This window comes from Pseudomonas sp. CNPSo 3701 (assembly GCF_028674975.1).
Taxonomy (GTDB): domain Bacteria; phylum Pseudomonadota; class Gammaproteobacteria; order Pseudomonadales; family Pseudomonadaceae; genus Aquipseudomonas; species Aquipseudomonas straminea.
Genome location: NZ_JAQZSI010000003.1, coordinates 113,685 through 167,865, shown reverse-complemented (window position 1 = coordinate 167,865; position 54,181 = coordinate 113,685). Strand labels below are relative to the sequence as shown.

The window sequence follows — 54,181 nt, the reverse complement described above, 5'->3', positions numbered from 1 at the left end:
GGACGCCGCCGACATCCAGTCCGCGCCCGTGGCCATGCCGTTGAGCACCGGGTGCACGCCCTTACTGGCCACGTAGTATTCGCTGGTCGAGGCGGCGCGCGTCCACAGGGCGATGCCGATGTACAGCGCGAAGGTCGCGCCGACGAACAGGTAGATCAAAAACTGTGTACTCATGGTCGCGGCCTCAGTCTTCGTGAACGTCGTACTTGCGATCGAGGCGGTTCATCATCCACACGTAGTAGAAGATCTCGATCACGAACACGTAGATGGAGCCTTGCTGGGCGAACCAGAATCCCAGGGGGAAGCCGAAGGCGTTGATGGTGTTCAGCTGATCGACGAAGAGCACGCCGCAGCCGAACGAAACGACGAACCAGATCACCAGCAGCCAGAGCATCAGCCGCAGGTTTTCCTTCCAGTAGGCCGTGGCGGCCTCTTGTTTGGACATGGCCATGATTTTTCCTCGGGGTTGTTATTGTTCTAATGGCGTTTTGAACCTAGCAGCCCCGAACCACCGCGTTGTTCGACTTTAGTCGCATGGCCCGGCGCACATACAAATGAGCCAGGGCACAGCCCTTCTAGTTCGCGGCCTGACCGCCGAACACGCGCGTTTTTCAGTGCCGACCAAGACGTGACAGGATGTGACGACAGCGGCCGCATGCATCGCTTCCCACCGCCGCCGGGGCAAATCCGATAAACTCGGCAGATTGCCGTCCGGAGTGCCCCATGCGCGAAGAATTGAATCAAGGCCTGCTCGACTTTCTCAACGCCTCCCCTACACCGTTTCATGCCACCAGCAGCCTGGCTATGCGCCTGGAAGCCGCCGGTTACCGCCAGCTCGACGAGCGCGCGCCTTGGTACACCGAAGCAGGTGGCCGCTATTACGTGACCCGCAACGACTCCTCGATCATCGCCTTCAAGCTCGGCACCCGCTCGCCGGTCGAAGGCGGCGTGCGCCTGGTCGGCGCCCATACCGACAGCCCCTGCCTGCGCGTCAAGCCCAACCCGGAGCTGGAGCGTCAGGGTTATTTCCAACTCGGCGTCGAGGTTTACGGCGGCGCGCTGCTGGCCCCCTGGTTCGACCGCGACCTGTCCCTGGCCGGCCGCGTCACCTACCGCCGCGACGGCAAGGTGGAAAGCGCACTGATCGACTTCTACCAGCCGATCGCCGTGATCCCCAGCCTGGCCATCCATCTCAACCGTGAAGCCAACCAAGGCTGGGCAATCAACGCCCAGAACGAGCTGCCACCGATCCTCGCCCAGCTGGCTGGCGCCGAGGGTGCCGACTTCCGCGCCCTGCTCAGCGAGCAGCTGGCGATGGAGCACGATTTCAACGCCGATGCGGTGCTCGACTACGAGCTGAGCTTTTACGACACCCAGAGCGCCGCCGTGGTGGGCTTGAACCAGGATTTCATCGCCAGTGCGCGTCTGGACAATCTGCTGTCCTGCTACGCCGGCCTGCAGGCGTTGCTCGACGCCGGTGACGAGGAAACCTGCGTGCTGGTCTGCACCGACCACGAAGAGGTCGGCTCCAGCTCGGCGTGCGGCGCCGATGGCCCGATGCTCGAGCAGGTGCTGCGCCGCGTGCTGCCCCAGGGTGACGACTTCGTGCGTACCATCCAGCGTTCGCTGCTGGTGTCGGCCGACAACGCCCATGGCGTGCACCCCAACTACGAAACCAAGCACGACGGCAATCACGGGCCCAAGCTCAATGCTGGCCCGGTGATCAAGATCAACAGCAACCAGCGCTACGCCACCAATAGCGAAACCGCCGGCTTCTTCCGCCACCTGTGCCTGGAAAACGAAGTGCCGGTACAGAGTTTCGTGACCCGCAGCGACATGGGTTGCGGCTCGACCATCGGCCCGATCACCGCCAGCCAGCTCGGTGTGCGTACCGTGGATATCGGTCTGCCGACCTTCGCCATGCACTCGATTCGCGAACTGGCCGGCAGCCAGGATCTGGCGCACCTGGTGAAAGTGCTGGGCGCCTTCTACAACAGCCATGACCTGCCCTGAGGCGACCATGATCGAACATATCCGCAATAGCCTGATCGAAGCCCAGCGCGCCCTCGACGCCTTCATCGGCAACGAGCAGACGCTGGCCAATATCGAGCGCGCCGGCGACCTGCTGGTGAGCAGTTTCGAGGCCAAGGGCAAGGTGTTTTCCTGCGGCAACGGTGGCTCGATGTGCGATGCCATGCACTTCGCCGAGGAACTCACCGGACGCTATCGCAAGAACCGCCCGGGCATCGCCGCGGTGTCGATCAGCGACGCCAGCCATATCAGTTGCGTGGCCAACGACTTCGGTTACGACCATATCTTCTCGCGCTACGTGGAATCCCACGGCCGCGAGGGCGATGTGCTGCTGGCCATCAGCACCAGTGGCAAGAGTCCCAACGTGGTCAAGGCCGCCGAAGCGGCCAAGTCACTGGGCATCAAGGTCATAGCCCTGACCGGCAAGCCCGGTTCGCTGCTGGAAAGCCTGGCTGACGTGTGCATCTGCGCGCCGGGCGGCGATTTCGCCGACCGCACCCAGGAGCTGCACATCAAGGTCATCCATATCCTCATCGAACTGGTCGAGCGCCGTCTCAGCCCGGAAAACTACGCCTGAGCCCGAGGCGGCGTCGCTCGGCGCCGCCGCGGCACTCACCCGCGTGACGGAGAATTCGCGCGTGATCCGCTTCCACGCCCTGCTGCGTCCCTTGCTTTTGCTGTTCCTGATGATGCTGGCCTGCTCCTCTGCCCAGGCGGCGGGCATCCCCACGCTGTTCGGCAACACCGGCAACGCCAACAATACGCAGCCTCAGGCGGATCAGCCGCTGGATCGCTCACTGGATGAAGTGATCCAGTCCCTGGAAAACGACAAGCAGCGTGCGCAGCTGCTCAATGACCTGAAAACCCTGCGCGACACCACCCAGAAGGCCCAACCCGAAAGCCGCGACGGCGTACTGGGGCTGATCGGCAACGCACTGACGGACATCGAAAGCCAGTTCTCGGGCGAACAAAGCCCGCTGGCGCGCTGGCAGCTGGAGCTGTCGCGCAGCCGCAGCGAACTGGCGGCGCTACTGCCCGAAGCCGGCGAGCGCCTGGCGCTGATCAGCAATTTCGCCTTGATCATCGGCGTGTGGAGCCTGCTGGCCTTCGGGCTGCGGGCGCTGAGCCACCAGGTGCGCCTGCGCTTCGGCCTGGCCGAGGAGTTGCCCCAGAACCCACGCCCCACAAATCTCTTACGCTTCGCCCTGCGCAAGCTAGGCCCCTGGTTCGCTGCGCTATTGATTACCGGCTACCTGAGCTACGTGCTGCCCGCCTCGCTCGGACGCGACCTGGCCATGGTGCTGGCCTATGCGCTGGTGGTCGGCACCTGCTTCTCGGCGATCTGCGTGATCGCCTTCTCGCTGCTCGACGGCCCGCATCGGCGCACCGCCCTGAACATCCTGCGCCGCCGCGCCTTTCGCCCGTTGTGGCTGATCGGCAGCTTCGCCGCCTTTGGCGAGGCGCTCAACGATCCGCGCCTGGTCGCCAGCCTCGGCGGCAACCTGGCACACACCACGGCGACGCTGACCAACGTGCTGGCGGCCTTGTGCACCGGCCTGTTCATCATCCGCTTCCGCCGCCCCATCGCCCACCTGATGCGCAACCAGCCCCTGGCGCGACGCCTGCGCCAGCGTGGCATCAGCGAGACCGTGGAACTGCTCGGCAGCTTCTGGTACCTGCCGGCCCTGGCCCTGGTAGCGATTTCCCTGGCAGCAACCTTCGTATCGGCCGGCGACACCAGCACGGCGTTTCGCCAGTCGCTGATGTGCACCGTGCTGCTGGTCACCTGCATGGTCATCAACGGTCTGATCCGCCGGCGGCTGTTCAAGCCCCGCTCGCGCCACCGCCGGCATGCAGCCTACTTCGAGCGCTTTCGCAACTTCTTCCACACCATGCTCAGCCTGGCTGTGTGGCTGGTGTTTTTCGAACTGGGCCTGCGTGTGTGGGGGCTATCGCTGATCGGTTTCGCCGAGGGCGGCGGGCACGAAATCAGTCTCAAGCTGGTCGGCCTGGGCGCTACCCTGGCCTGTGGCTGGCTGGTGTGGATTCTTGCAGACACCGCGGTGCATCACGCCCTGACCCGCTCGCGCAAGGGGCAGACCAACGCCCGCGCGCAGACCATGATGCCGCTGATCCGCAACGTACTGTTCGTCAGCATCTTCATCATCGCGGCCATCGTCGCCCTGGCCAACATGGGCGTGAACGTCACCCCGCTGCTGGCCGGTGCCGGGGTGATCGGCCTGGCCATCGGCTTCGGTGCGCAGTCGCTGGTGGCCGACCTGATCACCGGCCTGTTCATCATCATCGAAGACTCCCTGGCCATCGACGACTATGTCGACGTCGGCGGCCATCTGGGCACCGTCGAGGGTCTGACCATCCGCACCGTGCGCCTGCGCGACATCGACGGCATCGTGCACACCATCCCGTTCAGCGAGATCAAGAGCATCAAGAACTACTCGCGCGAGTTCGGCTACGCCATCTTCCGCGTCGCGGTGCCCCACGACATGAACATCGACGACGCCATCAAGCTGTTGCGCGAAGTGGCCACCGAACTGCGCAACGACACGTTGATGCGTCGCAACATCTGGTCGCCCCTGGAAATCCAGGGCGTGGAGAGCTTCGAGTCCGGCAACGCGGTGCTGCGCGCGCGCTTCAAGACCGCGCCGATACGCCAGTGGGAGGTGTCGCGGGCCTTCAACCTGGCGCTCAAGCGCCATCTGGACGAGTCCGGCCTGAGCCTGGCCACGCCGCGCCTGACCGTGCAGATGCTGGCGCTCGCCCCGAACAAGAGCGACGGGCAGTAACCGGAACCACCGCACATCCGCACGGACTGCCCGCCCCAGGCATGCCCGACGAAGCGCACTTTCCGTTACCATGCGCCAACGTTTACCAACCGATAGGGACATCTCATGGATATCTCCACCCTTATCATCATCGCCGTACTGGTCGTGGTGGTTTTCTACGTGATCAGCGTCTACAACCGCCTCGTCGCCCTGCGCAACCGCTACCAGAACGGCTTCGCGCAGATCGAAGTGCAGCTCAAGCGCCGCTACGACCTGATCCCCAACCTGGTGGAAACCGCCAAGGCCTATCTGTCCCATGAGCGCGAAACCCTGGAAGCGGTGATCGCGGCGCGCAACGGCGCGGTCGACGGCCTCAAGCAGGCCTCGCAGAACCCGGGCGATGCCCGGAGCATGAATCTGCTGGCCAATGCCGAAGGCGCGCTGAAGAACGCCATGGGCCGCCTCAATGTGACGGTCGAGGCCTACCCGGACCTCAAAGCCTCGCAGAACATGCAGCAGCTCAGCGAAGAGCTGTCCAGCACCGAGAACAAGGTGGCCTTTGCCCGCCAGGCCTACAACGATGCGGTCACCGCTTATAACGCCTACCGCCAGAGCTTCCCGCCAGTGGTGCTGGCCGGCGCATTCGGCCATGGCAGCGATGCTGCCCTGCTGGAGTTCGCCGACAGCGCGGCGATTCAGGACGCACCAAAAGTCTCCTTCTGAGTACAGGGGCCTAGCGGATGGATTTCTTCGAGCATCAGGATCGGGCCCGGCGTAATACCTCACGCCTGGTGATCCTGCTGATTCTGGCGGTGGTGACTCTGGTGGTCAGTACCACCCTGGTGATCGCCATCGCCTGGCAGGTCTACCAATACGGCAACTACGGCCTACAGGCGATGAGCAGGGAACTTCTGCTCAGCGTGGCCGCGGTAGTGGTCGGAGTGGTGCTGCTGGGCTGGGCATTCAAGGCGTCACAGCTCAGTGCCGGCGGCAAGGTGGTGGCCGAGCGCCTCGGCGGGCGCCTGCTCAACCTCAAGCCCGAAGGTATGCGCGAGCAACGGGTGCTCAACGTGGTGGAGGAAATGGCCCTGGCCGCCGGTGTTCCGGTGCCGCCCGTCTACCTGCTTGAAGAGCCTGCCATCAACGCCTTCGCCGCCGGCTTGCGACCTGAGAACGCAGTGATCGGCATCACCCGTGGTGCCATCGAACGGCTCAACCGCGATGAGCTACAGGGCGTGATCGCCCACGAATTCAGCCACATCCTGCACGGCGACATGCGCCTCAATACTCGCCTGGTGGCGGTGCTGCATGGCATTCTGCTACTAGGCTTGATCGGCGAGCTGCTGATGCGCGGCGTCGGCAACAGTGGCGCCACTCGCACCTCCAGCCGCTCCGATGACAAGGGCCGCGGCAACGTCGTGGCGCTGGTCATGGTGGTAGGCCTAGCATTGCTGGTGATCGGCTACGCCGGCACCTTTTTCGGCAACCTGATCAAGGCCGCGGTCAGCCGCCAGCGCGAGTTTCTCGCCGACGCCTCGGCCGTGCAGTACACCCGCAACCCCAGCGGCATCGCCGGTGCTCTCAAGAAGCTCGGCCGCGGTTCGCGCCTGGAAGCCAGCCATGCCGCCGAGTACAGCCATATGTACTTCGGCCAGGGCTTGGCATTGAGCAAGATGATGGCCACCCACCCACCGCTGGAAGAGCGCATTCGCCGTATCGACCCTCACTGGAACGGCGTGGTGCTGGGCGATGAAGTGTTCGAAGCACCTAGCCAGCCCGCCGTGCCTCAACAACCGGCTACCGCAAACTTCAGCGCCGCCGCGGCGAGCGCGGCCATCGCCAGCATCGGCGACCCCCAACCCCTGCACCTGGAAGAAGCGCGTGAAAGCCTTGCGCAGATCGATGATCGCCTGCGCGACGCCGCCCACGATCCCCACGGTGCACTGACGATTCTCTACGGCCTGCTGCTCGGCCCGGACCAGGCCACACGCCAGCAACGCTTCGGCTGGATGCAGGCCAACCTTGCGCCGCTCTTGTCCGACCGCCTGCAGGAACTGGCCGAGCCATTGCACCAGCTGCCCGCCGGGCGTCGCCTGCCGCTGCTGGAGCTGGCCATCCCCGCGCTCAAGCAACTCGAGCCACAGGATTTCGTCAGTCTCAAGCGCGATATCGGCACCCTGCTGATCAGCACAGGGCAGCTGGGCTTCATGGAGTGGGCGCTGCTACGCATCGTCGAGCGCAACCTGGGCATGCAACGCCCCGTGCAGGGTCGTCTGCCGCTGGCCGCGCTGGGCAATGAAAGCTGCGTACTGCTGGCAGCCCTGGCGCGAGCCGGCAATACCAGCGAGCAGGCCGCCGACGAAGCCTTCCAGGCCGCCTGGAGCACCCTGCCATTCACCGACCGGCCCTTTGCCGAACAGCGCCAAGCGGGGATCAACGAACTGAACGATGCGCTCAACCGCCTTAACCAGATGCGGCCACTGCAGAAGCCGCAGCTGCTCAAGGCCATGGCCCGCTGCATCGAGCACGACGGGCGCATCAGTGCCGGTGAAGCGGAGCTGATGCGCGCAGTGGCCGACACCCTGGATTGCCCGATGCCGCCACTGTTGAGTGACCGTCAGGTTTGAAGGCCAACTAATGTGGGAGCGGGCCATGCCCGCGAAATCGCGGGAGTGGACTCGACGCTTCTGCCCGCTCCCACAATAGACCTTCGAACAACTGACAGATTAGGGTGAGCGCCAGCCCACCACCGCTAAACCATCAAACCCACCTAAAGCCCCGAACGTCCCACCGCCCCAAACACCTGAGTCCAGTAGATGGTTGCCTGGCTCTGCGGGTTGCTGGCGTAGGCTGCGCCCATTTCGCGGAAGTCCGGGTTCATCAGGTTGTAGCAGTGCGAGGGGCTGGCTAGCCAACCTTCGACCACTTGCTGGGCGCGGCCTTGGCCAGCGGCGATGTTCTCGCCAATTACCGTCCAGTCGTAGCCTGCGGCGGTGGCGCGGGCGCCGACCAGACTGCGGTCGCTGCCCTGGTGGCTGAACAGGCTGTTCATCGCCATGTCGCGACTGTGGGCCAGGGCGGCCTGACCCAGAGCATCGTTCCAGGTCAGTGGCTCGGCGGCATCGAAGGGCTGGTCGCCACATTGCCGTGCCGCACCACGGGCCTTGTTGACAGCCGCCAGAATGGCCTTGCCCTCCTCCTGCCAGTCGCCAAGGCGCGCCGGCAACAGCGCGCGGCCGAGCACCACCTGCCAACTGTTGCCCTCGTGGCGCACGCCGATATCGGCGAACTGCGCATCCTGCAGTTGCTTGCAGTAAGACTGCTGCAGCATGGCCATAGCCGCTTGCGGCGTATTCGGGCCGGTGACGCGGATCAGTTGCACGGCTTCAGCCTGGTAACCGGCCTGTTGCAGCGCCTGCTGCAACTGCTCGGAAGAATTGACCTGCTGCCCGGCCAGGCGCCGATCCGGCGCCAGCGGGCCAGCAGCTGGGCTGGCTTGCCCGCCACAGCCCTGCCCCGCCTCACGATAGGTGTTGATCAATTTGGCCAGTTGGTCGGCTTCATCGCCCATCGCAGTCCCCGCGGCACTTGCGCAAAGCAGCAGCGCTGCCGTAACGATTTGCCGAACCCGCTTGGGTGAATCACTCATCCGTGCATCCTCTCGATCCGCTCTGCCAATCTGATGATGGACAACCGCCTGAGCCAAATGCTTCAGGCAATCGCCCCATCGGGTAAAACCGCGTTAGACTCGGGCGCCATGATTGTGACCGAAACCGCTTACTCGCTCGACCCTTCTACGCTGCTCGACAGCCTCATCAGCACCGAAAACCTGCTGATCATCCAGGATCTGGATGGTGTGTGCATGGACCTGGTGCGCGATCCCCTCACCCGCACGCTGAACCCCGCCTACCTGCAGGCCGCCCGCGACCTGGATGGCCATTTCCAGGTGCTGACCAATGGCGAACATATCGGTAGCCGCGGTGTGAACAGCCTGGTCGAGCGTGGCCTCGGCTCGGCGCAGCGTTGCCAGGAACAGGGTCTCTACCTGCCCGGGCTGGCAGCAGGAGGCGTACAGCTGCAGGATCGCCATGGGCGCCTCTCCCACCCGGGCGTCAGCGACCAGGAGTTGGCGTTTCTAGCCGCCGTCCCCGTCTGGCTCAGCGAAGCGCTGCAAAGCCTGCTGCGACAGGCACCCTACAGGCTGGCGGATCGCGATATCGAGCCTCTATTGGCCAGCAGCGTGCTAGACAACCCGGTATCGCCGACGCTCAACCTCAACGCCTTCCATCATCACTGGCAAGACCGGCCGGATCTCTATGCGCGCCTGCAAACCGATGGCGCCGCGCTCCTGCAGCAATTGCTCGACAAGGCCGCCGCCCAGGGTTTGGCTCAGTCATTCTTCGTGCACTACGCACCCAACCTTGGCCGTAATGCCGAGGGTCGCGAACGCCTGCGCCCAGCGCAAGGCACAGCAGCCGGCACCACCGATCTGCAACTGATGCTGCGCGGCTCCATCAAGGAAGCCGGCGTGCTGGTGATCCTCAATCGCTATTACGGCCAGCGCACCGGCGTCTATCCGCTGGGCGAAGCGTTCAACGTGCGCCAGGCGCCGACCAGCCTAGAGGCGCTGCTGCAGCTGGCGGTCGAACGCTTCGAACCGCAGCACATGCCGCGCCTGGTCGGCGTCGGCGACACCCTGACCAGCTCACCGGTCACGGCTGACGACGGCAGCATCCAATGGCTGCGTGGCGGCAGCGACCGCGGCTTTCTCACCCTGGTGCAGCAGTTGGGCAAGGCATTCGGCCAGGACAACCGCGTGCTGTACATCGACAGCAGCCAGGGCGAAGTGCAGCGCCCCGGCGTGGATGCCGCCTACCTGCGTGCTCACCCGAGCGAGCCCTGGCCGGCGCTGGCAGGCATTACCGACGCCGAGGATCCGCTGCGCCTGAACGCCCTCTTCGCCGGCGGGCCGCGCCAGTACGTCGAATTCTTCTGCGCGCTGGCCAGTGCGCGCCAGCACGGCTGATTGGCGGCACCTGGCGAACCTTTCCACCGGCCCCACGTCCGAACCTCTGCGCTTTCGCATTCCTTGCCCGCGGAGAACTCCACGTGACGAATTCCTTCAACCGGGGTTATCGCTACCTGCTCAAGACCTTCGGCTACGTCGGCTGGTCGCTGTTCTGGCTGCTGATCTGGGACATCATCGTCACAGTCGACTACATGCTGTTTCTCGACCGCAAGATCAGCCTGCCAACCATGCCGCTGACCCTGCTCGGTTCGGCGCTGGTGGTGCTGATCAGCTTTCGTAACACCAGCGCCTACAACCGCTGGTGGGAGGCGCGCACCATCTGGGGTGCACTGATCAACAGCTCGCGCAGCTTCGCCCGCCAGGTGCTGACCCTGATCGACGACAAGGATGACGGCAATCCGGTCAAGGCTGCTCTTTTGCGCCGCCACGTAGCCTACGTGCGTTGCCTGTCCGCCAGCCTGCGCAACCAACCCTGCGATGACGAAGTGCGCGCCTTCGTGTCCGCCGAGGAATTCGATCGGCGCGGCACCACCAACAATTTCCCCAACGACATCCTCAACGGCTCGGCGGCCATCATCGCCAGCGAGTACAAGGCCGGTCGCCTGGACAGCATCCGCCTGGCCCGCCTGGAAACCACCCTGGTCGATGTGTCCAACTGTCAGGGCGGCCTGGAGCGTATCGCCAATACGCCGCTGCCCTACCCCTATGTGTACTTCCCACGGCTGTTCATCACCCTGTTCTGCGTGATCGTGCCCATTGGTCTGGTCGAGACCCTGGAGTGGTACACGCCGCTGGCCTCCACCGTGGTCGGTTTCATGCTGCTAGCCATCGAACGGGTTGGCAGCGACCTGCAGAGCCCGTTCCAGGTCAGCGAGCACCAGATTCAGATGGATACGCTGTGCGAGACCATCGAGAAGAACCTCGAATCGATGCAACGCGATGCCCAACGCGAGCGCGACGGGCGCCTCTTCGCCGAATGACCGGAAGGTCATTTTTCGGCGTACCAGACGCTTCGCAGAGGCTTTAAAGATTTCCTGTAGTGGTAAAAATAAATCACTACAAAAGTATTGACGGCCCCTTTGCGCTTTTGCATGATGAGCTCGCCTCCCCTGATGGGAGCCCTGACAAGGGCACTTGGGCGAGCTCGGTAATACCAGCCGAGCGTTCCACGATATGTACTGCCCACAAGGCAGATTGATGAAGTCGAGCGTCCTGCAAGGACGAGAGCGTTAGCGAGACGTTGTCATGATGCCTGTGGCTGATCAGTCGATCTCCCGCATCCGATCCCGTCTTCGCCACACTCTCCCCCGCATCCTCGACCTCGGTTAGCCGCCACGGCGTAGCGATATTCACACATCACTACACGCTGGTCGGCAGCACTCAAACGCCACGGGCATTGACGGCCGCGCTCAAGCGGTCGCCCTAGACAGATCAGAGAATGAAGGGGTAAGCGCCATGAACCTGAATCAGCAACCGACTATCGACGAACTCGCTCAACTGTTCTCCCAGCACAAGGACAGTCTGCACAACCACATTCTGTGGGTCTGCGAAACCGGCGAAGTCCGTATCGACCGTGTACCGGCGGACCAGCCGGAGGACGAATTCGTCAACCAGCGCCCCAACATGCGCACCCGCCTGCGCACTTACCGCCGCGGCCAGGGCTACGTCGGCCGCCGCGCCGCGGCTGACCGGGACTTCATCGGCAACGTGCTGCGCACCCTGCAACACGACTGGGCCCGCCCGCGCGCCCAGAAGCAGGAACTGCTCGACACCTACTGCTGAGCACCTTACCCGGTGGGCCGCCATGGCCCACCTTCCAAGGCTCGTGTCACGCCACATTCTGGAAATACCCGGTAAAATCTCTCGCGCTCCTGGAGGAGCCGTTCGCCTGGCGAACGCCTAGCCATAGCACTCAGAAAGTGCCTGCGAGACACCAGAATGGACAATATCTATCAGACCCCAAGCGCCGATCTCCTGCCCCAGGAGCGCGCCAGCGACACCTTTTTCGTCACTTCTACCCGCAAACTGTACCTGCTGTACTTCTTCACCCTCGGTTTCTACTCGATCTACTGGGCGTACAAGCACTGGGATCGCCAGCGGGCCACCATGTTGCCGAAGAAGATCAGCCCCGCCGCGCGCTCGATCTTTCATATCTTCTTCATCCATTCGCTATGCCGACTGATCCAGAGCCAGCTGCAGGCCAAGGGTCTTGGCGAGTGGAAATACGCCGCCGTCGCCTGGACGTACATCATCATGGTCTTCGTCGGTAACGGCCTCTCCCGCGTTGAGAGTTTCGGCCATCCGATACTGGACATCGTGCTGCTGATCGCGGCGACCTTGGTCACAGCCTGGCCGCTGGCAACCATCCAGCAACAGGCCAACCTGGCCAGCGGTGACAGCGCCGGCGAGCAGAACAGCCGTTTCAGCCTGGCCAACTGGCTGTGCATGCTACCCGGCATCCTGCTCTGGCTGTTCATCGCCATCGCGATGTTCCTGCCCGAATGACATGAAAAAGCCCCGGTCGATGCCGGGGCTTTTTCATTCTGACGACGGCGTTACTTGTGCTTGTCGTCAGGCGTGTTGTTCAGATCCATCACGCTGGACACCTTCGGCGGCACCTCGTTCGGCGCCGGCTCGGCCGGGGCCTGCGGCTGCACTTGGGGCTCGACCGGCGCTGACTGCGTCTCGGACTTCTTGCCGGTGATGCGGCGCCATACCCAGCCGATCAGCAGCACGGGCAGGATCCACAGCTTTTTCAGCAACACCAGGGCCGCGGCGAACAGGCCGACCTTGGCAGCCGCCTTGCCGGCGATCAGCGCGCCAAGGCCGTAGGCGGCGACCTTGTCGAGGTCCGGGTTGAAGTCGGCGTAACGGTTACCGTCATTGAAATCGGTCATCGCCAGGACCGCGGGCACGTTCTGCTCGATCTGCGGCAGCTGGTGCATACCGGCGATGAAGTTCAGCACCAGTACGCCCTTACGGCCCAGCACGCGGATGTTGTAGTTGAGGGTGTGCTCGTCGCTGTCGCCGAACTTCACTTCCTTGGCCCAGTGCAGCTTCTTGCCCTCGGCATCGTAGTGCGGTGCCGAGGCCCAGCCGACGATGGAGACCGGCTCGTAACCGTTTTCAGCGCGCCACTTGTTGTCCTCTTTGGCGCTCTCCTGCAGATCCTTGAGCATGTCGTTGTAGTCAATGTCGGCAGCGTCCTCGTCGGACACGTAGCCGCTTTCCTCGTACTCGACGGTCACCGCCCAGGACTCCTCGGCCAGCGGCGAAACGCCCTTGGGCAGGATCATGCCCAGCGGCGGCTTCTCGTCCGGCGGGTTGCCCCAAGCCTGGACCAACACGCGCTCGGCGTCGTCGCCGTCCAGGAACACCATGTTGTCCGGCAGATTGAGGGTCGCCAGGTTGCCGCCCAACACCACCTTGCCGCTGCGGAAATTGAGGCTTTCGAGAAACTGCTCCTCGCTCATGTACTCGCTTTCGTCTGCCTCGACGGGGCTTTGCTGAGCGGCACTTTCCTGGGCATCCGAGGCTTGCGGCGCCTGGTCGGCCCAGCTCAGCGGGACGGCGGTGGCCAGCAGGCCGGCCAATAACAACTCCTTGTAGTACATCTGCAACTCCATGGGATCGGCTGAATTCGGATGTGACAGCCTACCATCCATCACGGAATCATTTGGTAACGCTTCGTCATTTTTGGATACATCTCACACTCCGCGCATCAGCTTTTCACCGTCAATTTCACCAGGCGCACCACTACCGGCCGAACGGCCATCACGCAGACGAACGCTACGGGCATGGCCAGCCGATAGGCTTCCAGCACCGCACTCAGGTAACCGTCACTCAAGCCGCGATTGGTCGCGGTGATCACCAGGCACATGAGAAAAGCCATAATCCCGGACATAAAGAAGGCGAAGGCAATCGGCGAGAGCTTGGCCGGCAGCTTCCAGCTGGTGCGGGTGGTATTCAGGGTCGAATCGGGCAATGGAAAAATCCTTATCAGGTAGCGGTGTAGAGCCAGGGGTGGCGAGGCGGCGATTATCGACGCGCCGCATTGCCCCGAGTAGCCGCCCGCAGGTAAGGTCAGTTCCAAGCAAACCTTATCAATCCAGCTACCAATAGAAAGCTCGACTATGGATACCCTGCGCGGCATCGAAAGTTTCGTGAAGGCGGTGGAGAGCGGCAGCATTGCCGCGGGCGCGCGTCTGTTGGGCATCAGCGCGGCGGCAGCCAGCCAGAACATCGCACGACTAGAAGCGTCTCTGGGCATTCGCCTGCTGACCCGCACCACCCGCAGTCTGGCCCTGACCGAAAGTGGCGAGCTGTATTTCAGCCAGGTCCGCAACGTGCTGCGTGATCTGGAGCTGGCGCGCAGCAACGCCACGCTGCAGCACGACCAGCCCCAGGGCCGCCTGCGCATCGCCTCCAGCGCCGCCTTTGGCCGGTATGTGCTGGCGGCAATGCTGCCGGCCTTCGCCGCCCGCTACCCGCGCATCGCCTGTGAACTCAGCACCACCGACCGCAGCGTCAACCACATTCAGGAATCGGTGGATATCAGCATCCGCATTCCCCAACAGCTTGAAGACGGCCTGGTGGCCCGACATATCGCCAGCGTGCCGTCGATCTACTGCGCCTCGCCGGCTTATCTGCAGAAAGCCGGCACGCCTCGCGCGCCCGAACAACTCAGCCAGCACGATTGCCTGGCCTTCAAGGTCGCGGTGGATGGACGGTTAATGCCCTGGCGCTTCGTGCGCGACGGCGTGCGTTTCGACGCGCCGCTTCGCGTGGCGCTGGTCAGTGACGACATCGACGTGCTGGCCAGGGTGGCGGTCAATGGCGGCGGCATCACCCGCCTGGCGGCCTTCGTCGCCGAGCCGCTGCTGGCAAGCGGGCAATTGTTACCGCTGTTCGGGGTGCCCGAAGACGCTGGCAGCCAGGCGCTGATCGAGCCGCTGGACTATTACCTGTGCGTGCGCGACCGCGTTGATCTGACGCCCAAGGTGCGCGCCTTCATCGAGCATGTGGTGCAAAGCCTGCGCGAAGACTGGCACCCTCGAACGGCAACGCACTCGATTTGACTCATGGGGCGAATCCGGTAGGCTCGGCAACTCATTTGAACGGAGTGTTTTTCCCATGGCTAAAGCCACTGCCCGCCACATCCTGGTTGCCACTGAAGCGAAGTGCAACGAACTGAAAGCTGCCATCGAAGGTGGTGCCGATTTCGCCCAGGTCGCCAAAGACAACTCCAGCTGCCCGTCCAGCCGTGACGGCGGCAATCTGGGCTCCTTCGGCCCAGGCCAGATGGTCAAGGAATTCGACACCGTGGTATTCAGCGCCCCAGTCAACGTCGTGCAGGGTCCGGTGAAGACCCAGTTCGGCTACCACCTGCTCGAAGTGACCAGCCGCCAGGACTGATTCACGCCCCGCCTGGTGCCTTCCGGTGCCAGGCGTTCTCTCTGCTCTCGCGCACTATCCCGCCGAAACCCGGAACCGCCAGCCCTGCGCGCCACTCTATCGCTGCGGTAGTCAGCATGGGTGAGGCCTTCGCATGAACCGGTTCTTCCAGGCCCTTGGCCTGCGCATTGGCGACTCAGCCGTGCAAACCCGCTCGCCCAGCCAGAAAGCCCTTGGCAAATGCACCTGCGGCCAGCCCATCTTCTTTCGCAACAGCCAGTGCCTGGCCTGCCAGTCGCCGCTGGGCTACGAGCCCGAGCGCGGCCAGGTGGTCACGCTGCACGCCGGCGAAGGCCCGCACAGCTGGCGAATCGACGGAGATGCCCGACGCTACAGGCGCTGCGCCAATCTGCACAGCGCCGCCGGCTGCAACTGGCTGCTGCCGCACAACAGCGCGGGCGAGCTGTGCATCGCCTGCCAGCTCAACCGTACCATTCCCGACCTGTCGATATCCGGCAACGAGCAGCGCTGGGCGCGCCTGGAGATCGCCAAGCGCCGCCTGGTGGCGCAACTACTCAATCTGGGTTTGCCGCTGATCAGCAAGCACCAGGATACCGAACGCGGCCTGGCCTTCGACTTTCTTGGCCCAGACCTCAGCGGCCAACCGCCGGTGACCGGCCACGCCCGCGGCCTGATCACCCTGAACATCGCCGAGGCGGATGACGACGTGCGCGAACAGACGCGCATTCAGCTGCACGAGCCTTATCGCACCCTGCTCGGTCACTTCCGCCACGAAGTCGGCCACTACTACTGGGATCGGCTGGTCGCCGGTACACCCTGGCTGAACGGCTACCGCCGGCTGTTCGGCGATGAGCGCGCCGACTACGGCGCCGCGCTGCAACGCCACTACGAACAGGGCGCGCCAGCCGACTGGCAGGAATCGTTCGTCAGTGCCTACGCCACCATGCATCCCTGGGAAGACTGGGCGGAAACCTGGGCCCATTACCTGCACATGATGGACACCCTGGACACCGCTCTGAGCTTCGGCATGCGCGCCGGCGACGTGGAACTGGAGTTCCGACCGTTCACCGGCTCTGCGCTGTCAGACCCGCACGACCCGAAGGCCGACGAGTTCCTGCGCTTCATCAATGCCTGGATCGAACTGGCCGCTATGCTCAACGAGCTGGCGCGCAGCATGGGCCACAAGGATCTCTATCCATTCGTGCTTTCTGCAGCGGTGGTCGGCAAGCTGCAGTTCATCCACCAGGTCGTCGAGGCGGCCTCCCCTGTCACCTGAGGCTGGCAAGCGCACCGGCCGCGTTCAAGGAGCACGTCCATGGCTAATCTCGATCGACATGGCGGTTGCCTGTGTGGCGCCGTCACCCTGACCTTGCGTATCGCCAGCCCCAGCGTCAGCGCCTGCCACTGCGCGACTTGCCGCAAATGGGGCGGCGGCCCGCTGCTGGTCGCCGAAGGCGAACTGGCGCAGCTCAGTGGAGAGCAGCAGGTGCGTATCCACGACTCATCGGAGTGGGCCCAACGGGGCTTCTGCGGCCAATGCGGCAGCCACCTGTTCTATCGTCTGAAAAGCAACGGCCACCATGCAGTGCCGGTGGGCCTGCTCGATGACCACGGTGACTGGCAGTTCGACAACCAGATCTTCGTCGAATCCAGACCACCCTATTACTGCTTCGCCAATCAGACCCGCGAACTGACCGGCGAGCAGGTGTTCGCCGAGTTCAACCCGGACTGACTCAGGGCTCGTCCAAGGACGGCCCGACCAGTACCGCCAGCTGTTCGTAAACGCCGGGCGCCGCCACCAGATAGGGATTGCCGGCGAGCAAACCGTCGCCACGCAGGAAGTCGTTGCTGCGCCCGCCGGCCTCGCGCACCAGTACCAGGCCGGCCAGGCAGTCCCAGCTTTTCAGGTGGGTTTCGTAGTAGCCGATCAGCCGGCCGGCGGCGACGTAGGCGGTCATCAGCGCACCGGAGCCGTTGCGCACGAACATACCGCCGACATCGAGCAAACCGTGCAGAAACGGCAGAAAGTGTTCCTTGCCGGGGCGATGGGTGGTGCCGACGCCGACCAAGCCCTCGCGCACATGCCCGGCGCCATGGGCCTGTAACGGCGTGTCGTTGACGAAGGCGCCGCGTCCGACGAAGCCATGAAACAGCTCGCCGTGATTGGGATCGGCAATAGCGCCAAGCAACGGCTCGCCGTCCACCAGCAGGCCAATGGACACGCACCAGTTGTGCAGGCCGTTGAGAAAGCACGCCGTGCCGTCGATGGGATCGATCACCCAGATGCAGCGCGCTTGCAGGCCGGCGCTACCTTCCTCTTCGCCGACCACGCCGTCGTCCGGAAAATGCTCGGCCAGTTCGCCGCGAATGAATGCCTCGACCTGCTGATCGGCGATGCTCACCACATCCTGCAGATCGCCGTCCTTGTGCTCTACAGTGAGGTCGCTGCGCCGCACGTAGAAGGTCATGGCCCGTTCGGCAGCTTCCAGCGCCACCCGTTTGGCGAAGGTATAGCGGGCATCGAGATCGAGACTGGGGTGCTGGAAATCGGGCATGAGACGGACGCTCCTGAATAGGCTGATGATGCTCGGCTGGCTTGCGAGGCAGCGGCGACAGCCTCTACGCTGCGCACTCGCTGAAAGAGCCCTGTGCAATGACCCTCGCTGACCTGCTGTTGTTCGCCATTCCTGCCGTCTTTCTCACCGGCCTGTCCAAGGGCGGCTTCGGTGGTGCGCTGGGCGGCATCGCCGTGCCGCTGCTGGCCCTGGCCACCTCGCCGATGCAGGCGGTGGCAGTGATGCTGCCGATCCTCTGCCTGGCCGACGTGGTCGGGCTCAAGGCCTACTGGGGCAAGTGGGACGTGGCCAACCTCAAGGTCATGCTGCCCGGCGCGGTGATCGGCATCGTCATCGGTTCGCTGACCTTCGGGCTGCTCAACGAGAATCTGATTGGTCTGTTGATCGGCCTGATCGCCATTTCCTTCGTGCTGCTGGGGCTGCTCAAGAGCGACCCGGCGCCGCGACCGCTGCAACCCAGGCGCGGCCTGGCGCTGTCCTCGGTGGCAGGTTTCACCAGCTTCGTCGCCCACGCCGGCGGACCGCCAGTGATGATGCACCTGCTGCCCCAGCAGCTGGAAAAACTGCGCTACGTGGCCACCATCAATATGTTCTTCCTGCTCACCAACGCCATGAAGGTGATCCCCTACACCTGGCTTGGTCAGTTCAGCCGGGAGAACCTGCTGCTCAGCCTGATGCTCGCGCCCATCGTGCCGCTCGGTGTGTGGACGGGCCTGTGGCTACAGTCGCGGATCAACCACACCTGGTTCTACCGCATCGCCCGGCTGGGCATGCTGCTGGCCGGACTGCAGTTGGTCTGGAAGAACATCTGACGCACTTAAAGCGCGAACAGCGTGCGGTACTCATCATGGGCATGCTGATCGGTCATGCCGCTGATGAAATCCTGCACCAATCGGCACCGGTGGTAGAACTCCCAGGCGGCGCGGTCCGCTTCATCGCACTCACACACGGCCTGGCGATAGGCCTTGATCAGTTGGCTTGGCAGGCGGCGCACCAGCATCTGCAGATAGGCCTCGCGGCGGCAGTTGCCTTCGGTCAGCTCGACAAAGGTCTGCGCATCCACCCGCAGCAGCGCGCCGTAGCTGTCCAGCAGGCCCTGAATGATCCGGTGCCCTTGCAACTGCAGGGTTTCCACCTCGCGGTGGCAGAACACCCGCGCCATGGCAACGTCCTTGAAGGTCTGCACGATGGCGTGAGGCAGGCTGTCGTCTTCGATCAGCGCGCGGTCCAGGGTGCCGGCGTGAACCGCGTCGATATTGTCGATGAACTGCCGCGCCGCGTGCTGCACCAGCGGGTGAATCATGCTGACGCGCAACTTGACGAAGAATTCGCCGGCCTTGTTGATCTCTTCCTGGTGATAGCGCTCGAGAGCTTGCTCGACCAGCCCCCGGAATGACTGCTTGGAGCCGGGAATCGGAGTATCCGGGGATTTCAGCTTCTCGAACGTGGACACCAGCAGCGGCGCCAGTTCGGTCACCGTGAGGATGCCCTTCTCCACCGAATCCTCGATATCGGCCAGGCAATAGGAGATGTCGTCGGCGGCCTCCATGATGTACGCCACCGGATGACGGGTCCCCGGCGCCTGAGCCAACGCCTGCTGCAGTTCGGCGACAAAATGTTCTTCGGACAGATAGAAGCCGGGCTTCTTGTTCAGGTAGGCACCGGCCGTGCCCTTGCCGGGCCTGGGCTGGTAGGCCGGGCGCAAGTATTTAAGCAAGCCGGCGGTCTGGGTGTAGGTCAGGCGTAGGCGCTGCAGATTGACCACCAGTCGCACCGCCTGGGCGTTGCCTTCGAAATTGCGCAGGTCGGCGCGCATGCGGGCTTGCAGATCAGGATTGGCCTGGTGCTGCGGCACGGCCACGGCGAACAGCCCATCCAGAGCCCGCTCGAACCACTCGCCAATGGCGAACTCACCGAAATGCCCGAATGGCGGGTTGCCGATGTCGTGCATCAGGCAGGTCATTTCCACCAGGCTTTCCAGGGCGCCCTGCAAGTCGTCCAGGCCGTAGTCCGCAGCCCGCTCGCCGAGCTGGGCGTACAGCGTGCGGACGATGAAGCGCCCGGTCTGCTGGACTTCCATGGAATGGGTCAGGCGGCTGCGCACCGCCGCGTTGCGCTCGAGGGGAAACACCTGGGTGCGTTGCTGCAGACGGCGAATGGCCGCGGAGTTGATGATCCGCCCGCGGTCGCTTTCGAAGGCATAGAGCAGATCGACATCGCCGCCAGCCTGATCGCCAGGGCGCAACGCGCAAATTCGCTGTTTGAAGTTCACCGCTGCTGGCATCGTCGGGCTCTCGATCAGGCATACAAGCCGCGAGCCTAACGCGCAGCGCTCGGTTTACCAAGCACCTGGCGGCAGGGACATAAGCGCTTTGCTCCGCGAGACAGGAAACCATCATGAGCCGCGCCGACTTTCACCAGCAACGTGCCGAGCAAGCCATCGCCGATGCCCAGCGCCTGCTGGAGCAGCGCGCCAGCCGCGGCGCCGGCTGGCTGACCTGGGTGGCCAGCGAGCTTTACCAGCTCTCGCCGCCGGAATATGCGGCGATGGTCAGGCGCGAGTTGCAGCACCTGAGCTCAAACGAATAAAAGGCCTAAGGCCTTACGCCAGTTTGTTCTCGTGCAGACGCACATTGAGTTCATCGACCACCGGCGCCCATTCGGCGTCCTCCAGCAATTCGTCCTTGAGAAAAGCGGCCTGGGCCTGATTCCAGAAAGGCGCCTCGGAGACTTTCACGTCATCGGGCAGCGGATAGTGCTTGGCGATAAAGGTGTCGATGCTGGCGGGGTCGGACGGCAGGCCCAGTTGCTCGAACAGGGTACCGAGGTCTTTGTTGGGCAGTTCCATGAAGCTCTCCTTCAACGTGCTAGATGCTGTGTAGAGCCGCGCCCGCAAACGACAGTTCAACCTCTCGGCTGTGCTGCAAGTGCGCTATCGGCCGCAGTTATCGGCTATGGTTGAGCCATCGACCACGCACCGGGGACGCCTCGTGACCACTTTGCAGCGTTGCAGCACTGCCCTTCTCCCAGCCGCCATCGCCCTGTTGCTAGGCGCCTGTGCCAGCCCACCGACGCCTGCCGACAAGCCGGAGCGCATCGGCCGCGCCCAGGATCTCTACGAGCTGCCGCCGGCGTATCAGGCCGGAACCTACCGGAACATGGACGAGCTGTTTTACACCCGTATAGTGCACCGCGGCGCCCAAGTGCTGCCGCTGCCAAGGCGTAGCGAGGTGCCGGTGCAATACACCGCAGATAGGCAGCGCCTGGGTGTAGAAGCGTTCATGCAGCGTAATCAGGTCAGCGGCCTGCTGATTTTGAAGGACGGCAAGGTGGCCCTGGAGCGCTACGCCATGGGCAACGACGCCAGCACCCGCTGGACGTCCTTCAGTGTGGTCAAGTCGATTTCCTCGACTCTGGTCGGCGCTGCGGTGCAGCAGGGTAAGATCGCCAGCGTGAACGACCCGATCACCCGCTATCTGCCACAGCTCAAGGGCGGCGCCTACGACGGCGTCAGCGTCGAGCAGGTGTTGCGGATGAGCTCCGGCGTAGCCTGGGACGAAACCTATCGCGACCCGCAATCGGACCGGCGCCGCATGTTCGAGCTGCAACTGGCCAACGACCCCGGCGCGCTGCTCAAGCAGATGTCCGCACTGAAGAAGGCGCAGGCACCCGGCACCACCTTCAACTACAGCACGGGTGAATCGCACCTGCAGAGCGAACTGGTTCATGCGGCGACCGGCATGACGGCCAGCGATTATCTGTCAGAGCGCATCTGGGCGCGCCTGGGCATGGAACGCGATGCGTTCTGGCAGCTCGACAGCCGTGCCGGCCAGGAAATCGGCAGCAGCGGCCTGTCGGCGACGCTACGTGATTATGGCCGCTTCGGCCAGTTCATCCTCGATGACGGGGTGATCGACGGCGAACGCATCCTGCCGGCCGGCTGGCTGCAACGCGCCACGCGCGCGCCCGCCGGCTCGCACCTGGAGCCTGGCAAGCTGTACGACGGCGACTACGCCCTGGGCTACGGCTACCAGTGGTGGCTGTTCCCGACAGGAGCCGCAGCACTGCCCAATCATGACGGCGGAGTCTTCGAGGCCCAGGGTATCTTTGGCCAGTTCCTGTATATCAATCCCAAAGAGAAGGTCGTGGCGGTAATCTGGAGCACCTGGCCGAAGCCGGAAATGGACGAGCGGGAAATGGAAACCTATGCCTTTATTGGCGCGGCGGTCGAAGCGCTGCGCTGAGCTAACAAAACATGCCTGGAAAACAACGACGCGGCGAACCTGAAGACGGCGCGCGGGTCGATACATCAGATTTGCCTGGGGAATTTTTATGATTGACCGCCGACATGGCGTTGGCTGCCTGCTGCTGAGCCTGCTGCTCGCGGGCTGCGCCACTTCATCAACCACCTGCGATGAACCGATGACGGGCGACAGCTGCCGTGATCGGCAGCTGCTCTATCAGAACGACATGCTGCAGGCCAAGATGCTGGTGATGTCCGGCGACATGGAAAGCCACGAGCTGGCCAACGCCCTGCTGCGCCGCGCGGCGAGCGAGGACGAGCGCGGCGAAGTGGAGTTCTACCAGGCGATTCTGATGATCCGCGAAGGCCCGCAGACCGACGAAGTGCTGGCCAAGCTGGAAGCCGCTGCCGAGAAGCAGCAGCCCTACGCCGTGGCGCTGCTGTATCGCATCTGGTCGCAGCCCTACCTAGTCGATGAAGCCGACCCGATCCGCGCCGAAGAATACCGCGCCGACTACGCCGAACTGGACGTTGCCAAGAGCGGCTACCCCTCCTTCGAGAAGGCGCTTGAACTGGTCGACAAGCTGACCCAGTCGCCCTGATCCCCCTTCGCAACGCCCAATTGCCCGGTTCCTCCGGGCAATTCGCAGCGATGCCTGCCGCTTAAATGCGATTTGCCGGGTGCCAGGCCGACGCCAAGCGATTAAAATCTGCCACCGCAATTCGTCGCACAGCCTGTCCGGTCACCTGAAGGCTGCGCCACGCCACCATCCGCATAGCCGAGAGAACAGAAATGGGCGCCCAGTGGAAAGCCAAACCTAAAGAAGCCGCCGCCAACGCCAGGGGCAAGATCTTCGGCCGCCTGGTCAAGGAAATCATGGTCGCCGCGCGCAATGGTGCCGACCCGGATATGAACCCCAAGCTGCGCCTAGCCATCCACCAGGCCAAGAAAGCCTCGATGCCCAAGGACACCCTGGACCGCGCGATCAAGAAAGGCGCTGGTCTGAGCGGCGAGACGGTGAACTTCGAGCGCACCACCTATGAAGGTTTCGCCCCCCATCAGGTGCCACTGATCGTCGAGTGCCTGACCGACAACGTCAATCGCACCGTGGCCGAGATCCGTGTGCTGTTCCGCAAGGGTCAGATGGGTAGCAGCGGCTCGGTAACCTGGGATTTCGACCATGTCGGGCTGATCGAGGCCTCCAGCGACAGCGACGCCGACCCTGAGCTGGCCGCTATCGAAGCCGGTGCGCAGGATTTCGACGAGGCCGACGAAGGCAACACTCTGTTCATCACCGAGCCGACCGACCTGGATCTGGTCAGCCGCGCCTTGCCGGAGCAAGGTTTCACCGTCAACTCGGCCAAGCTCGGCTACCGCCCGAAGAACCCGGTCACCAGCCTGACACCCGAGCAGCTCGAAGAAGTCGAAGCCTTCCTGGAGGCCATCGACAACCACGACGACGTGCAGAACGTTTATGTAGGTCTGGCCGGCTAATTGAGCCGAAGCGGCAAATTGCGGCAATCCATCACGGTTTTGCCGCAATAACCCGGTATACTGTCCGGCTTCCTTCCGCGCACATCAGGGGCGCAGTGGAATACGCCTTACAGGAGCTTCATCGTGCACAAATCCCTCATTCTTGCCGCCTGCTTTATGCTCGGAGCTTGCAGCGGCGTCCCTCACTCGGCGCAAGCACCCGCCTCAGCTGACCAGGACAGCATCGTACGCAGCAACCTGGAGGCGATTCACAACGCCCAGGTCGTGCCGCTGCCACTGGATCCGCAGAGCAGCGTGCCCCACGGCATCGCCGGCGATGCCAGCATGCAGTTCGGCAGCTCACTGTCCAACTATCGCGTCTATTCGCTGAAGCTCAAGCAGGGCGAGCGCTATCGCCTGAACGTCAATTCGTTCTGCGACCACACCTGCATGGGCATCAACAAGTTCGCGCTCAAGCCCCGCGCCGTGCTGATGGACGCCTACGGCACGGTGATCCCCAACAAGCCTGCCCGTCCTTCCACGGTAATCGGCATGACCAGCATGGGCTGGGATGGTGAAGCGCCGGAAGATGGCACCTACTACCTGCTGGTCGCCGCCGACAAGGAAGATGTTGGCCGCACCATCGTCATCGACGACGTGTGGATCAACAACTCGCCGCTGATGGCGGTGAAGGTCGGCCTGCTGGAAACCCCGCACAGCCACCTGCGCTGAGCATGCCACCACGCACCCTGAACATCGCAGCCGCCTGCCTGCTCGACGACGCAGGCCGGCTGCTACTGGTGCGCAAACGCGGCACACGCATGTTCATGCTGCCAGGCGGCAAACGTGAAGCCGGTGAAAGCGCCCTGCAGACCCTGGCACGCGAGCTCGACGAAGAGCTGAATCTGACGATACCTGAAACGGCCTTCACGCCACTGGGCCGTTTCAATGAAGCGGCCGCCAACGAAGCCGATACCCGCGTTGAAGCCGATATCTTTCGCGCCGCCCTCTCCCATCCTGTCGCACCGGCAGCCGAGCTCGAAGAGCTGCGCTGGCTGCATCCTGACGACCCACGTGGCGATGACTTGGCGCCGCTGCTGCGCCTGCATGTCTTGCCGCTGATCTGGCCCCGCATCTGATCGCACCTCAGCCTCTCGGGCGCCGATAGCCACTATCGAAGTGAATGATTTCTGCGCCAGCGAGCCAGCCAATAGCCTAAGTGCTATCCCAAACGGCTTCGCTCACAGGTGCCCGCCATGCAACGTTCACTGCTCATTCTGCCCACCCTTCTTACCCTCTCGCTTGCCGGCTGTGCCACCCCGCAGTCGGCTGCCGAACGCCCCTACACCGACGCCGAGATCAAGCAGTTCGCCCTGGAAATGCTCAGCCGTAGCGGCCTGCCGTACGAGGATTACGAGAAGATCCGCAGCGCCCTGCAGGCGCCCAACTACCGCGTGTCGAACTCCATCCGCGATATCGGCCCGCAGCCGCGCTCGCTGCCGGAAGGCTGATCGGCTCGCCACCTGCGGCAATGACGCAGCATGCAGGCCGGCGATTCATTGATCCACGACAAGGCACCCGCGCATCCAGCCCTTAGCCTGAGCCGATCCACTTACGCGAGGGCTCACAATGGCTATCACTTCTGCCGGCATCTGCGCCGCGGCCGACCAGTTGCAAGGGTTCGTGGGTTTCAACCTCAAGACCGGCCAGCACATCGTGCGCTTCAGCGAAGATTCCTTCGGTCTGGATGTGGCCGAAGATAGCATCACTCCAACCAGCGAATTCGTCTGGCAAGCCGCGGACGGCGCCGACCTGATGACGCTCAAGCGCGACCGCCTGCGCCTGTTGGCCGAGCTGCGCATCGACGAGCGCCTGGCTATCAGCGAACCACTGCGCGTCTACCTGCGCCGCGATGATCTACCAGAAATCAGCGCCGTGCGCCTTCTCAAACGCAGTGCCTGATACTGGTCGCCCGGGCAGCGGAAACGTAGACTGGCGCACTCTCATGAACTGCCAGATCGATGCCAACGTTTCGCTGCCTGCCCGACCACCTGCGCCCCCTGGCCGACAAGTTCTACCGTAGCCAGCATTCGGCTATGCGCACCCGGGCGGCCCACCAGGTGTGGGTGGCTGAAGACAAGCAGATCATCGCCGCCCTGTGCCTGCAGCCCATGGCCCACGGGCAATGGCTGACCAGTCTGCTGGTCGATGCCGACCAACGCCATCGAGGCGTGGCCAGCGCACTGATCACCTGCGCCCTGCAAAAGGTCGACACACCGGTGTGGCTGTTCTGTCACCCGGATCTCGAATCGTTCTATAGCCGCCTGGGATTCGAACCCTGCCCGTCACTGCCCGAAACGCTGGCCGAACGCCTGCAGCGTTACAGATTGAAAAAAATATTGAACGCAATGGCACTCTGATATCTCATAGCCAGCGTGACACTGGCATTTCCGCCACTAAGCTTCTCGATAGCCGCAACTGCCCGCCATGGATGCTGTCCATGGATCCAAGCGCTATAGACAGGTGAGAGATCGGCTGCCAGACGAGCACGCGATCTATGAGAACAATAGGCCATGGGCAGACGTTTCAACCGTGTCCTTGCGCGACTGCGCAAGGATTTTCAGCTGTGCATCATTACCCTGATGGGTTTCTTCGGTGTGCTCGGCATTACGCCCTACGCGGTCTACCGCCTTTCCCAGGGCAACTACCCGGTCGGCATCGCCGACACCGTTATCGTCCTGTCGACCATCGCGGCGATGTCTTATGCCTGGCGAACCGGCGATACCCGCAAAGCCGGATTATGGCTGGTAGCGGTCGATTCCCTTTGCGCAACGCTGATTGCAGTCAAGCTGGGCGTCAACGGCCTTTTCTGGATCTATCCGCTGATCCTGCTGAACTTCTTCATGGTAGTGCCCTTGATCGCGCTACTGGCAACGGGCGCGGTGCTATCGGTGCTGGTAACGTATGCGACCCTGGTGCCGGGCTCGGTATTCGATAGTCACTACCAAATGCTATCGTTCCTCGTCACCGCGATGGTGGCCGGCATCATGAGCTTCATTTTCGCCCAGCGTGCCGCCTATCAGCGCAGGCAGCTGCAATCCTGGGCAACTCGCGACGCGCTGACAGGCGCCCGCAACCGCCGGATAATGGATCAGGAATTGAAGATCGCCGTGGCCAATAAACGCCGGCACGGCATCAGCAGCGCTGTACTGGTCATCGATATGGACCACTTCAAGCAGGTCAACGACCGCTTCGGTCACCCGATGGGTGACCAGGTGCTGATCAAATTCGTCGAGCTGACCAACCGCTGCTTCCGCCATGAAGACCGGCTGTTCCGCTTTGGCGGCGAAGAATTCCTGCTACTACTCAGCAACACCAACGAAAAGGGCTTGCGTGCGGCTGCCCTGCAGTTGCAGGCACAGATCGCCCAGCATTTGAAAACGCCCGATGGCCCGGTGACCGTGTCCATGGGCGGCGCGGTGTTGTACGCCGACGAAAGCTGGCGGGACTGGCTGGAACGCGCCGACCAGCAGCTCTACGAAGCCAAGCGCGCCGGTCGCAACCGCATCCATATCGATACCTACCCGACTGTGGAAATGGCCTGACGGTAGCTAGGCCGGCTACGGCACCATCGGCGAGTGGTACTCGCACCTTCTGTCACTGCGCGGTGATTCTCTCAGGTTCAGCAGTCGCTTTCGCGGCATATGAGCCAGACCTTCCCGTCGCCGGCACCACTAATCGCCTCTGCTGCGCCTCAAAACGGCTGACCTTACAGCCGAGTCTCACCTGCCGCCAGGGCTCAGCGGCTGCCTCCAGCAAGAGCCAACTTGCCGATCACATCCACCAGCACAATCCCGCGGTGCGCAAGCCGATCCGCCACGCAAACAAAAAAGGGCGGCCCGAAGGCCGCCCCTTTTGTTTACCAGCAGTGGATCAGTGAGCCGAAGCGCCACTGGCTCCCAGGCCGGTGTGCGAACGCACGAACTGTGGCAGGAACAGCGCGCGCTCCTCGTCGGCAGCCTTGGACTTGTCGGTAATCGAGAAGAACCAGATACCGATGAAGGCAACGGCGATCGAGAACAGCGCCGGGTATTCGTACGGGAAGATGGCCTTCGCGTGGCCGAGTACCGAGACCCAGATGGTTGGGCCAAGCACCATCAGCACCACAGCGGTGATCAGGCCCAGCCAGCCGCCGATCATCGCGCCGCGGGTGGTCAGGTTCTTCCAATACATGGAAAGGAACAGCACCGGGAAGTTGCAGCTCGCCGCGATAGAGAACGCAAGGCCGACCATGAAGGCGATGTTCTGCTTCTCGAACAGGATGCCCAGGCCGATGGCCAGGACGCCCAGGCACACGGTGGTGATCTTCGAGACGCGCAGCTCATCCTTCTCGTTGACATTGCCCTTCTTGATAACACTGGCGTACAGATCGTGAGACACCGCCGAAGCACCCGCCAGGGTCAGGCCGGCAACCACCGCGAGGATGGTGGCGAAAGCCACGGCCGAGATGAAGCCCAGGAAGATACTGCCGCCCACGGCGTTGGCCAGGTGCACCGCCGCCATGTTATTACCGCCAAGCAGTGCGCCAGCGGCGTCCTTGAAGGCCGGGTTGGTGCTGACCAGCAGGATCGCGCCGAAGCCGATGATGAAGGTCAGGATGTAGAAGTAGCCGATGAACCCAGTGGCGTAGAACACCGACTTGCGGGCTTCCTTGGCATCGCTCACGGTGAAGAAGCGCATCAGGATGTGCGGCAGACCAGCGGTACCGAACATCAGCGCCAGGCCCAGGGAGATCGCCGAGATCGGATCCTTGACCAGACCGCCTGGGCTCATGATCGCCTCGCCGTTGGCATGCACCTTGATGGCTTCGCTGAACAGCGTGGAGAAGTTGAAGCCCACGTGCTTCATAACCATCAGTGCCATAAACGACGCACCGGACAGCAGCAGCACCGCCTTGATGATCTGCACCCAGGTGGTGGCCAGCATGCCGCCGAACAGCACGTACAGCACCATCAGGATACCCACCAGCACCACGGCGACATGGTAGTCGAGACCAAACAGCAGCTGGATCAGCTTGCCGGCACCGACCATCTGGGCGATCAGGTAGAAGGCCACCACCACCAGCGAGCCGCTGGCCGACAGGGTACGGATTTCCTTCTGCTTGAGACGATAGGAGGCCACGTCCGCGAAGGTGTATTTGCCCAGGTTGCGCAGGCGTTCGGCGATCAGGAACAGGATCACCGGCCAGCCGACCAGAAAGCCGATCGAGTAGATCAGACCGTCGTAGCCTGAGGTGAACACCAGAGCGGAAATACCCAGGAAAGACGCCGCCGACATGTAGTCGCCGGCAATCGCCAGGCCATTCTGGAAGCCGGTGATACCGCCGCCTGCGGTATAGAAGTCGGACGTCGACTTGCTACGTTTGGAGGCCCAGTAGGTGATGCACAGGGTGGCGCCAACGAAGGCGAGGAACATGACAATGGCAGGCGTGTTGACCGCCTGGCGCTGTACGTCTCCGGTCAATGCATCGGCCCACAAGGCCGGGGCCATGGCCATCAGGGCCAGGGTGCTGAGGATACGGCCGATCATTTGCCCACCTCGTCCAGGATCGCCTGGTTCATGCTGTCGAATTCACCATTGGCGCGGCGAACGTAGACGCCGGTCAGTATGAAAGCCGAGAGAATCACGCCAACACCCACTGGGATGCCCCAGGTGATCGGCGAGTCGGGGCTGATGCGCGTACCCAGCCAGCCGGGCACGAAGGCGATGAGTAGGATGAAGCCGACGTAGATGCCGAGCATGATGGCGGAGAGTATCCAGGCGAATCGCTCGCGCTTGGCTACTAGCTCCCTGAAACGCGGACTCTGCTCGATCCGCTGGTAGATGCTGTCGTTCATTTTATTGTTATCCTCCACAGCAGGATGCTGGTACGGATAACTGTATGTCAGCCCATGACTTAGGACAGACGACCTTAGTCGAAGCCACCGGTTTTCTAGACCAAAGTCTAATGCGACTTAGCGCCGCTGCAGCTGCTGCTCGTACTGCTGGCTGCCTTGTCCAGGATAACGCTGCACTTCATAGCCATTGGGATACTCGGTGCTCTGGCGAATGCCGCCGCGGGTCTCGAAGGTCGAGCTGCTCTGCCCGCTTTCATAGCGGCGGGTGTTGATGCCTTGTGGCAGGCGTTGGCCGCCATAGAGGTTGTATTGCTCCTGGCGCTCGTAGGTATCGACGCTACCGCTCGCCCCGGGGCTGACGTACGACTTGGGAATCACGCGGATGGTTTGCGGCGCGCGCTCGTCAGCCAGCGCGGCAGAAGCGCCGGCCATGACGGCCAGCGCCAGGGTAAGACTGCTCAATACCTTCATCGCCAACTCCGATCCGGGCGCCAACGCGCCTGCAATGCATGTCTGCCTGAGACAACGCCCACAGCGAATCATTTGCGGGTCAGCGCCTCGCCGATGCCATAAAAGTGACCGCCGGCAACATGGTGAAGGCTGCGCCAGGCGGGATCTGCGTCTTCGAAGTGCCAGCGCCCTTCGCGAAATACCCGCTCATCGGCCCAGGCCGCGGTGACCTCGCCGATAAACAGGTCATACGCCTGCTGGTTGTGGAGCTCGGGAATCAGCCGACAGGCCAGCCACGCCGAGCAGCCAGCCACGAACGGCAAATCTGCGTCACCCAGGGCTAACAACTCGACACCGCTGGCGGCCAGCTTGCCGGGCTCCTCATTAAGGCTGCGCGAGCCGACCTGATAGGTCAGCTCCAGCTGCGCGGCGGTCGGTATCTGGATGACGAACTGACCGCTACCCTCGACCAGCCCGCGAGTCGCGGTGCTCTTGTCGAGCACCACGGTGAGCTTGGGTGGGTCGAAATCCAGCGCGCAGGCCCAGGCGGCGGCCATCACCCCGTCGACGCCGTCATGACGGGCAGACACCAGCACGGTCGGGCCATGGTTGAGCAGGCGGTAGGCCTTGTCCAGGTCCACGGGCTTGATCGGAATATGCATCGCGGCACCTCGCTGAAAACCAGGTGACACTTTATAGCATCCTTGCACTGTGCAGAAAATTGAACGCCAGGGGCTGCACCTTCTGCACGGCGGGCACTAGAATCGGCCTCCGATCGGCTGCAAGTAAGCCGCCATCCAACCGGGCATCTGGCACACAAATAACATCGCCGGCCCGCGAGCCATAAGGGGTGACAGCATGTTCGAGGTAACCGAAGTCTCCATCGCCGAGCTGCGCGCAGCGCTCGAGGCCGGCCGCACCACCGCGGTCGAGCTGGTAAAGGCTTATCTGGCGCGGATCGATGCCTATGACGGCGCCGCTACGCCCACCAAGCTCAACGCCGTGGTGGTTCGCAACCCCGATGCCCTGAAGGAAGCCGAAGCCTCCGATGCCCGCCGCGCTTGCGGCGAGCTGCTGAGCCCGCTGGATGGCATTCCCTACACAGCTAAGGACAGCTACCTGGTCAAGGGCCTGACCGCTGCATCGGGCAGCCCGGCCTTCAAGGATCTGGTCGCCCAGCGCGACGCCTTCACCATCGAGCGCCTGCGTGCCGCGGGCGCCATCTGCCTGGGCAAGACCAACATGCCGCCAATGGCCAATGGCGGTATGCAGCGCGGCGTGTATGGGCGTGCGGAAAGCCCTTACAACGTCAAGTACCTCACCGCGCCGTTCGCCTCCGGTTCGTCCAACGGTGCCGGTACCGCAACGGCGGCAAGCTTTTCCGCGTTCGGTCTGGCTGAGGAAACCTGGTCGAGCGGCCGTGGCCCGGCCTCGAACAACGGTCTGTGCGCCTACACGCCCTCGCGCGGGGTGATTTCGGTGCGTGGCAACTGGCCGCTGACGCCGACCATGGACGTGGTAGTGCCCTACGCCCGCAGCATGAGCGACCTGCTCGAAGTGCTCGACGTAGTGGTCGCCGATGACGCCGATACCCGCGGTGACCTGTGGCGCCTGCAGCCCTGGGTACCAATCCCGAAAGCCTCGGACATTCGCCCGGCGTCCTATCTCGATCTGGCCGCCAAGTCCGAAGCCTTGAAAGGCAAGCGCCTGGGTGTGCCACGCATGTACATCAACAAGGACGAGCTGGCCGGCACCAGCGAGAAGCCCGGCATCGGCGGCCCGACCGGCCAGCGTATCCACACCCGCGCCTCGGTAATCGACCTCTGGGAACAGGCCCGCGCGGCGTTGGAAAGCGCCGGCGCCACGGTGGTCGAAGTGGATTTCCCGCTGGTGTCCAACTGCGAGGGCGACCGCCCCGGCGCGCCGACCGTTTACAACCGCGGCCTGGTGTCCCGCGAGTTTCTGCATGATGAGCTCTGGGAGCTGTCCGGCTGGGCGTTCGATGATTTCCTGCGCGCCAATGGCGACCCCAAGCTAAACCGCCTGGCCGATGTCGATGGACCGCAGATCTTCCCCCATGATCCCGGCACCCTGCCCAATCGTGAAGATGACCTGGCCGCCGGCATGGACGAGTACGTGCGCATGGCCCAGCGCGGCCTCAAAGCCTGGGACGAGATCGCCAGCGTGCCGGACGGCTTGCGCGGCCTGGAAAAGACCCGGCAGCTCGACCTCGAACAATGGATGGACGAACTGGGGCTCGACGCCGTGCTGTTCCCCACCGTCGCCGACGTGGGCCCGGCCGATGCCGACGTGAATCTCGAGTCGGCGGACATCGCCTGGAGCAATGGCATTTGGGTCGCCAACGGCAACCTCGCCATCCGCCATCTCGGTGTGCCGACCGTGACCGTGCCCATGGGCGTGATGGCCGATATCGGCATGCCGGTCGGCCTGACCTTCGCCGGGCGCGCCTACGACGACAACGCGCTGCTGCAGCTGGGCTCGGCTTTCGAGGCGACCGGCAACAAGCGGCAGATCCCACCACGCACGCCGCCGCTCTAAAACGCGCGAATGCGAAGACGGGCTTGGTAAACTGCCGATCCCGTCCCGCCGGCAATCAACCGTCGTCGGCACGCAAAATATGGACCGGTAACGCCGTCGCAAGGCGGTGTTACCGCAACAACCAGGATCGTTATGCCCGTTCACGACGAAAAACAGCTGCACGCCCTCACTGCCGCCCTCACCTGGAGCGGCTTTCGCCAGTTCCTGCCGATCTCGGCGTTCGTGGTGCTATTCGGGCTGGCATTCGGACTGGCCGCCACCCAAACCGGGCTCGGCGCCGAAACCAGCCTGGTGATGAGCGCACTGGTGTTCGCCGGTGCCTCACAATTCGCCGCGCTGGACCTGTGGGGCACCCAGGTACCGCTGGTGCCTCTGGCGCTGACGGTATTCGCCATCAATGCCCGCCACCTGCTGATGGGCGCCACGCTGTATCCCTGGCTCAGCAGCCTGCCGCCGGCCAAGCGTTATGGCGTGATGCTGGTGGCCTCGGACGCCAACTGGGCGATGTCGATGCAGGCCTTCGGCGCCGGCAAACCCGGGCTCGGGTTGCTGCTCGGGGGTGGCCTGGCGTTGTGGCTGGCCTGGCTGCTGGGTACTTGGCTGGGCATCTATTTCGGCAGCGCCATCGACGACCCGGTGAGCTTCGGTCTCGACATGGTCATGGGCTGCTTCCTGTTGGCCATGGTCGTCGGCGGCCAGAAGAACCTGCGCATCCTGGTCATCTGGGCCGTCGCGGCCCTCGCCTCGCTGCTGGCCTACTGGTATCTGCCCAGCAACAGCCACGTAGTGGTCGGCGCCATTGCCGGCGGGCTGCTGGGCGCCCTGTGGATGGAGAAAAAGGCATGATGATGGAAACCGCCGGCTCCGGCGCGCTGAGCGTCGTGATCGTCATGGCGGTGGTCACCCTGGCCACCCGTTGGGGCGGCGTGTTCGTCATGTCCTTCGTGCCGATCAACACCCGAACACAGCAATTCATCAGCGGCATGTCCGGCTCGGTGCTGGTAGCTCTGCTTGCGCCCCTGGCCCTGGAAGGCGATGCCGGCGCCCGCCTCGCCCTGCTCGCCACCGCCATCGTCATGCTGCTGGTCAAGAAGCCGCTGGCGGCCATTGCCACCGGGATTCTGGTTGCAGCCCTGGCTCGCCACCTGATGTGATGGCGCCACGCTCCGATCTGTTCGGATTGTGCAACATAGCTGCAACCTGTGGAGCCTATATCACGCCCCTCCTAAGCCGTAGAGTGCCGCGACGACTCTTCTCGGGACAGCTGACCATGGCATCGTTCAATTTCCAGTACATCTTCGATCCGCTGTGCGGCTGGTGCTATGCCAGTTCCCAGTCGCTGGCTACCCTGGCCGAGCGCTGGCCAGACCAACTGGATATGCTGCCCAGCGGCCTGTTCTCCGGTGCTGGAGCCCGCACCATGTCGGCTGGTTGGGCAGCTCATGCCTGGAGCAATGATCAGCGCATCGAAGCGGCAACCGGAGAGCTGTTCAGCACGGCCTACCGTGACAAGGTACTGGCCGATACCACCACGGCGTTCGACTCGACTGCCATCAACCGCGCCCTGACGGCAGCTCGGCAGATCCACCCGACAATGGAGCCGCGGTTGCTCAGGCATTTGCAGCTGGCCAGATACGTGCGTGGTGAAAACACCGCCAGAGCCGAGGTCGTCGCGTGCCTGACGACTCAGATCCTTGCAGAAGCTGGCCACCTGCGCGACAGCGAGGAACTGGCCCGGCAGCTGACATCGGACCATCAGCTTGCCCAGCAAACCGATGTGCGTGTCCAGAGCGCCCAGGCACTGATGAGCCGCTTTGGCATCCAGGGCGTGCCGCAACTGCTGGTAAGGGTGGAGAAGCGTACTCACTTACTGTCGACCAAGGCGCTGTACCAGGGGCCGAGTTTTTTGCTGGATGAATTGCGCGCTTTGCTCGGCAGCGAAGGGGTCTGAGCGCCTCAAAGGCGCGGGCCAGTCAGGCACAGCTCACCTTACAGCCTGTAGTCGAACACCAGCCCGAGTCTGCGCTACGCGCCGACATGGATGATCTCGTCATTGCGATTGTTGGTGATCTACTGCTTTTCGAACAGGCTCTTCAGGTAACCCGATAGCACCAGCTGCTCGGTCAGTGCGTATTCGCAATTGAGGCTCACCACAACCTAGCAATCAGATACATGGGTGCCCGTTGGCAGCGACCTCGTACCGGCTGGGCGTGCGCTCCTGATATCACCGACCATCATCAGAGCCTTGGCGAAGCGGTGACCTGATCCGAATCGGCTTAGACGACCTCCAGGAACGAAAAAGGCCCGCATCAAAGTGCGGGCCTTTTTCATTTTCTGGTGCCGGAGACAGGAATCGAACCTGCGACCTTCGCGTTACGAGTGCGCTGCTCTACCGACTGAGCTACACCGGCGTGGGCTCGCATTATTGGCATGCACTGCGCGGCGCTCAAGTGCTTTTTGCTGGGGCGCCGGTGACGGCTATTTCACCAGTTCGATGCGCTCGTCATGGATGTGGATCAGGCCCTGCTTGTAGAGTCCGCCGATGGCCTTTTTGAAGTTGCCCTTGCTGACCCGGAACATGGCGCTGATGCGCTCCGGCGCGCTCTTGTCGCTCAGCTCCAGTACACCGCCGTTGTCGCGCAGGCGCTGCAGGATCTGTTCGCCAAGGGTGTCGGCGACTTGCTGGCCGACCGGCTGCAGGCTGAGGCTGATCTTGCCGTCGCTGCGCATCTCCTTGATGTAGCCGGGCTGGCGGATACCGCTGCGCATGAAGCCGATCACTTCGTTCTTGTGGATCAGGCCCCAGTGCTTGCCGTTGATGATCGCCTTGAAGCCCATGTCGGTGGAATCGACCACCAGCAGGTCGACCTCTTCACCGGCCTGGTAGGTGGCCGGCACCTTGTCCAGGTAACGGTCAAGGCGCGCAGTGGCGGTGATGCGGCGGCTGCGCTTGTCGACGAACACGTGCACCACGCAGTAGTCGCCGATCTGCAGCGGGCGCTTTTCTTCCGAATGAGGCAGCAGCAGGTCCTTGGGCAGACCCCAGTCGAGAAACAGGCCGACGCGGTTGATGTCGACGACCTTGAGGCTGGCGAACTCGCCGACCTGCACCTTGGGCTTGTCGGTGGTGGCGATCAGCTTGTCTTCGCTGTCCAGGTAGACGAACACGTTGAGCCAGTCGTCCACCTCGCTCGGCGAATCCTTGGGGATGTAGCGCTTGGGCAACAGAATCTCGCCGTCCGCCCCGCCGTCCAGATACAGACCGAAGTCGGTGTGCTTGACGACCTGCAAGGAATTCATACGTCCGATAACAGCCATGGTACCTACCCTTATTTTCAGGCCGGCAGTGTACCCGACTCGCCGCTGCGAAGCCCGACCGGCAACTAGCGGTTCGTCCACTGGTCATCGAATGAACAGCGAAGCGCTCAGCGGTGATACAATGAGCGGCCATCTTGATGAATCGAGTAGGCACCTATGACCGTCATGCGCGTCAAAGCATCCCACAGCAAGCCCAAGCCCGCCCCTGCCGTAGAAACCAGCGAGTCGATCGACGCTCAGGTAGCGGCGTTCCTCAAGTCCGGCGGCAAGATCCAGGAGATCGCCAAGGGCGTCAGCGGCCAGACCAATGGCCCGGCCAGCCGGCACATCACCATTTCCAAGAAGTAATTTTCGTCTGTATCGACCTGCAGCGCCTTCACCCAGGCGCCAGGTCGGCAGTCCCGCCTCTCGCCCGCCTGGGCAATGATTTGAACGACTTAATTCCCATCTTCGGCGCTTGTCGCTGGCGATGAGCACACGCATGTTTCAAAATGATGACCGTCTTTTCCAGCACTGAGGTCATCGCTCGTCTAAGCCGATACGCAGTGCTGTCGTCTGTGGATCATTGTTTTAAGGAAGATACGTGCGTTTTCTCAGCCCCTGGCTGCAGCGACCGGCCAGCACCGTGCTGGTACTGGTTGTCCTGTTCATCGCGTTGCCACTGCTCGGTCGCTACTCGCTGGGCTGGTCCCACCCGTTCGGTTACCTCTCCGACCTGGCCATTGGCAGCCTGCTGCTGTGGCTGGCGCTGCGTCGTCGGCTGCTCCTGGGCATTCCGCTGGCAGTGGCCTGGGTGGTCTTCAACCTGGGCACCATCGAGCTCGTCAGCGCCGTTGGCCGCATGCCCGAGCTCGCGGACCTGCATTACCTGACCGACGCCCAATTTCTCAGCCACTCGACCCAGGGCGGTGGCCTTACCCATCCCTGGCTGGCTGGCGCCTTGATCCTTGCGGTTCTTGCGTTCTTTGTCTTACTCGCCGCGCGCCCGCCGATGCGCAAACCGTCAGTTGTCTGGCTGCTGGCACCCGTGGCGTTGCTCGCCGCCCATGCCGTTTACCAATATCGCAGCCCCAGCGAAGCGGACCAGTGGGTGCAATTCAATCTGCCACACAAATGGCTGGCCGAAGGCGTCAGCCTGGCCCAGCTGGGCGTGGAGGACTGGATGAACCGCGGCCAGCCCCACAGCCCGCCGGATGCCAGCGGCCTGACTCGCCTGGACATGGACGGCACGCCGCTGCTCAGCGAGCCAGGCCGCGCGCGCAACGTGCTGATCATCACCCTGGAAGGCATTCCCGGTGCCTATATCGGCGCCAGCCGTCGGGCCATCGGCAGCCCGTATCAGGAAGATCTGATGCCACGCCTGAGCGCCTGGGCCGAGCGCGGCATGCTGACCAGCGACTACGTGCTACACGCCCACCAGACCATTCGCGGTCTGTACGCAATGCTTTGCGGCGAATATGACAAGCTCAATTCGGGCACACCCAAGGGCATCGAGCTATTGGGCAATGTCGAGCGGGCCGCCCAGTGCCTGCCGGCCCAGCTGCGTGACAATGGTTTCAGCACGCATTTTCTGCAGGGTGCCGGGCTGCGCTTCATGGCCAAGGACCAGATCATGCCGCGCATGGGTTTCGACAAGACCTTGGGCCGTGACTGGTTCCGCAACACACCGTACCTGGACTTCGCCTGGGGCATGGACGACAAGGCCTACTTCGAAGGCGCGCTGACTTACGTCGACGGCCTGCGTAAGCAGAAAGCGCCGTGGATGCTGACCCTGCTGACCGTCGGCACCCACCAGCCCTACTCCGCACCGGCTGACTATCTGGAACGCCATGCCAGTGCCAAACAGGCGGCTATCGCCTACCTGGACGATGCAGTGGGCGACTTCCTCGATGGCCTGCAAAAACGCGGCGTGCTCGACGACACCCTGGTGCTGGTCACCTCGGACGAATCCCACGGCATCGAAAACGTGCGCCTGGCCTCGGCCTGGGGCTTCAATCTGATGCTGGCGCCCGAGCAGGCGCAGTTGCCATCACTCAAGCGCGGTGTGTACGGGCATATCGACCTGACCGCCTCGGTGCTCGACTACCTGGCACTGCCGTTGCCGGCCAACATCGCCGGGCGCTCGATGCTGCGCGACTACAACCAGGGCCGCCAGATCATCTCCTACACCAACGGCCTGCTGCGTGAGCACGACGGCCAGGGCACGCTGACCGAATGCAACTTCCAGCAGGTTTGCCGGCGCTACGCCAGCCCGGGCTTTATCGCTGCCGATGCCGCATATCTGGGCCGCGTGAGCGGCAAGCCGGCGCGCCAGGTGAGCCTGCGTGCCGAGCTGCTGGATCGCTCACTGACCGATGGCCAGGACAATCAGGTGCTGCAGTTCGCTAGCAACGCGCGCATTCGTCTGAGCCCGACGCGTGGCGACGACTGGGCCGACAACCTGATTGGAGCCCAGTATCTGGAGCTACCCAAGGGCACCCAAACCCGCGTGACCCTGAAGATCAATGCGCTGAACATGAGCGCGGCAGGCGCCACGCTGCGCCTGAAGACCAAGGAGTTCGACCGCGACGTGCTGATCAACGTCCCGGAGATACCCGTCCTGAAAAAGGGCAAGCCGGTAGAAGTGAGCTTCGCCTTCGACAACCTGGATACCCGCAAGGCGTTCTCCTTCCACCTGATGGGCGAAGGCAAGGGCTCCATCGAGATCACCGACTTCAGCGTCGAAACGCGCCCCATAGAGAGCGAGATGCTAGCCGCCAAGGTCGACGAGGAAAGCGAGGAACTGACTCAGTGACGGGGCGGCTCAGTACATCGCATAGCGGCGCTCGATCTGTGCGTATTCGCCGCTGGCGATAATCTCGGCCAGGCCCTGATCGAAGCGATCACGCGCCGACTGATCACGCATGCCCAACTGGTACGAAGTCGGCGGGAACAGCCGGTACTCGGTGATCGGCTGGCTGACATCCACCTGGCGATACACCTCGCGATTGAAGTAATGCAGCACCCGCCGGTCGCCAATCACCACGTCGACCCGGCCACTGTACAGAAGGCGATTGCGGGCGATCTCCTGGGCCTCCTCGTAATACCGCGGGTTGGCCTCGGCCATGCGCTGAAATTCATCGCCCAGCACGATGCGCGCCCGCTGAAAGGCGCGAATCGAATAATTGCCCAAGTCCGCGATATGCTCGATTCGATAATTGCGCGCGCTTAGCGCGATGGCCACATGCTGATAACTGATGTAAGGCTGGGTGTAGAAGCTGTTCACTCCGCCTTGCAGGCGCGTGCTGGCGATGCCATCGAGGTCGCCACGACTGTAGGCACGGTGCAAGCGTTCCGGCGGTGCATAGGAGGGAATGACCTGCATGCCACCGGCACGGGCAGCGGCGACCACGATGTCGTACTCCAGCCCTCGTTGCTCGCCCTCGAAGATATACGGCGGTTTATGCGTACCAAAGCCGATCCTTAGCTCTTCAGCCGTGGCGTCGATCGCCAACAGCAGCAGTCCGATTGCCCACCACTTCATCCCAGAAACGCCCTCGCCGCGCCGACTCTTCCCTTGGCCTGGCAGGCCAGACCGTGAGCGAACAGTTTACGCGGCCAGGGCGTCGCTGGGTATCAGACCAGCGCCTCGCGCGGCGCCAGACCGTCGAACACCGACGGCGTCAGCGCCGTCAGGCCGTGGCGGTCTAGCACCTCGCGCGGGTGCTGCTCGCCCGGAAAGGTGCTGTCGATCATGCTCAGCAATTGCGCGCCACGCGGAGTCAGCACGAAATTCTCGCCATTGCCACCATCGCTTTCTGGCCGTGGGGAGATGAAACCGCCTTCGAGCAGCATGGCCTCGTAGTCGTCGGCCTGGGCCTTGAGCGAGTCGAGGTTGTCGACCGGCTTGCCGGCCTGCTGCAGGGCATCGGCCAGTTCTTCGGCACAGCGGCGCGGCACGAATGGCTGGCCGGCGCCGTTCTGTACCGCGTGGAGCATGCGTTCGACTAGATCCCAGTTGTGGGTGTGCTGATGAATCGTCATGGCTTGGTCTCCGTTCATATCGGCGCCTGTGCGCCTGTAGAGCTGTGACGCCAGCGCCGCGCACAGGGTTCGGGTTATCCGCCGAACGTCGCCTGAACCAAGCTCTGCGCCCGCCAGTCTGAGGCCCAAGCCCCTGTACAAAGGACCTCGCCATGCCTCGCCAGCCCCTGCTGCGCCCCGTTTTCAGTGCCCTGCTCGTGGCGAGCATAGCGCCTTCGGTATTGGCCGCCGAGCCGCTGCGGCTCAAGCACCTCTATCGTTGCGAGGACGTGCTCGACACCCAGCGCCAGACCTTCTGCCTGAATGCACGTGGCGTGTCCGACGGCCAGTTGCAGGTGCTGCTCGATGGCAAGCCCCTGCCGCAAAGCGCGGTGAAGCGTCAGGACGGCTTGCGCATCACCCTCGACAGCAAGGACTACCAGAGCGGCCCGCTGTGGCTGAAACAGGGTAAGCAGGAAAGTAATCCCGTGTGGCTGTCGATGGCCGGCAGCCACGTCGTGGCCGCCAAACCGGGTGAAGTTGCAAAGAACATGGACGGCCTGAACACCTACGTCGATCTGGTCAGCGTGGTGATCGAGGAAGATGCCAACGGTTTGGATACCGCCAAGGCGCTGGCCAAGAAATACGGCGCCGAAGTGGTCGGCGCCATCGCACCGCTCAACACTTACCAGCTGCGCCTGCCGGCCGAGGACCTGGTCCAGCGTGACGCCATGGTGCTGCGCCTGGGCAGCGAGCTGAGCGTCGATGCCGTGGTGATCGAGGAATCCTCCGCCGAGGAGCAGGAATCGCCGTCGGGCGAGAGCAAGGACGAGCAATTGAACGAGGAGGAATGGGCCGCCAACCGCTTCGTCGATGCGGTCAACTATTACCAGCGGCGCATTCCCTCCAAACGCTCGCCCATCGCCACCAAGCCGGTGCGCATCGGCCTGATCGAGCGCAACGTCGACTTCGACGCGCCGGATTTCAAGGACTACCTGGGCGCCGCCGAGCGTCAGGGCAACACGCCTCACACCCGCCTGTACAGCCGCGACGCCGACAAGCCGGACGGCCACGGCTCCACCGTCGCCGGCATCCTGGCGGCGCGCTGGGACGACGGTGGCAATACCGGCTTCCTGCGCGGCCTGGATGGCGCCGGCCCGGGCTTCGAGGTGATCGTCGACCGCAACTCGGACGCTGGCATCACCGCCAACGTCGCCGCCTCGGTCAATCTGGTCGAAGACGGCGTACGTGTGCTGAACTGGAGTTGGGGCATTCACCGCATCGGCGCAAAGGACATCAACGGCGACGAGATCGACTCGCTGGTGCGCTCCGGTATTGCCATGAGCGGCTATGAAGAGCTGCTGGAGGAGTTCTTCCTGTGGCTGCGCCGCGAGCATCCGGACGTGGTGGTGGTCAACTCGGCCGGCAACGGTGCCTCTTTCTCCGGCGCCGATGACTACCGCCTGCCCTCCTCGTTCGTCACCGAGCAGTTGTTCGTGGTCGGCGGCCACCAACGCAGCGACCGGGACGTCGCCGTGGACGACCCGGCCTACGTAAAACGGCGCAGCTCATCGAACGTCGACACCCGGGTGGACATCACCGCCGCGGCCTGCGTACGCGCCTCCACCGCCGAGGAAAACCAGCAGGGCAGCGTGCATTGCGGCACCTCCTACGCAACGCCGCTGGTGGCCGGCGTGGTGGCGTCGCTAATGTCGATCAACCCGCAGCTGCACCCGGACCAGCTGCGCATGCTGCTGCGCCGCAGCGCCATGACCATCGGCGAAGAATTCGACTTCGAGCCTACCGATGCCGATGACCTGACCGCACCGATCCTGCCGTCGGAGCGCGGCTTCGATCTCAATGACAAGGACATCGGCCGCTCCGCCCGGCTGGACATGCAGAAGGCTCTGGATCTGACCGTCAGAAGCCTGGATAACAAGTAGTAGGCGCCGGGTAGAAGCCCTGAACCATCAGCGCTGGCAGGCACTCAACCGCTCGGATACCAAGGCGTGAGGATTCGAGCATGATCAAGCACATAGCACCACTTTGCGGCCTGGCACTGGCCCTTTATGGCATGGGGCAGGCGCAGGCTTGCACCACTGAAGAGGCGGCCGGCAAGGCGCAGGAACTGGCGGCCAAGATCGAGGAAATCACCCAACGCGATCCAGAGCGCGCCGCGGTGCTGCGCCAGGAACTCAAAGAGGCGCAGCCGGAGAGCAGCGGCGAGCACGCCACCGACTGCGATGCTTACGATCAGCGCCTGCAGGAATTGGAAGAAATCGGCGGCGAGGTTGAAGAACAGGTTCAATAACGGTCACCGGCAGTTGCTGCCGGTGACCCGCTAAAACATCAAGCGTCAGTCGACGGCGCCTTGCGCTTGAGAGGCGCCAGGCCGTCCTGGCTTACCAGGCCGGCATCGCTTTTCGGCTTGTTCACCGCATTACGCTTGGCTGGCGTCTTTGCCGCGGGCTTCTTGGCGATCTTCTTACCGGTTTTCGGGTCGACCTTTTTCTTCTTGGTGCCCGCGGCCTTGCCGGATGCCTTGAGGTTCTTCGGCCCCTGGTAGCTGCCCTTGAGCTCCTTGACGGTGCGTTTCTCGAAGCGCTGCTTGAGGTAACGCTCGATGCTCGACATCAGGTTCCAGTCGCTGTGGGTGATCAGCGAGATAGCCAAACCTTCGCTGCCGGCACGGCCGGTACGGCCGACGCGGTGTACGTATTCGTCACCGGAGCGCGGCATGTCGAAGTTAATCACCAGATCCAGGCCCTCGACATCCAGGCCGCGCGCCGCCACGTCAGTGGCGACCAGCACCTTGACGGCGCCCTGGCGCAGGCGGTCGATGGCCAGTTTGCGGTCCTTCTGATCCTTCTCGCCGTGCAGCACGAAGGTCTTGAATTCCTTGGCCACCAGCTTGCCGTACAGGCGGTCGGCCTGCACACGGGTGTTGGTGAAGATGATCGCCTTGTCGTAGGTCTCGTTGCTAAGCAACCACTCGACCAGCTGTTCCTTGTGGTAGTTGTGGTCGGCGGTGATGATCTGCTGGCGGGTGCCCTCGGCCAGTTCGCTGACGCGGTTGAGCTGCAGGTGCGTGGGCTCGCGCAGCACTTTGGCGACCACTTCGCGCAGGCCAGCGCCGCCGCTGGTAGCGGAGAACAGCAGGGTCTGGTGCTCGCGGTTACACATTTCGGCCAGGCGCTGCACGTCTTCGGCGAAGCCCATGTCGAGCATGCGGTCGGCTTCATCGAGCACCAGCACCTCGACGTCATCGAACAGCAGGTTGCCGGCGTTGGCATGCTCGATCAGCCGGCCTGGCGTGCCGATGACGATATCGACCTTGCGCAGCATGGCGGCCTGCACCTTGAAGTCTTCGCCGCCGGTGATCAAACCGCCCTTGAGGAAGGTGAACTGGGCGAAGCGCTCGACTTCCTTGAGCGTCTGCTGGGCCAGCTCGCGGGTCGGCAGCATGATCAGTGCGCGCACACTGACCCGCGCCTTGGAGCTGCCATCACCAAGCAGGCGGTTGAGCATCGGCAGTACGAAGGCAGCGGTCTTGCCGCTGCCGGTCTGGGCGATCACCCGCAGGTCCTTGCCTTCCAGCGCCGGGGGAATCGCAGCGGCCTGAACCGGAGTGGGCTCTGTGAAGTTGAGCTCGGCCACGGCTTTGAGCAGGCGTTCATGCAGGGCAAATTGGGCAAACACGGGGCAACCTCGATGCAAATGCTAAATCAGCCGCATAGGTTACCGCGTTCGCGCCGCGGGGCCGAATGCTTTCTCTGAATGGTTATAGCAAAGCACTCAGGCCGCGGTCTGCATGCGCCGCTGCTTGAGCAGCAAACGGCCGCTGTCCCAACCCACCAGCACCACCGCCACCCAGATCGGCAGGTAGGTCATGAACTGATCCGGGTCGAACTGCTCGCCCAAGAACAGCAGGCTGAACATAAACAGCAGCACTGGCTCCACATAGCTGAGAATGCCGAACAGCCCAAGCGGCAGCAGGCGCGACGAGGCCATCATCAGCGCCAGGGCGATGGTGCCGAGCAGCGCCATGCCCGGCACCATCCACCACAGGCGCGGGTACTCGGCGAACATGCCGGCCGGCGCCCAGTGGACGATCAGCCAGATGGCCAAGGGCGCCATCACCAGCATTTCCAGTACCAGGCCCGGCAACGCGTCCAGGCGCATCCAGCGGCGCAGCATGAAGTAAGGCGGATAGCCAAGGGCGGTGACCAGGGTGACCCAGGAAAATGCCTGAGCTTGCCACAGCTCGTGCAGCACGCCGGCGAAAGCGCAGGCCACGGCGATCTTCTGCAGCGGACGCAGACGCTCGCCGTAAAACACCCGACCGACCAGCACCATGGCCAGCGGTAGCAGGAAGTAACCCAGGGAGACATCAAGCATATGTCCGGTCAACGGCGCCCAGACGAACATGAACCACTGCAGGCCGATCAGCGCGGCGCCCACCGGCAGTGCGGCCAGCAGCAGCGGCTCGCGGCGCAAGCGCTGCAAGGCGGTGAGCAGCAACGGCCACTGGCGCAGCAGCGTAAGCAGCAGCAAAACGGCCGGAATCGACCAGAGCACGCGCTGGGCGAACACCTGAAAGCCGTCCAGCGGCGTGAGCATCTGCACGTAGCCCGGGATCAGGGCGAACAGGATCGAGGCGCTGACAGAGAACAGCACGCCGGGTCCGGAAAGCGTCATCGCGCACCTCGAGAAGGGAAAAGTCGCCCGCGCCGCTTAGCCTATCAGGCAGCTGCGCGATTGCCGTGGCGGCGGCGCAGGCGGATACGCGAGTGCCGCTGTCGAACGGGCGGCGCACCATAACGGGTCACCGATGGACAAACAATCCGGAGCGGCTAGGGCGAGGCGCGCGTGATCGATATCCGATCAAAAGATAGGGCTATTCGCCCATACCTATCGAGGAAGTTGATTTGTCGGCTGGCTGACCCTAGTCTGATCGACCTATTGAGGCTGGCAGGTCAGATCCACACGCAGGCGAATGATGCTGCGGGCGAACTTCACCGTGAGGTTGCCGCTCTGTCCCGCCGCCAGGTTGGTGCTGCGGGTGCGCGGCGCCTCGGGGCCGTTGCGAAACACCGCCTTGCAGGAGGCGGCCTGCGAGCCGTAGTTCTGCACCAGAACGGCCGCCATGTTGTGATCGATTTCCTGGGTGCTCGCCGAGATTTCGGCGCCGTTGAACTGCTTCTCCAGTTCGATGGGATAAGCCTGCGCTGCCAGCGGCAAGCAGACGATCAGCGCGCAACAGAATTTTTTCATGGCCAGCCTCCGAGGTGAGCCGACAGTCTAGAGGCTGCGCCCTGCCCGTGCACAGCCGCCTGTGAAGGAGAAGAAATGAAGGCTCCACGCGTAACCCTCGATCAGTGGCGCACCCTGCAGGCGGTGGTCGACAACGGCGGCTTCGCCCAGGCCGCCGAGATGCTGCACCGTTCGCAATCCTCGGTGAGCTACACCGTGGCGCGCATGCAGGAGCAGCTGGGCGTGCCGCTACTGCGTATCGACGGCCGCAAGGCGGTGCTCACCGAGGCCGGTGACGTGCTGCTGCGCCGCTCTCGGCAGCTGGTCAAGCAGGCCAGCCAGCTGGAGGACCTGGCCCACCACATGGAGCAGGGCTGGGAAGCCGAGGTACGCCTGGTGGTCGATGCCGCCTACCCCAGCGCCCGCCTGGTTCGTGCGCTGACCGCCTTCATGCCGCAAAGCCGCGGTTGCCGCGTGCGCCTGCGCGAAGAGGTGCTGTCCGGCGTCGAGGAAGTACTCAAGGAAGGTGTCGCGGATCTCGCGATCAGTGCCTACAACATTCCCGGTTTTCTCGGCTCGGAGATGAGCCCGGTGGAATTCATCGCCGTGGCCCATCCGGATCACCCGCTGCATCGCCTGCAGCGCGGCCTCAACTTCCAGGACCTGGAAACCCAGATGCAGGTGGTGATCCGCGACTCGGGGCGCCACCAGCCTCGCGATATGGGCTGGCTGGGCGCCGAGCAGCGCTGGACGGTGGGCAGCCTGGCCACCGCAGCGACCTTCGTGGGCAACGGCCTGGGGTTCGCCTGGCTGCCGCGGCACATGATCGAGCGCGAACTCAAGGACGGCCTGCTCAAGCCGCTGCCGCTGGACAAGGGCGGTAACCGCAAGCCGGTGTTCTTTCTCTACGCCAGCAAGGACAAGGCCCTGGGCCCGGCCACGCAGATTCTCACCGACCTGATCCAGCGCTTCGACGCTGCCCCGCTCGACGCCGCGCCCGTTACCCCGGCCTGAGGCGATGGCCTTTTTCGAGTACCGCGGCTGCCGGCTGTACTTCGAGGAGCACGGCGCAGGATCGCCAGTGCTGCTGGTGCACGGCCTGGGCTCCAGTACCCTGGACTGGGAGCTGCAGATTCCCGCGCTCGCCGCTCACCACCGGGTGATCGCCCTTGACGTTCGCGGCCACGGGCGCTCCGACAAACCGCGCCAGCGCTACCGTATCGCCGACTTCGCCGGCGACGTGGCGGCGCTGATCGAGCATCTGCAGCTGCCACCCGTACACCTGGTCGGCATTTCCATGGGCGGCATGATCGGCTTCCAGCTGGGCGTGGATCAGCCGCAGTTGCTGCGCAGCCTGACGATCGTCAACAGCGCGCCGGAGGTGAAGGCGAAAAAGCCGGCTGACTACCTGCAAATCGCCAAGCGCTGGACGTTGGCTCGCCTGCTGCCGCTGGAAACTACTGCCAAGGCCCTGGCTCGCCTGCTGTTTCCCAAACCCGAGCAGGCCGAGTTGCGCCGCAAGGTCGAGGAGCGCTGGCCGCTCAACGACAAGCGCGCCTACCTGGCCAGCCTCGACGCCATCATCGGCTGGGGCGTGCGTGAACGTCTTGGCCGCATCACCTGTCCTACTCTGGTGATCAGCGCCGACCGTGACTACACGCCGGTCGCGCAGAAGCAAGCCTATGTCGACGAGCTGCCCGACGCACGCCTGCTGGTGATCGACGACTCACGCCATGCCACGCCGCTCGACCAGCCCGAACGCTTCAACCGCAGCCTGCTTGCCTTTATGCAGGAAGTCGAAAACACTGCTGCCACCTCAATCAAGGACTAGACCCGATGCTGAAGAAACTCGCTCTCACCGCCTGCTCGCTGCTGTTCACTGCTCATCTGATGGCGGCCGAGAACCCCACCGTTCTGCTGACCACCAGCCTGGGCGAGATCGAAGTGCAGCTCGATGAGCAGAAAGCGCCGATCAGCACCCAGAACTTCCTCGCCTACGTGGACAGCGGCTTCTACAAGGGCACCGTGTTCCACCGCGTGATCCCGGGCTTCATGGTGCAGGGCGGCGGTTTCGATGAAAACATGCGCCAGAAGCAGACCCAGGCGCCGATCAAGAACGAAGCCGACAACGGCCTGCACAACGTGCGCGGCACCCTGGCCATGGCCCGTACCCAAGTCCGCGACTCGGCCACCAGCCAGTTCTTCATCAACCACACCGACAACGCCTTCCTCGACCACGGCTCGCGCGACTTCGGTTATGCGGTGTTCGGCAAGGTCACCCGCGGTATGGAAGTGGTCGACCGCATCGCCCAAGTGCGTACCGCCAACCGCGCCGGCCAGCAGAACGTGCCGGTCGATCCGGTGGTGATTCTCGACGCCAAGCGCCTCTAATACCGTTCCTCCTCTAAGGCAACCCACGCACCAGCACGCGTGGGTCCGCCCCTGCGCACCGCGCGCCTGCCTCGAGCAGCCCTGATTCCTCCTTTTCCGCCAGAGCAGACTGCACGCCATGTTGTTTCGCCGTTTCGAACACCTGATCGACGTCTTCAAGCCCAGCCCGGACGTGGCACCGCCTGACGGCATGCTGCGCTTCTACGCCCATTACCTGAAGCAGGTCTGGCCGCCAGTGCTGGTGCTGCTGGTCGTCGGCTTCTTCGCAGCGGTGATCGAAGTGGCGCTGTTCAGCTTTCTCGGCCAGCTGATCGACATGGCCCAGGCCACCGCCGATGCCCGCACCTTCTTCGCCGAGCACAAGAATGAGCTGCTGTGGATGGCCGTCGTGGCGCTGGTCATCCGCCCGCTGGTATTCGGCCTGCACAACCTGCTGGTACACCAGACCATCAACCCGGGGCTGACCAACCTGATTCGCTGGCAGAACCACCGCTACGTGCTCAAGCAGAGCCTGAATTTCTTCCAGAACGACTTCGCCGGGCGTATCGCCCAGCGCGTCATGCAGACGGGTCCGTCGCTGCGCGAATCGGCCATGCAGGTGATCGACGCGCTGTGGCACGTGGTGGTCTACGCCGGCAGTGCGCTGTACCTGTTCGCCGAGGCGGACGTACGCCTGATCGTGCCGTTGACGCTGTGGATAATCGGCTACAGCGCAGCGCTCTGGTACTTCGTGCCACGCATCAAGGAACGTTCGGCGGCGGCCTCGGCAGCGCGCTCCAAGGTCATGGGCCGGGTTGTGGACGGCTACAGCAACGTCGCCACCCTCAAGCTGTTCGCCCACTCTCGTGAAGAGGAAAGCTACGCCCGCAATGCCATGCAGGAGCTGCTCGACAAGTTCCGCCAGCAGACGCGCATCATCACCAGCCTGGACTTTCTGATCACCTGCCTGAACGGCCTGCTCATCGTCGGCACCGGCGCCCTGGCTCTGTGGCTGTGGAGCGAATCGCTGATCAGCACCGGCGCCATCGCCCTGGCGCTGGGCCTGGTGATCCGCATCAACAACATGGCCGAATGGATCATGTGGGTGGTCAACGGCATTTTCGAGAACGTCGGCACCGTGCAGGACGGCATGCAGACCATCGTCCAGCCGCGCCATGTACTCGACCGCGAGGACGCCAAACCGCTGCAGGTGCAACAAGGCGGCGTGCGCTTCGAGGACGTGCACTTTCACTACGGCAAGAGCGGCGGCGTGATCAGCGGCCTGAATATCGAAATCCGCCCCGGCGAGAAGATCGGCCTGGTCGGCCCGTCCGGCGCCGGAAAGTCGACCCTGGTCAACCTACTGCTGCGCCTCTACGACCTGGAGAGCGGGCAGATTCTCGTCGACGGCCAGAACATCGCTGAAGTCAGCCAGGAAACCCTGCGCGCCAACATCGGCGTGGTCACCCAGGACACTTCCCTGCTGCACCGCTCGATCCGCGACAACCTGCGCTACGGCAAGCCCGACGCCAGCGACGAAGAACTCTGGGCAGCGGCCCGCAAGGCCCGCGCCGATGGCTTTATCGCCACCCTGGACGACAGCCAGGGCGGCCTGGGCTTCGAAGCCCAGGTCGGCGAACGCGGCGTCAAGCTGTCCGGCGGCCAGCGCCAGCGCATCGCCATTGCCCGCGTGCTGCTCAAGGACGCTCCGATCCTGGTACTCGACGAAGCCACCTCGGCGCTGGATTCGGAAGTCGAAGCGGCGATTCAGGAAAGCCTGGACAGTCTGATGGACGGCAAGACGGTGATCGCCATCGCCCATCGCCTGTCGACCATCGCGCGCATGGATCGCCTGGTGGTGATCGACAAGGGCCAGGTGATCGAGACCGGCACCCACGCCGAGCTGATCGCCCGTGGCGGATTGTATGCGCGCCTTTGGCAGCACCAGACCGGTGGCTTCGTCGGCGTCGACTAACACCGACCAGGGCCAAGCAGCAGGCAAACTAGTTAGCTAGCTAACAAATATCAATTTTCATGATACCTACTAACGAGACCATCAATTTCCGCCGCTTTGGCTTTGCTGGTCATATGAGTCCACCAGGCAACGCAATCGAACCAATCGATCCGGTTGCCGGTTTTCGAATCGTCGAGGACTCCATCATGAAAATTGCAACCGCCATTACCGCTCTGCTTTCCAGTCTCGCTCCCGCCGTGTTCGCTGCCGATATCCAGCCCAAGCCAGGTGCCGGCCTGCCGACCGAGCAATACCACTACGGCATGAAAGTCGACGTGCAGAAAGTGCTGTACCGCACCGACGTTTCCGACAAGAGCGGCGTGGTGCCGGTGATCATGGTCTACACAGACAGCCAGGGTGAAACCCACAAGATGAGTTTTCTCGAATGGGGCGGCCGTTACGATGGCTGATCAAGCCTCTGTAGCACCAGCGCGCTGCGGGCGACCGCAGCGCGCAGCTGCGCTAGCTCAGGCTTGCCGATACGGCAGCATCCCCCTCGCCTGCTCGGCGTAGGCCAGCACGCCCTCACGCTCCTCCTGCAGAAAACCCGCCACCGCATCACGCAAACCTTCGTGCACCAGGTAGTGCCAGGAATGGGTGATGGTCGGCTCGAAGCCGCGAATCAGCTTGTGCTCGCCCTGGGCGCCGGCATCGAAGCGCTGCAGGCCTTGGGCAATCGCCTGCTCCATACCCTGGTAGAAACAGGTTTCGAAGTGCAGCCGGTCGAACTCGGCCAGACATCCCCAGTAACGCCCATACAGGCTTTCTCCGCCCAGCAGGCTGAAGGCCATGGCCACTGGTTGTGAGCCGCGGCAGGCCAATACCACGCGGATCGCCTCGGGCATGCGCTCGGCCAGCAGACTGAAGAAATCGCGGGTCAGGTACGGCCGCTGTCCACGCACATGGTAGGTATTGGCGTAGCAGTGGTAGACGAAATCCCATTGCGCTTCACTCAGCTGATGCCCTTCGCGCCAATCGAAGGCGATGCCCTGCCCCGCCACCTGCTCGCGCTCCTTGCGCATCTGCTTGCGCTTGCGCGAACTCAAGGTATCGAGAAAATCCTGAAAATCCCGATAGCCGCGGTTGTGCCAGTGAAACTGGCAGCCCAGGCGCTGCATCCAGCCATCACGCGTCTGCATCACTGCATCGCTCGCCGCATCGGTGAAATTCACATGCAGGCTGGAAAGCCCCTGCTCCTCCAGCGTTGCCGTGACGCCATCGAGCAACTGCCCGGCTGCCTCAGGCGTGCCCAGCAAGCGCTGGCCGGTTACCGGTGAAAAGGGAATGGCGCCCAACAGCTTCGGGTAGTAGCCGATACCGGCGCGGCGGCAGGCGTCGGCCCAGCCGTGATCGAACACGTACTCGCCCTGGGAGTGGTATTTGACGTAGGCCGGCAGCGCTGCCAGCGGCCGACCGTCGCCATCGAGCAACACCTGGTGGGCGGCCTGCCAGCCGCTGCGCCCGCCTATGCTGCCGCTTTCTTCGAGAGTGCTGAGAAAGGCATGGCGCAGGAACGGCTGGGGTTCGCTGAGCAGGCCGTCCCAAGTGACGGAGTCGAGATCCTTGAGGGCGTGCAGGCTGTAGACGGGCATCGGCTGTATCCACGGGCAAACAGCGCACACTATATCGCCAATAAAAAAACCCCGCCTGAGGCGGGGTTCAAAGGAGTACCACGTTTGCAGGGTGTTGCTTAGAACACGTATTGGGCGCGCAGTACCACGCCGTCACCGCTGTCGTCATCGGCTGCAACCGAGTTGACCTGATTGTCGACCTTGGCCTTGATGTAGGTGGCGCTGACCTTCACTGCTTCGTTGGCGTACCAGTTCACACCCAGGTTATGCACCTTGCCGGTCACGTCGTCGGTCGGATCGATACCCACGGTGTCGTCCTCGACGGCGATGTGGTCATAGCGGTAGAACAGCTCCCAGGCACCGATGGACTTGTTGGCCGGCTTGATGGCGTCGAACTTGCCGAGCTTGTAGGCGCGGGCTTCGCCGGTCAGGGTGTAGGCGACCTGACCGTAATAACCCTTGGCCTTGATGTCTTCACGGGTGTCGGCATCGGCTTTCATCTTGCGGGTGATGTATTCACCCTGGACGGACAGCGGGCCCATCGCCCAGGCAGCTTCCAGGCCCATGGCGCGGTCGGTGTCGTAGGAACCGACCGGCAGGTTGTTGGCGCCGCCCAGCAGCAGACGGTTGCCGTTGGTGCCGGCGTCCTGGCCACCGTCGGTGCTCACACCGCGCATACCCAGGCGGCTGCGGATGCGGCCATCGAAAGCGGTATCGGAGAGATCACGCTGGGCGAAGTTCAGGCCCAGGTGCAGCACGTTGCCAGTCTCGTGCAGCGGAGCAAACACACCGCGCAGGTTGAACTGCTTGGTGCTGTCGCCATCCTTGTCGGCGTTGGTGGCGTCCTTGGCGAAGAAGCCTGCGGAGCCGTACAGCGTATCGCCAGCGGTGCCGGAAACCTGGATGCCCATGCCGCCGTTGTGGCTGTTGGCCCAATCGACCAGATCGTAGGCCGCGGTACGCTCAGGGGCGGTTACCCACTTGGAGCTGGTGGCTTTTTCCAGACCGAATTCCGGGTCGAAGCGGCCCACCTTGATCGACAGTGGCTTGAAGCCGTTGTAGGCCAGCGACGCTTCGTCGAAGTAGCCATCTTCGGAACGGTTGTCGCCACCGGCGTTGTGCGAGAAGTCATAGTTCAGCTGATAGGCCCAGTCGGTATAGAGCACACCGCCAATTTCCAGGAAGGCGCGGCGGAAATAGCCTGCATCAGCGTTGTTGCCGTTGACGGTGTAGAAGCCGTCGAAAGTGCTGTAATCGGCCTGCAACCGACCACCAACCTTGAAGCTGAACTCCTTGTCGGTCGTCGCAACCTCAAGGCCGCCTTTGGTTTTAACCACGATGTCAGCGCCGTCGGTGGTGACGGTGCCGGCGAAAGCCTGGGCGGAAACGGCCAGAGCCAGGGCGCTGGCTGCGAAACCGGCGAAGTGCTTGCGGATCATCGAGAATTCCCCTAATTGAACTTAAGTGCTGGAAAACACCCGAGCTGTGGGCTCGTTCGTGCTGAGGGAATCTTCGCGGCGGGTTATTTCAGCGCAGTTGCTGATATATAAATATTTGATGACAAGGGAACTTTTTAATCCCTTTAAGCATAACGCTTGACAGCGAAGCACTCAGCCGAGTAGCTGAATCGGCTGTATAGGGCGTACTAGAGGGGTTGCGGGAGTGAAACAGGCGGCACCTTGCGTGCCGCCTTTGTACGATCAGTGCTTGCGCAGAATCACGCTGCCGATGGAATAGCCGGCGCCGAATGAGCTGAGCACACCGAGTGAGCCGGCCGGCAGATCGTCCTGATGCTTGTGCAGAGCAATCACGGAACCCGCCGAACTGGTGTTGGCGTAAGTGTCGAGGATCACCGGCGCCTCGTGGGCTTCCGGGTCGCGGCCGAGCAGCTTACGGGCGATCAGCTGGTTCATGTTGAGGTTGGCCTGGTGCAGCCAGAAGCGCTTCACGTCCGCCACATTCAGGCCATTCTCCTGCAGGTGGGCGGCGATCAGCTCGGCCACCATCGGGCAGACTTCCTTGAACACCTTGCGCCCTTCCTGCACGAACAGCTTGTCGCGGGACGTCTGAGCGCTTTCCTCGGCGGCACGATTCAAGAAGCCGAAGTTGTTGCGGATGTTGTTGGAGAACTGGGTCAGCAGCTTGGTGCCGACCACGTCGAATTGATGCTTGGAAGTCGCCAGATCCGCGCGTTCCAGAATCACCGCGGTAGCCGCATCACCAAAGATGAAATGGCTGTCGCGGTCACGGAAATTCAGGTGCCCGGTGCAGATTTCTGGGTTGACCATCAGGATCGCCCGAGCCTGGCCGAGCTGGATGCTGTTGGCCGCCGCCTGGATGCCGAAGGTCGCCGACGAGCACGCCACGTTCATGTCGAAGCCGAAGCCCTGGATACCCAGCGCCGCCTGCACTTCGATGGCTACGGCCGGATAGGCACGCTGCAGGTTGGAACAGGCGACGATCACCCCGTCGATATCCGCCGCCGTCTTGCCCGCGCGGGCCAGCGCCTCCTTGGCGGCTGCCACCGACATCTCACAGAGGATGCCCCACTGCTCGTTATCGCGCTCGGGGATGAACGGCACCATGCGCTTGGGATCGAGGATGCCCTGCTTGTCGATCACGAAACGACTCTTGATGCCCGAAGCCTTCTCGATAAAGGCGCTGTTCGACTCGCTCAGTGCCTCGACTTCGCCACGCTCAATGGCCTCGGCGTGGTCCGCGTTGAACTGCTGCACATAGGCATTGAAGGACGCCACCAACTCGTCGTTGGAGATGCTGTTGGCCGGGGTATAAAGGCCCGTACCGCTGATGACGACGTTATGCACGCTGCTTCCTCTTGTTGTTGGCGATGGCCTGGCAGACCGCGGCAAGGCGCCGTCGGTACTCGAGCACGGTCTGGCGCTGCTCGTCGCTGCACAACCCGTATTCACTGGTTTTCAAGTGTGCCACAGGCACCGCGTTTTCGTCTGCACGCAGCTAAGGAGGCCGCCACAGGCGTCGACGAACCACGAGCAGCGGTCTACATTGCCGCGGTCTCCTTCTGCAATAAGGAACGGGTATGAACCTGTCGCTGCTCAGCCGCTACGCCTTCTTCGCCTTTTGCGTGTTGTTCACCCTCGGCAGTCTGCCGTTCTTGGAGCACGAATGGGTGTGGCCGCTGACCCTGGTGAGCGCCATATTGAGCGTAGTGGGCATT

The 54,181-nt window shown here is 63.3% G+C and carries 60 protein-coding genes and 1 tRNA gene (2 of these 61 only partly in view); 38 read left to right on the top strand and 23 right to left on the bottom strand.

Translation table 11 applies throughout. From position 1 onward, the window contains the following. Both PVA39_RS09970 and PVA39_RS09965 read right to left on the bottom strand, forming a co-directional pair. Positions 1-174 carry the 5' end (the start) of a sodium:solute symporter family protein gene (locus PVA39_RS09970; RefSeq protein ID WP_274123937.1) on the bottom strand. Its footprint begins 1,593 nt before the window's first position, so 174 of the gene's 1,767 nt are visible here — the first part of the coding sequence; its start codon is at positions 172-174; the stop codon falls past the left edge of the window. Between the two features lie 10 nt (positions 175-184). Next, a complete protein-coding gene (locus tag PVA39_RS09965; RefSeq protein ID WP_274123936.1) occupies positions 185-451 on the bottom strand; it encodes a DUF4212 domain-containing protein in 267 nt (88 codons plus the stop codon). A gap of 272 nt (positions 452-723) precedes the next feature. Between PVA39_RS09965 and PVA39_RS09960 the strand changes: the two genes are divergently transcribed. The 5 genes from PVA39_RS09960 (at position 724) to PVA39_RS09940 (ending at position 7,441) form a co-directional block, all read left to right on the top strand. Further along, positions 724-2,013 (top strand): M18 family aminopeptidase, encoded by a 1,290-nt coding sequence (locus PVA39_RS09960; RefSeq protein ID WP_274123935.1) that lies wholly within the window; start codon positions 724-726, stop codon positions 2,011-2,013. Positions 2,014-2,020: 7 nt separating this feature from the next. Further along, positions 2,021-2,608 (top strand): D-sedoheptulose 7-phosphate isomerase, encoded by a 588-nt coding sequence (gene lpcA, locus PVA39_RS09955; RefSeq protein ID WP_093501850.1) that lies wholly within the window; start codon positions 2,021-2,023, stop codon positions 2,606-2,608. A gap of 109 nt (positions 2,609-2,717) precedes the next feature. Next, positions 2,718-4,835 (top strand): mechanosensitive ion channel family protein, encoded by a 2,118-nt coding sequence (locus PVA39_RS09950; protein ID WP_274124277.1) that lies wholly within the window; start codon positions 2,718-2,720, stop codon positions 4,833-4,835. Positions 4,836-4,940: 105 nt separating this feature from the next. Then, a complete protein-coding gene (locus PVA39_RS09945) occupies positions 4,941-5,537 on the top strand; it encodes a LemA family protein (RefSeq protein WP_093501852.1) in 597 nt (198 codons plus the stop codon). A 17-nt stretch (positions 5,538-5,554) separates the two neighbouring features. Then, a complete protein-coding gene (locus PVA39_RS09940; RefSeq protein WP_274123934.1) occupies positions 5,555-7,441 on the top strand; it encodes a M48 family metallopeptidase in 1,887 nt (628 codons plus the stop codon). 143 nt (positions 7,442-7,584) lie between these two features. On the opposite strand, the gene PVA39_RS09935 is transcribed toward PVA39_RS09940, so the two are convergent. Continuing rightward, positions 7,585-8,463, bottom strand: coding sequence for a CAP domain-containing protein (locus PVA39_RS09935; protein WP_274123933.1), 879 nt, complete (start codon positions 8,461-8,463; stop codon positions 7,585-7,587). 108 nt (positions 8,464-8,571) lie between these two features. Between PVA39_RS09935 and stpA the strand changes: the two genes are divergently transcribed. The 4 genes from stpA to PVA39_RS09915 all read left to right on the top strand — a co-directional run bounded on the left by stpA (position 8,572) and on the right by PVA39_RS09915 (position 12,348). Beyond that, on the top strand, positions 8,572-9,840 hold the full coding sequence (stpA, locus tag PVA39_RS09930; protein WP_274123932.1) for a glucosylglycerol 3-phosphatase: 1,269 nt from the start codon (positions 8,572-8,574) through the stop codon (positions 9,838-9,840). Positions 9,841-9,923: 83 nt separating this feature from the next. Further along, the gene (locus tag PVA39_RS09925; RefSeq protein ID WP_274123931.1) at positions 9,924-10,823 is read left to right on the top strand and encodes a bestrophin family protein; all 900 of its coding nucleotides are present in this window, start codon (positions 9,924-9,926) and stop codon (positions 10,821-10,823) included. Between the two features lie 475 nt (positions 10,824-11,298). Continuing rightward, positions 11,299-11,625 (top strand): hypothetical protein, encoded by a 327-nt coding sequence (locus PVA39_RS09920; protein WP_093501860.1) that lies wholly within the window; start codon positions 11,299-11,301, stop codon positions 11,623-11,625. A gap of 156 nt (positions 11,626-11,781) precedes the next feature. Then, positions 11,782-12,348 carry an MFS transporter permease gene (locus PVA39_RS09915; RefSeq protein WP_274123930.1) on the top strand — a complete coding sequence of 189 codons (567 nt, stop codon included), beginning with the start codon at positions 11,782-11,784 and terminating at the stop codon, positions 12,346-12,348. A gap of 50 nt (positions 12,349-12,398) precedes the next feature. Here PVA39_RS09915 and PVA39_RS09910 read toward each other — a convergent pair whose 3' ends face one another. Both PVA39_RS09910 and PVA39_RS09905 read right to left on the bottom strand, forming a co-directional pair. Next, a complete protein-coding gene (locus PVA39_RS09910) occupies positions 12,399-13,457 on the bottom strand; it encodes a DUF2167 domain-containing protein (RefSeq protein WP_274123929.1) in 1,059 nt (352 codons plus the stop codon). A gap of 107 nt (positions 13,458-13,564) precedes the next feature. Continuing rightward, positions 13,565-13,828, bottom strand: coding sequence for a DUF2798 domain-containing protein (locus tag PVA39_RS09905; protein WP_093501866.1), 264 nt, complete (start codon positions 13,826-13,828; stop codon positions 13,565-13,567). 148 nt (positions 13,829-13,976) lie between these two features. On the opposite strand from PVA39_RS09905, the gene PVA39_RS09900 reads away from it, so the two are divergent. From PVA39_RS09900 to PVA39_RS09885, 4 genes are all read left to right on the top strand, one after another. Then, entirely contained in the window at positions 13,977-14,921 is a 945-nt protein-coding gene (locus PVA39_RS09900) for a LysR family transcriptional regulator (protein ID WP_093501868.1), read from the top strand. A 55-nt stretch (positions 14,922-14,976) separates the two neighbouring features. Further along, the gene (locus tag PVA39_RS09895) at positions 14,977-15,258 is read left to right on the top strand and encodes a peptidylprolyl isomerase (protein WP_013792047.1); all 282 of its coding nucleotides are present in this window, start codon (positions 14,977-14,979) and stop codon (positions 15,256-15,258) included. Positions 15,259-15,391: 133 nt separating this feature from the next. After that, entirely contained in the window at positions 15,392-16,534 is a 1,143-nt protein-coding gene (locus PVA39_RS09890; protein ID WP_274123928.1) for a zinc-binding metallopeptidase family protein, read from the top strand. 39 nt (positions 16,535-16,573) lie between these two features. Then, on the top strand, positions 16,574-16,990 hold the full coding sequence (locus PVA39_RS09885) for a GFA family protein (RefSeq protein WP_274123927.1): 417 nt from the start codon (positions 16,574-16,576) through the stop codon (positions 16,988-16,990). A 1-nt stretch (position 16,991) separates the two neighbouring features. Here PVA39_RS09885 and PVA39_RS09880 read toward each other — a convergent pair whose 3' ends face one another. Beyond that, the gene (locus tag PVA39_RS09880; RefSeq protein WP_274123926.1) at positions 16,992-17,813 is read right to left on the bottom strand and encodes an inositol monophosphatase family protein; all 822 of its coding nucleotides are present in this window, start codon (positions 17,811-17,813) and stop codon (positions 16,992-16,994) included. A gap of 98 nt (positions 17,814-17,911) precedes the next feature. Here PVA39_RS09880 and PVA39_RS09875 point away from each other — a divergent pair, with 98 nt between their 5' ends. Next, positions 17,912-18,646, top strand: coding sequence for a sulfite exporter TauE/SafE family protein (locus PVA39_RS09875; RefSeq protein WP_274123925.1), 735 nt, complete (start codon positions 17,912-17,914; stop codon positions 18,644-18,646). A gap of 5 nt (positions 18,647-18,651) precedes the next feature. Here PVA39_RS09875 and dgt read toward each other — a convergent pair whose 3' ends face one another. Continuing rightward, positions 18,652-20,118, bottom strand: a complete 1,467-nt coding sequence (dgt, locus tag PVA39_RS09870) for a dGTPase (RefSeq protein ID WP_274123924.1) — start codon at positions 20,116-20,118, stop codon at positions 18,652-18,654. A gap of 113 nt (positions 20,119-20,231) precedes the next feature. Between dgt and PVA39_RS09865 the strand changes: the two genes are divergently transcribed. Then, the gene (locus PVA39_RS09865) at positions 20,232-20,423 is read left to right on the top strand and encodes a hypothetical protein (RefSeq protein WP_274123923.1); all 192 of its coding nucleotides are present in this window, start codon (positions 20,232-20,234) and stop codon (positions 20,421-20,423) included. Positions 20,424-20,436: 13 nt separating this feature from the next. Here the strand turns inward: PVA39_RS09865 and PVA39_RS09860 are convergent, their stop codons facing one another. Next, positions 20,437-20,682, bottom strand: a complete 246-nt coding sequence (locus PVA39_RS09860; protein ID WP_274123922.1) for a DUF2789 domain-containing protein — start codon at positions 20,680-20,682, stop codon at positions 20,437-20,439. Positions 20,683-20,833: 151 nt separating this feature from the next. Between PVA39_RS09860 and PVA39_RS09855 the strand changes: the two genes are divergently transcribed. The 9 genes from PVA39_RS09855 to PVA39_RS09815 all read left to right on the top strand — a co-directional run bounded on the left by PVA39_RS09855 (position 20,834) and on the right by PVA39_RS09815 (position 27,156). Next, the gene (locus PVA39_RS09855) at positions 20,834-22,078 is read left to right on the top strand and encodes a serine hydrolase domain-containing protein (protein ID WP_443200959.1); all 1,245 of its coding nucleotides are present in this window, start codon (positions 20,834-20,836) and stop codon (positions 22,076-22,078) included. Positions 22,079-22,166: 88 nt separating this feature from the next. Beyond that, entirely contained in the window at positions 22,167-22,679 is a 513-nt protein-coding gene (locus PVA39_RS09850; RefSeq protein WP_274123921.1) for a hypothetical protein, read from the top strand. A 191-nt stretch (positions 22,680-22,870) separates the two neighbouring features. Beyond that, complete coding sequence (locus PVA39_RS09845; RefSeq protein ID WP_147175226.1) at positions 22,871-23,572, top strand: YebC/PmpR family DNA-binding transcriptional regulator; 702 nt, start codon at positions 22,871-22,873, stop codon at positions 23,570-23,572. Between the two features lie 123 nt (positions 23,573-23,695). Continuing rightward, positions 23,696-24,283 (top strand): hypothetical protein, encoded by a 588-nt coding sequence (locus PVA39_RS09840; RefSeq protein ID WP_093501888.1) that lies wholly within the window; start codon positions 23,696-23,698, stop codon positions 24,281-24,283. A 2-nt stretch (positions 24,284-24,285) separates the two neighbouring features. After that, complete coding sequence (locus PVA39_RS09835) at positions 24,286-24,690, top strand: NUDIX hydrolase (protein ID WP_274123920.1); 405 nt, start codon at positions 24,286-24,288, stop codon at positions 24,688-24,690. Between the two features lie 117 nt (positions 24,691-24,807). Next, entirely contained in the window at positions 24,808-25,062 is a 255-nt protein-coding gene (locus tag PVA39_RS09830) for a hypothetical protein (RefSeq protein ID WP_274123919.1), read from the top strand. Positions 25,063-25,180: 118 nt separating this feature from the next. Continuing rightward, entirely contained in the window at positions 25,181-25,513 is a 333-nt protein-coding gene (locus PVA39_RS09825; protein ID WP_274123918.1) for a DUF2025 family protein, read from the top strand. Positions 25,514-25,572: 59 nt separating this feature from the next. Continuing rightward, positions 25,573-25,971 (top strand): GNAT family N-acetyltransferase, encoded by a 399-nt coding sequence (locus tag PVA39_RS09820; RefSeq protein ID WP_147175223.1) that lies wholly within the window; start codon positions 25,573-25,575, stop codon positions 25,969-25,971. Between the two features lie 153 nt (positions 25,972-26,124). Beyond that, positions 26,125-27,156 (top strand): GGDEF domain-containing protein, encoded by a 1,032-nt coding sequence (locus PVA39_RS09815; protein ID WP_147175222.1) that lies wholly within the window; start codon positions 26,125-26,127, stop codon positions 27,154-27,156. 328 nt (positions 27,157-27,484) lie between these two features. Here PVA39_RS09815 and PVA39_RS09810 read toward each other — a convergent pair whose 3' ends face one another. The 4 genes from PVA39_RS09810 to PVA39_RS09795 form a co-directional block, all read right to left on the bottom strand. Then, on the bottom strand, positions 27,485-29,140 hold the full coding sequence (locus PVA39_RS09810; protein WP_274123917.1) for a cation acetate symporter: 1,656 nt from the start codon (positions 29,138-29,140) through the stop codon (positions 27,485-27,487). Next, positions 29,137-29,448, bottom strand: coding sequence for a DUF485 domain-containing protein (locus PVA39_RS09805; protein ID WP_274123916.1), 312 nt, complete (start codon positions 29,446-29,448; stop codon positions 29,137-29,139). The genes PVA39_RS09810 and PVA39_RS09805 overlap by 4 nt, the downstream gene beginning before the upstream one ends. Before the next feature lie 117 nt (positions 29,449-29,565). Then, positions 29,566-29,919 (bottom strand): hypothetical protein, encoded by a 354-nt coding sequence (locus tag PVA39_RS09800; protein WP_274123915.1) that lies wholly within the window; start codon positions 29,917-29,919, stop codon positions 29,566-29,568. 68 nt (positions 29,920-29,987) lie between these two features. Beyond that, on the bottom strand, positions 29,988-30,560 hold the full coding sequence (locus PVA39_RS09795) for a flavin reductase family protein (RefSeq protein WP_274123914.1): 573 nt from the start codon (positions 30,558-30,560) through the stop codon (positions 29,988-29,990). A gap of 196 nt (positions 30,561-30,756) precedes the next feature. Here PVA39_RS09795 and PVA39_RS09790 point away from each other — a divergent pair, with 196 nt between their 5' ends. From PVA39_RS09790 to PVA39_RS09775, 4 genes are all read left to right on the top strand, one after another. Then, entirely contained in the window at positions 30,757-32,457 is a 1,701-nt protein-coding gene (locus PVA39_RS09790) for an amidase (RefSeq protein ID WP_274123913.1), read from the top strand. Positions 32,458-32,589: 132 nt separating this feature from the next. Then, entirely contained in the window at positions 32,590-33,303 is a 714-nt protein-coding gene (locus tag PVA39_RS09785) for an AzlC family ABC transporter permease (protein ID WP_274123912.1), read from the top strand. Then, a complete protein-coding gene (locus PVA39_RS09780) occupies positions 33,300-33,611 on the top strand; it encodes an AzlD family protein (protein ID WP_274123911.1) in 312 nt (103 codons plus the stop codon). The genes PVA39_RS09785 and PVA39_RS09780 overlap by 4 nt, the downstream gene beginning before the upstream one ends. Positions 33,612-33,727: 116 nt before the next feature. After that, a complete protein-coding gene (locus PVA39_RS09775) occupies positions 33,728-34,408 on the top strand; it encodes a DsbA family protein (protein WP_274123910.1) in 681 nt (226 codons plus the stop codon). A 384-nt stretch (positions 34,409-34,792) separates the two neighbouring features. Here PVA39_RS09775 and PVA39_RS09770 read toward each other — a convergent pair. Continuing rightward, positions 34,793-34,868 (bottom strand) — tRNA-Thr (locus PVA39_RS09770). Positions 34,869-34,935: 67 nt separating this feature from the next. Then, a complete protein-coding gene (locus tag PVA39_RS09765) occupies positions 34,936-35,775 on the bottom strand; it encodes a CvfB family protein (RefSeq protein WP_274123909.1) in 840 nt (279 codons plus the stop codon). 156 nt (positions 35,776-35,931) lie between these two features. Here PVA39_RS09765 and PVA39_RS09760 point away from each other — a divergent pair, with 156 nt between their 5' ends. Continuing rightward, positions 35,932-36,123: a hypothetical protein gene (locus PVA39_RS09760; RefSeq protein WP_013792078.1), complete on the top strand. Its 192-nt coding sequence runs from the start codon at positions 35,932-35,934 to the stop codon at positions 36,121-36,123. 235 nt (positions 36,124-36,358) lie between these two features. Next, positions 36,359-38,569, top strand: coding sequence for an LTA synthase family protein (locus PVA39_RS09755; RefSeq protein WP_274123908.1), 2,211 nt, complete (start codon positions 36,359-36,361; stop codon positions 38,567-38,569). Positions 38,570-38,578: 9 nt separating this feature from the next. Here the strand turns inward: PVA39_RS09755 and PVA39_RS09750 are convergent, their stop codons facing one another. Beyond that, the gene (locus PVA39_RS09750; RefSeq protein WP_274123907.1) at positions 38,579-39,298 is read right to left on the bottom strand and encodes a substrate-binding periplasmic protein; all 720 of its coding nucleotides are present in this window, start codon (positions 39,296-39,298) and stop codon (positions 38,579-38,581) included. A 92-nt stretch (positions 39,299-39,390) separates the two neighbouring features. Further along, positions 39,391-39,798: a hypothetical protein gene (locus tag PVA39_RS09745; RefSeq protein ID WP_027906255.1), complete on the bottom strand. Its 408-nt coding sequence runs from the start codon at positions 39,796-39,798 to the stop codon at positions 39,391-39,393. 152 nt (positions 39,799-39,950) lie between these two features. Between PVA39_RS09745 and PVA39_RS09740 the strand changes: the two genes are divergently transcribed. Then, positions 39,951-41,720, top strand: a complete 1,770-nt coding sequence (locus tag PVA39_RS09740) for a S8/S53 family peptidase (RefSeq protein WP_274123906.1) — start codon at positions 39,951-39,953, stop codon at positions 41,718-41,720. 80 nt (positions 41,721-41,800) lie between these two features. Further along, a complete protein-coding gene (locus PVA39_RS09735) occupies positions 41,801-42,088 on the top strand; it encodes a hypothetical protein (RefSeq protein WP_274123905.1) in 288 nt (95 codons plus the stop codon). A gap of 38 nt (positions 42,089-42,126) precedes the next feature. Here the strand turns inward: PVA39_RS09735 and PVA39_RS09730 are convergent, their stop codons facing one another. The 3 genes from PVA39_RS09730 to PVA39_RS09720 form a co-directional block, all read right to left on the bottom strand. Then, positions 42,127-43,476, bottom strand: coding sequence for a DEAD/DEAH box helicase (locus PVA39_RS09730; protein ID WP_274123904.1), 1,350 nt, complete (start codon positions 43,474-43,476; stop codon positions 42,127-42,129). Positions 43,477-43,572: 96 nt separating this feature from the next. Beyond that, positions 43,573-44,475 (bottom strand): EamA family transporter RarD, encoded by a 903-nt coding sequence (gene rarD / locus PVA39_RS09725; RefSeq protein WP_274123903.1) that lies wholly within the window; start codon positions 44,473-44,475, stop codon positions 43,573-43,575. Between the two features lie 261 nt (positions 44,476-44,736). Further along, positions 44,737-45,051, bottom strand: coding sequence for a 3-phosphoglycerate kinase (locus PVA39_RS09720; protein ID WP_093501929.1), 315 nt, complete (start codon positions 45,049-45,051; stop codon positions 44,737-44,739). Positions 45,052-45,126: 75 nt separating this feature from the next. Between PVA39_RS09720 and PVA39_RS09715 the strand changes: the two genes are divergently transcribed. From PVA39_RS09715 to PVA39_RS09695, 5 genes are all read left to right on the top strand, one after another. Further along, positions 45,127-46,044 carry a LysR family transcriptional regulator gene (locus PVA39_RS09715; RefSeq protein ID WP_274123902.1) on the top strand — a complete coding sequence of 306 codons (918 nt, stop codon included), beginning with the start codon at positions 45,127-45,129 and terminating at the stop codon, positions 46,042-46,044. Positions 46,045-46,048: 4 nt separating this feature from the next. Continuing rightward, complete coding sequence (locus tag PVA39_RS09710; RefSeq protein WP_274123901.1) at positions 46,049-46,861, top strand: alpha/beta fold hydrolase; 813 nt, start codon at positions 46,049-46,051, stop codon at positions 46,859-46,861. A 5-nt stretch (positions 46,862-46,866) separates the two neighbouring features. Next, a complete protein-coding gene (locus tag PVA39_RS09705) occupies positions 46,867-47,421 on the top strand; it encodes a peptidylprolyl isomerase (RefSeq protein WP_027910300.1) in 555 nt (184 codons plus the stop codon). 118 nt (positions 47,422-47,539) lie between these two features. Beyond that, positions 47,540-49,375, top strand: coding sequence for an ABC transporter ATP-binding protein (locus tag PVA39_RS09700; RefSeq protein WP_274123900.1), 1,836 nt, complete (start codon positions 47,540-47,542; stop codon positions 49,373-49,375). Between the two features lie 185 nt (positions 49,376-49,560). Next, the gene (locus tag PVA39_RS09695) at positions 49,561-49,824 is read left to right on the top strand and encodes a DUF2790 domain-containing protein (protein WP_093501937.1); all 264 of its coding nucleotides are present in this window, start codon (positions 49,561-49,563) and stop codon (positions 49,822-49,824) included. Between the two features lie 57 nt (positions 49,825-49,881). Here the strand turns inward: PVA39_RS09695 and PVA39_RS09690 are convergent, their stop codons facing one another. The 4 genes from PVA39_RS09690 to PVA39_RS09675 form a co-directional block, all read right to left on the bottom strand. Next, a complete protein-coding gene (locus tag PVA39_RS09690) occupies positions 49,882-51,006 on the bottom strand; it encodes a GNAT family N-acetyltransferase (RefSeq protein WP_274123899.1) in 1,125 nt (374 codons plus the stop codon). A 98-nt stretch (positions 51,007-51,104) separates the two neighbouring features. Further along, on the bottom strand, positions 51,105-52,424 hold the full coding sequence (locus PVA39_RS09685) for an OprO/OprP family phosphate-selective porin (protein WP_274123898.1): 1,320 nt from the start codon (positions 52,422-52,424) through the stop codon (positions 51,105-51,107). A gap of 261 nt (positions 52,425-52,685) precedes the next feature. After that, positions 52,686-53,810 carry a beta-ketoacyl-ACP synthase III gene (locus tag PVA39_RS09680; RefSeq protein ID WP_274123897.1) on the bottom strand — a complete coding sequence of 375 codons (1,125 nt, stop codon included), beginning with the start codon at positions 53,808-53,810 and terminating at the stop codon, positions 52,686-52,688. Further along, entirely contained in the window at positions 53,803-53,925 is a 123-nt protein-coding gene (locus PVA39_RS09675) for a hypothetical protein (protein ID WP_256662704.1), read from the bottom strand. The genes PVA39_RS09680 and PVA39_RS09675 overlap by 8 nt, the downstream gene beginning before the upstream one ends. A 118-nt stretch (positions 53,926-54,043) precedes the next feature. On the opposite strand from PVA39_RS09675, the gene PVA39_RS09670 reads away from it, so the two are divergent. Then, positions 54,044-54,181, top strand: the start of a protein-coding gene (locus PVA39_RS09670) for an FMN-binding glutamate synthase family protein (RefSeq protein ID WP_274123896.1). The gene runs 1,479 nt beyond the window's last position; only the first 138 of its 1,617 coding nucleotides appear in the window; the start codon lies at positions 54,044-54,046; the stop codon falls past the right edge of the window.

What these genes read in the sequence shown, in the direction of transcription:
- PVA39_RS09965 (WP_274123936.1), bottom strand. Translation starts at nt 451, where the DNA reads ATGGCCATGTCCAAACAAGAGGCCGCCACGGCCTACTGGAAGGAAAAC.
- PVA39_RS09960 (WP_274123935.1), top strand. Translation starts at nt 724, where the DNA reads ATGCGCGAAGAATTGAATCAAGGCCTGCTCGACTTTCTCAACGCCTCC.
- lpcA (WP_093501850.1), top strand. Translation starts at nt 2,021, where the DNA reads ATGATCGAACATATCCGCAATAGCCTGATCGAAGCCCAGCGCGCCCTC.
- PVA39_RS09950 (WP_274124277.1), top strand. Translation starts at nt 2,718, where the DNA reads ATGATGCTGGCCTGCTCCTCTGCCCAGGCGGCGGGCATCCCCACGCTG.
- PVA39_RS09945 (WP_093501852.1), top strand. Translation starts at nt 4,941, where the DNA reads ATGGATATCTCCACCCTTATCATCATCGCCGTACTGGTCGTGGTGGTT.
- PVA39_RS09940 (WP_274123934.1), top strand. Translation starts at nt 5,555, where the DNA reads ATGGATTTCTTCGAGCATCAGGATCGGGCCCGGCGTAATACCTCACGC.
- PVA39_RS09935 (WP_274123933.1), bottom strand. Translation starts at nt 8,463, where the DNA reads ATGAGTGATTCACCCAAGCGGGTTCGGCAAATCGTTACGGCAGCGCTG.
- stpA (WP_274123932.1), top strand. Translation starts at nt 8,572, where the DNA reads ATGATTGTGACCGAAACCGCTTACTCGCTCGACCCTTCTACGCTGCTC.
- PVA39_RS09920 (WP_093501860.1), top strand. Translation starts at nt 11,299, where the DNA reads ATGAACCTGAATCAGCAACCGACTATCGACGAACTCGCTCAACTGTTC.
- PVA39_RS09915 (WP_274123930.1), top strand. Translation starts at nt 11,782, where the DNA reads ATGGACAATATCTATCAGACCCCAAGCGCCGATCTCCTGCCCCAGGAG.
- PVA39_RS09910 (WP_274123929.1), bottom strand. Translation starts at nt 13,457, where the DNA reads ATGTACTACAAGGAGTTGTTATTGGCCGGCCTGCTGGCCACCGCCGTC.
- PVA39_RS09900 (WP_093501868.1), top strand. Translation starts at nt 13,977, where the DNA reads ATGGATACCCTGCGCGGCATCGAAAGTTTCGTGAAGGCGGTGGAGAGC.
- PVA39_RS09895 (WP_013792047.1), top strand. Translation starts at nt 14,977, where the DNA reads ATGGCTAAAGCCACTGCCCGCCACATCCTGGTTGCCACTGAAGCGAAG.
- PVA39_RS09890 (WP_274123928.1), top strand. Translation starts at nt 15,392, where the DNA reads ATGAACCGGTTCTTCCAGGCCCTTGGCCTGCGCATTGGCGACTCAGCC.
- PVA39_RS09885 (WP_274123927.1), top strand. Translation starts at nt 16,574, where the DNA reads ATGGCTAATCTCGATCGACATGGCGGTTGCCTGTGTGGCGCCGTCACC.
- PVA39_RS09880 (WP_274123926.1), bottom strand. Translation starts at nt 17,813, where the DNA reads ATGCCCGATTTCCAGCACCCCAGTCTCGATCTCGATGCCCGCTATACC.
- PVA39_RS09875 (WP_274123925.1), top strand. Translation starts at nt 17,912, where the DNA reads ATGACCCTCGCTGACCTGCTGTTGTTCGCCATTCCTGCCGTCTTTCTC.
- dgt (WP_274123924.1), bottom strand. Translation starts at nt 20,118, where the DNA reads ATGCCAGCAGCGGTGAACTTCAAACAGCGAATTTGCGCGTTGCGCCCT.
- PVA39_RS09865 (WP_274123923.1), top strand. Translation starts at nt 20,232, where the DNA reads ATGAGCCGCGCCGACTTTCACCAGCAACGTGCCGAGCAAGCCATCGCC.
- PVA39_RS09860 (WP_274123922.1), bottom strand. Translation starts at nt 20,682, where the DNA reads ATGGAACTGCCCAACAAAGACCTCGGTACCCTGTTCGAGCAACTGGGC.
- PVA39_RS09850 (WP_274123921.1), top strand. Translation starts at nt 22,167, where the DNA reads ATGATTGACCGCCGACATGGCGTTGGCTGCCTGCTGCTGAGCCTGCTG.
- PVA39_RS09845 (WP_147175226.1), top strand. Translation starts at nt 22,871, where the DNA reads ATGGGCGCCCAGTGGAAAGCCAAACCTAAAGAAGCCGCCGCCAACGCC.
- PVA39_RS09835 (WP_274123920.1), top strand. Translation starts at nt 24,286, where the DNA reads ATGCCACCACGCACCCTGAACATCGCAGCCGCCTGCCTGCTCGACGAC.
- PVA39_RS09830 (WP_274123919.1), top strand. Translation starts at nt 24,808, where the DNA reads ATGCAACGTTCACTGCTCATTCTGCCCACCCTTCTTACCCTCTCGCTT.
- PVA39_RS09825 (WP_274123918.1), top strand. Translation starts at nt 25,181, where the DNA reads ATGGCTATCACTTCTGCCGGCATCTGCGCCGCGGCCGACCAGTTGCAA.
- PVA39_RS09820 (WP_147175223.1), top strand. Translation starts at nt 25,573, where the DNA reads ATGCCAACGTTTCGCTGCCTGCCCGACCACCTGCGCCCCCTGGCCGAC.
- PVA39_RS09815 (WP_147175222.1), top strand. Translation starts at nt 26,125, where the DNA reads ATGGGCAGACGTTTCAACCGTGTCCTTGCGCGACTGCGCAAGGATTTT.
- PVA39_RS09810 (WP_274123917.1), bottom strand. Translation starts at nt 29,140, where the DNA reads ATGATCGGCCGTATCCTCAGCACCCTGGCCCTGATGGCCATGGCCCCG.
- PVA39_RS09805 (WP_274123916.1), bottom strand. Translation starts at nt 29,448, where the DNA reads ATGAACGACAGCATCTACCAGCGGATCGAGCAGAGTCCGCGTTTCAGG.
- PVA39_RS09800 (WP_274123915.1), bottom strand. Translation starts at nt 29,919, where the DNA reads ATGAAGGTATTGAGCAGTCTTACCCTGGCGCTGGCCGTCATGGCCGGC.
- PVA39_RS09795 (WP_274123914.1), bottom strand. Translation starts at nt 30,560, where the DNA reads ATGCATATTCCGATCAAGCCCGTGGACCTGGACAAGGCCTACCGCCTG.
- PVA39_RS09790 (WP_274123913.1), top strand. Translation starts at nt 30,757, where the DNA reads ATGTTCGAGGTAACCGAAGTCTCCATCGCCGAGCTGCGCGCAGCGCTC.
- PVA39_RS09785 (WP_274123912.1), top strand. Translation starts at nt 32,590, where the DNA reads ATGCCCGTTCACGACGAAAAACAGCTGCACGCCCTCACTGCCGCCCTC.
- PVA39_RS09780 (WP_274123911.1), top strand. Translation starts at nt 33,300, where the DNA reads ATGATGATGGAAACCGCCGGCTCCGGCGCGCTGAGCGTCGTGATCGTC.
- PVA39_RS09775 (WP_274123910.1), top strand. Translation starts at nt 33,728, where the DNA reads ATGGCATCGTTCAATTTCCAGTACATCTTCGATCCGCTGTGCGGCTGG.
- PVA39_RS09765 (WP_274123909.1), bottom strand. Translation starts at nt 35,775, where the DNA reads ATGGCTGTTATCGGACGTATGAATTCCTTGCAGGTCGTCAAGCACACC.
- PVA39_RS09760 (WP_013792078.1), top strand. Translation starts at nt 35,932, where the DNA reads ATGACCGTCATGCGCGTCAAAGCATCCCACAGCAAGCCCAAGCCCGCC.
- PVA39_RS09750 (WP_274123907.1), bottom strand. Translation starts at nt 39,298, where the DNA reads ATGAAGTGGTGGGCAATCGGACTGCTGCTGTTGGCGATCGACGCCACG.
- PVA39_RS09745 (WP_027906255.1), bottom strand. Translation starts at nt 39,798, where the DNA reads ATGACGATTCATCAGCACACCCACAACTGGGATCTAGTCGAACGCATG.
- PVA39_RS09740 (WP_274123906.1), top strand. Translation starts at nt 39,951, where the DNA reads ATGCCTCGCCAGCCCCTGCTGCGCCCCGTTTTCAGTGCCCTGCTCGTG.
- PVA39_RS09735 (WP_274123905.1), top strand. Translation starts at nt 41,801, where the DNA reads ATGATCAAGCACATAGCACCACTTTGCGGCCTGGCACTGGCCCTTTAT.
- rarD (WP_274123903.1), bottom strand. Translation starts at nt 44,475, where the DNA reads ATGACGCTTTCCGGACCCGGCGTGCTGTTCTCTGTCAGCGCCTCGATC.
- PVA39_RS09720 (WP_093501929.1), bottom strand. Translation starts at nt 45,051, where the DNA reads ATGAAAAAATTCTGTTGCGCGCTGATCGTCTGCTTGCCGCTGGCAGCG.
- PVA39_RS09715 (WP_274123902.1), top strand. Translation starts at nt 45,127, where the DNA reads ATGAAGGCTCCACGCGTAACCCTCGATCAGTGGCGCACCCTGCAGGCG.
- PVA39_RS09710 (WP_274123901.1), top strand. Translation starts at nt 46,049, where the DNA reads ATGGCCTTTTTCGAGTACCGCGGCTGCCGGCTGTACTTCGAGGAGCAC.
- PVA39_RS09705 (WP_027910300.1), top strand. Translation starts at nt 46,867, where the DNA reads ATGCTGAAGAAACTCGCTCTCACCGCCTGCTCGCTGCTGTTCACTGCT.
- PVA39_RS09700 (WP_274123900.1), top strand. Translation starts at nt 47,540, where the DNA reads ATGTTGTTTCGCCGTTTCGAACACCTGATCGACGTCTTCAAGCCCAGC.
- PVA39_RS09695 (WP_093501937.1), top strand. Translation starts at nt 49,561, where the DNA reads ATGAAAATTGCAACCGCCATTACCGCTCTGCTTTCCAGTCTCGCTCCC.
- PVA39_RS09690 (WP_274123899.1), bottom strand. Translation starts at nt 51,006, where the DNA reads ATGCCCGTCTACAGCCTGCACGCCCTCAAGGATCTCGACTCCGTCACT.
- PVA39_RS09685 (WP_274123898.1), bottom strand. Translation starts at nt 52,424, where the DNA reads ATGATCCGCAAGCACTTCGCCGGTTTCGCAGCCAGCGCCCTGGCTCTG.